Consider the following 43,173-nt stretch of genomic DNA (forward strand, 5'->3'; position numbering starts at 1 on the left):
CCAGCGCAGGACACCGGCCCGCTCCAGCCATGGCTCGCGCAAGACATGAATACAAGAAAGGCCCCGCGGCTCGCGCCGCGGGGCCTTTTACGTTGCATCGCTGCGCGCGAACCGGGCGCCTGCCATCGCGGTCGCATGCTGGTGACCACACGCCCCGTCCGCGAGGCTCTGGCAGGAATGCGAGCCGCAACGGTCTATCCGGGATGCGGACGCTACAAGCGCCACGGATTTGCAGAGAGGCTTCAGCGCCAGCTACTTCCGCAGGATTGCTGCCCTTGAGCGGGGCAAGGCCTGCTTCTGACTACGGCACGGCATGCCCGGGCTGGCAGCCAGAAACGCGCTGATCCGTTCCACGGCCTGCCGCAAGATGGCAGGAAGTCCTCGCTCAGCCGACGCATCGGCACGCGATCGGCCGCATGCTGCCGTGCATCGTGCCGCTACTCTTCATGCCAATGCCAGCCAAAATGAGCCAGGAGTACGTAGAGACCGATGCGCTTCTAGCTCTGCGGCCGTCACAGCAGCTCGAAAAGCCGCTTCGACTACAGCGCTCGAATAGTCACTTTTGCTGGCCAGCAGTCGCCCCGCTCGATTGTGCGAGCCGTTGCGCTGGCATGTATGCTCTTGAGGAGTGTTTGTCAGCTCGGCAACGCGCAAAGAATCGAGTCCCGGGTGCAGGGGCGCCGCTACTTGTGCTCGTCAAGCTGGCTGTCATCGTGACACGACATGCAGCAGTCATGCTTTCCGGGACAACAACAGGCAGGCCAACTCGATTCCCGGTGCCGAGCTTGCATGGCAAGGTACGTTGGCCAGAAGTGCCGAGTGCCTAGTGCAAACGCCTGAGATCGATACGCAATGGCCCGGAAACCCGCGCCAATCCTCATTGTGCATAAATAACAACGCCCGTGGATGGGGGGTGTTTGTGCGGTAAGATTGATCGGAATCTATTCGTTGGAGCGTTATCGTGAGTGATACCCAGACCCCCGTGCCCGGTACGAAACTGGACCTGCGCACGCTGACCTACGTGGCCTATGGCCTGTATGCGCTCGGCTTTCTCAGCAGCGGTTTTCTGGGCATTGCCACGCTGGCGTCCGTCGTGCTGATGTATCTGAAACGCGCCGACGTGGCTGGCACGTTCTACGCCGCACACTTCGACTGGTTGCTGCGCACGTTCTGGTGGGCGCTGCTGTGGATGGCGATCAGTGCGCTGGCCGTGTATATCTTCATCGGCTGGATCGGCCTGGCCGCGACGGTGGTCTGGGTCTTGTACCGCCTGATCAAGGGCCTGCTGGCGCTGCTGGAGGGCAACGCGCCGACGCATTACGCCTGATGCGGATTTGAGTCCATCAAATCAAGGCCGGCTATTGCCGGCCTTGTCATTGGCGCCGCACCTGTGGAGCGCTGTGGGGCAGCACGAGCGCTGCGTCGCCTGTCACGGCGTTCCATCACATGGCGAGGCCTGGCACCTACGACGCTGTGCGGGCAGCATGTCTGCACATGAAAGTCTGCATCCATCAGGAGCTCAGCATCGCGGATGCTGGCATCACGCGACCGTCGTAGCATCGCTGATTCAAGCACGGCGCCGCCTGCTCGGCATCGACATCGCAAATCTTGAGAGCCACGCGGAGAGTCAATATCGACGCGGGTTTCGAGCTAGTGGGGGTTTATCACGCGATCGGCAATGCCACGGATTTCATCCGTGTTAAACGCGAAAGGTGCTGGCTTGCTTGATTGCCCGTAGGGCTGGGATGCTGCCTGGCGATGAACCGCCGGCGCTGTGTGAGCGATGCGCCCGGACCAAAGCCTGGGCGTCGCAATGGCAAGAGGCAGGGACGTACGCCGTACGCCCTTAGCCTGCTTACTTCAGATGTGCGTTGACCAGCTTGGTCAGTTCGAACATCGTGACCTGATCCTTGCCGAAGATCGGGCGCAGCTTGGCATCGGCGTTGATGTTGCGCTTGTTGCTGGCATCTTGCAGGTTGTGCTTCTTGATGTATTCCCAGATCTTCTTGGTGACCTCGGTACGCGGCACGGCTTCCGAACCGATGACAGCAGCCAGTTCGGCGCTCGGGGTCAGGGGCTTCATGAATGCAGCGTTCGGCTTGCGCGCGGTCGCGGGTTTGGAGGTTGTGGCCATAATGCGGCGCTCCTTCTCTGGCTGTTGGAAAAATTGTCCTGCGGCCGGAGCATAACGTGTCTCTCCCGTAAAGACAAAGGCATTTATCCTCTGTAGCAACTAAAATATACAGACTGGTCCCACCTACCACATCATTGTGTAACCTCCTATGTACGCAAGGTCTCCCCTGGAATCAATTCGGCTTTTTCATGACGAATTGACAGCGCTGCGGCGCGATTTGCACGCCCATCCCGAGCTGGGATTCGAGGAGGTGCGCACCTCGGGCATCGTGGCTGGCGCGCTGGAAGCGTTGGGCATCGAAGTGCATCGTGGCATCGGCAAGACCGGCGTGGTCGGCGTGATTCGCGGCAAGCGCTGCGACAGTGGACGCATGATCGGCTTGCGCGCCGACATGGATGCCTTGCCAATGACTGAAGACAACGAGTTCGGGCACAAGTCCACTAAGCCTGGCCTGATGCACGGTTGCGGCCATGACGGACACACGGCGATCCTGATCGGCGCGGCAAAGTACCTGGCGCAGACGCGCAACTTCGATGGCACCGCCGTGCTGATCTTCCAGCCCGCGGAGGAAGGCCGCGGCGGCGCGCGCGCCATGCTTGAAGACGGCTTGTTCGACACCTTTCCGTGCGATGCGATCTATGCCCTGCACAACTGGCCTGGCCTGAAACCGGGCACGGTGGGTATCAATCCAGGCCCGATGATGGCGGCCGCAGATCGCTTCGAGATCCAGATCACGGGTCGTGGCGGACACGGCGCCCATCCCTATCAGACCATCGATCCCGTCACCATCGCCGGGCAGATCATCACCGCCTTGCAGACGATCGTGTCGCGCAATGTGAATCCGTTGGATTCGGCTGTCGTTTCCATCGGTTCCATGCAGGCCGGCCATCCCGGCGCCATGAGCGTGATTCCGCGCGAGGCGAAGCTGGTTGGCACGGTCCGCACCTTCCGCAAATCAGTGCAGGAAATGGTCGAGATGCGCATGCGCGAATTGGTGACGGCGATCGCGGGCGCCTTCGGCGGCAGCGCCGAGCTCATCTACGAACGTATCTATCCGGCGACCCTGAACACCCCGCAGCACGCCAACCTCGTCGCCGACATCGCGACCGAGATGATCGGCAAGGAAAACGTGGTTCGAGACCTGACGCCTTCCATGGGCTCGGAAGACTTCTCCTTCATGCTGCAGACCAAGCCCGGCGCGTATTTCCGGCTGGGGCAGGGCGGAGCGGATTCCGGCTGCGTGCTGCACAATTCCCATTTTGATTTCAACGATGCCGTCATTCCCTTGGGCAGTGCGATGTTCTGCGCGCTGGCCGAGCGGGGGATGCCCCTGGCGGATTAAGCAAGAAGCGACCCATGTCTACTGCGCAAATCAAGCAACTCACCATCACCCGCCCCGACGACTGGCATCTGCACTTGCGCGACGGCGCGGCACTGGAAGCCGTGGTCGCCGATACGGCGCGACAGTTCGCGCGCGCCATCATCATGCCGAACCTCAAGCCGCCCGTGACCACGACCGAGCAGGCGATCGCCTATCACGGCCGTATCCTGCAGGCCCTGGCCAAGGCGGGCGGCAACGCCGACGCCTTCACGCCGCTGATGACGCTGTATCTGACCGACAACACGTCGGGTGAGGAGATTTTCCGCGCGCATGAATCCGGCCAGGTCTATGCGGTGAAGCTGTATCCCGCCGGTGCGACCACCAACTCCGACGCGGGCGTCACCGATCTGCTGGGCAAATGCGCGAAAGCGCTGAAAGCGCTGGAAAAATGCGGCATGCCCTTGCTGGTGCATGGCGAAGTCACGGACCCGGCCATCGATGTGTTCGATCGCGAGGCGGTGTTCGTCGAGCGCGTGATGAAGCCGTTGCGCCGCGCCTTCCCCGCCTTGAAGGTCGTGTTCGAACACATCACGACCAAGGAAGGCGCCGAGTACGTGCGCGACGCCGAAGGGCCGATCGCCGCCACCATCACGCCGCAGCATCTGCTGTACAACCGCAACGCGATCTTCCAGGGTGGCGTGCGGCCGCATTGGTACTGTCTGCCCATCCTCAAGCGCGAGACGCATCGCCAGGCCCTGGTCGCGGCCGCCACCAGCGGCAGTCCGCGCTTCTTCCTGGGCACGGACAGCGCGCCGCATGCGCGCGGCCTGAAGGAGCATGCCTGCGGTTGCGCTGGGTGCTACACCGCCCTGCATGCGATGGAACTCTACGCGACTGCCTTCGACGCGGCGGGCGCGCTGGACAAGTTGGAAGGCTTCGCCAGCTTCCATGGCCCGGATTTCTACGGGCTGCCGCGCAATACCGGCAAGCTGACGCTGGTCCGCGAAACCTATCAGGTGCCGGACGAAGTGCCTTTCGGCAATACTTCCCTGATGCCGCTGGCCGCCGGCGAGGCATTGGCCTGGCGCGCTCAGGTCTGAGTGTCGGGCAGGGATGGCCGGCCGAAATGATCCGCGTAGAAAAAAGCCCTGCTTATATATATAAGCAGGGCTTTTTCATGCACCGCGCGGTGGTCAGAGCGCGCTTTCTCGCCGCGCTTCCAGCAGCTCCCAGCGGGCGAATTTCTCTTCCAGTTCGCTCTCCAGTTTGGCCAGTTCGCCGTTGATCCGCTCCACCTCCGCCGGCGCGTCCCGGTAGAGGCTGCCGTCGGCCAGCTTGCCGGCCAGCTCGGCCTGCTGCGCCTCGAGCGCGGCGATGGCGTCGGGCAGGCCTTCCAGTTCGCGCAGTTCCCAGGAGTTCATCTTCGCGGCGCGCGCCGGCTTCGGTTTGGCGGCCTTGGCGCGCGCGGCGGCTTCGTCGAGCGCCGGCTTGGAAGCCTTGTCCGTGTCGGCGGCCGGCGCGGCGGGCGCAGGGCGTTGGACCAGCCATTCATCGTAGCCGCCCACATAGTCACGCCAGCGGCCGTCGCCTTCCGAAGCAATGGTCTGCGTGACGACGTTGTTCAGGAAGGCGCGGTCGTGGCTGACTAGCAGCACGGTGCCCGAGTATTCCTGCAACAGCTCTTCCAATAGTTCCAGCGTTTCGATATCCAGGTCGTTGGTGGGCTCGTCCAGCACCAGCACGTTGGCCGGGCGTGCGAACAGCCGCGCCAGCAGCAGGCGCGCGCGTTCGCCGCCCGACAGGCTGCGCACCGGCGACCCGGCGCGCGCAGGCGAGAACAGGAAGTCGCCCAGATAGCTCATGACGTGCTTGCGCGTGCCGCCGATCTCCACCCACTCGCTGCCCGGGCTGATGATGTCCACCAGCGTCGCGTTCTCGTCGAGCTGGGCGCGCATCTGGTCGAAATAGGCGACCTCGACGTTGGTGCCCATGCGCGTGTTGCCGCTGTCTGGCGTCATCTCGCCCAGGATCAGCTTCAGCAGCGTGGTCTTGCCGGCGCCGTTGGGGCCGATGATGCCGATGCGGTCGCCACGCAGGATGGTGGTCGAGTAGTCGTCCACCACGGTCTTGTCGCCGAAGCGCTTGCCGACGTGTTCGAGTTCGGCGACGAGCTTGCCGGAGCGCTGGCCTTCGGCCAGCGCGAGCGAGACGTTGCCCACGCGCTCGCGGCGCTCGGCGCGTTCGACTCGCAGGCGCTCGAGCCGACGCACGCGGCCTTCGTTGCGGGTGCGGCGGGCCTCCACGCCCTTGCGGATCCACACTTCCTCCTGGGCCAGCAGCTTGTCGAAGCGCGCCTGTTCGAGGCGCTCGGATTCCAGCCATTGGGCCTTGCGCTCCTGCCATTGCGAGAAATTGCCGGGAAAGCTGAGCAGGCGCCCGCGGTCCAGTTCGACGATGCGGGTCGCCACGGCGTCGAGGAAGCGTCGGTCGTGGGTAATGATGACGGCGGCGCCTTTCCAGTTGCGCAGCATGTCTTCCAGCCAGGCGATGCCGTCAAAGTCCAGATGGTTGGTGGGTTCGTCCAGCAGCAGCAGATCTGGTTCGTCGACCAGCGCGCGGGCCAGGGCCACGCGCTTGCGCGTGCCGCCCGACAGGCCGGCGATCTGCGCGTCCGCGGGCAGGCCGAGTTTTTCCAGTACGGCGCGCACGCGCGAAGGGCGCTGCCAGTCTTCATGTTCGCCTTCCGTGTTGCAGACCACGTCGAACACGGTGGCGTTCTCGTCCAACTCGGGTTCCTGCTCGACGGTGGTCACGCGCAGGCCCGAGCTGCGAGCGATGTCGCCATCGTCGGGCAGGGTCCGACCATCGAGCAGCCTGAGCAGCGAGGACTTGCCGGCGCCGTTGCGGCCGATCAGGCCGATGCGTTCGCCGGCCTGGATGGAGAAGTCGGCATGGTCCAGCAGCGGGTGATGGCCGTAGGCCAGCTGGATGTCTGTCAGGGTAATGAGGGTTGCGAGGGCCATGTAGGAATCGTGTCTGCGGCGTCGATGCGGGAATCAGCGCGTATTGTCGCAGGAAGCCTCGGCCCTTGCCTCACGGGGACGGAGTCGCGGGGTGTACTAGAATACGCAGCGCAAGGCGGGCTGGACGATCGCGGTGGATGCGAATCCATCGAGGAAGGTCCGGACTCCACAGGGCAGGGTAGCGGCTAACGGCCGTCCGGCGTCGTCTTAGGGCGATGTCGAGGAATAGGGCCACAGAGACGAGTCTGCGGGGCGGGCGCGGCGACGCGCACAGGTACGGCCATCTCCGTATCGCGCCGTCCGGTAACGGGCGGCGGCATCGTAGGGTGAAACGCGGCAACCTCTACCCGGAGCAACATCAAATAGGCATGCGTGCGGTCTTCGGGCCGCGAAGGGCGGCTCCGTCCAAGCATGCGGGTAGATGGCTACAGCGGCTCAGCAATGATCCGCGCAGAGGAATGATCGTCCGCCGGGGCAACCCGGTGTACAGAATCCGGCCTACAGGCCCGTCTTGCATTGATATCTTCGCGGCGCGGCCTCGCGGGCATGGGCGCCGATTGCGGGTCTGGGCGCCGTGCAGTGCCGCGGGACCTTGGGGTGGGCTGCCGATGCTGTTGGTGGGTAACGGCGTCGGCGAACCTGGCGCGGCAAATTTTTGAAGGCCGCAAGCCCTGCGCGGCGTTCGAAGCCCGCGCCGCCGGGGGCGGGAGCGCTCTGCAAAACAATGCAAAGCCATTGTTAGCCGCCACTTTTCAAGAAGGACTTTTAGATAGTGACGCAACCTCCTGATTTATTGGGAGGTTTTCTTTTTTTATGTTTTACAAGTTGCTCTAAGTCCTTGTTGTGATTGAAAAAATTGCAACCGTGCGCTTGACCCAGTTTGCCCCATACCGTAGAGTGGGAAATAGTAGGAAATTGTGCAATTAAGTGGGGTAAAAGTGGTGTTTCAGGGAAGCAGCGCGCTCACGCTGGATGCCAAGGGGCGGATCTCGATTCCGACCCGGCACCGTGACGCGCTCATGTCGCAGGCCGATGGCCGGCTGACCCTGACTCGCCATCCCGACGGCTGCCTGCTGGTGTATCCGCGTCCCGAGTGGGAAAAGAAGCGCGAGCAGATTGCCGCCTTTCCCATGTCGGCCCGCGCGCTGCAGCGGCTGTTGCTGGGCAACGCACAGGATGTGGAATTGGACGGCTCCGGCCGGGTCCTGATCGCTCCTGAACTGCGCAACGCTTCCGGTATGACGCGCGATGTGATGCTGCTCGGTCTGGGCGCGCACTTCGAGCTGTGGGACGCCGCTACCCTGGCCAGCCGCGAGGCCGAGGACCTGGCCAAGGGTATGCCGGATGTGTTGAACCAGTTTTCGTTCTGAAACAGCTATGGAATTCGAACATCGGCCCGTCCTGCTGGAGCCGACGGTGGACGCGCTTTTGCTGGCCGATTTCGGCGGCAAGGGCGCGTCTCGGTCGCATCCGCAGTCCGGGCCGGATGCCGCCTTGCGGGCGGAGCGCGGCGTCTTCGTGGACGGCACGTTCGGCCGCGGCGGTCACAGCCGCGAACTGCTGAGCCGCCTGGGCCCGCAGGCGCGGCTGGTGGTGTTCGACAAGGATCCCCAGGCGATCGCCGTGGCCACCGCGCTGGCCGCGGAGGATTCCAGGGTGGAAGTGGTGCATGGCGGCTTTGCCACCATGGCCGAAGAATTGCGGCAACGCGGCATCGACAAGGTCGATGGCGTGATGTTGGATCTGGGCGTTTCCTCGCCTCAGATCGACGATGCCGAGCGTGGTTTCTCTTTCATGAGGGACGGCCCGCTCGACATGCGGATGGACACCACCCGTGGTCCCACGGTGGCGGATTGGCTGGCGCAAGCCAGTGTGGATGAGATGCGGGAGGTCATAGCGGATTATGGCGAAGAACGGTTTGCTTTTCAGGTTGCAAAGGCGATTGCTGCTCGCCGCGCAACAAGGCCGCTGCGCACCACGCTCGAACTTGCCGAGTGCGTCGCCAGCGCCGTCCGCACGCGCGAAAAGGGGCAGCATCCGGCCACACGCACCTTTCAGGCTCTACGGATTTACATCAATCGGGAACTCGAAGAGCTCGCTCGCACCCTCGCGTCAGCTCTAGATCTGCTCGCCCCGGGGGGGAGGTTGGCGGTGATCAGCTTTCATTCGCTCGAAGACCGCATGGTCAAGCAATGCATCGCGGCGGCGGCCAGGCCGGCCGCCGCGTATGCACGCCTGCCCCTGCGCGAAAGCGAAATGCCCCAGCCCGTGCTGTATTCCCTTGGCCGCGTCCAGGCCGAGGACGATGAAGTGGCGGTCAATGCCCGCGCCCGTTCCGCCGTGCTGCGCGCGGCCGAACGCAGCGCCACGCCGCTGCCGGCCGAAGGCGGAGCCGCCTTCGTGCATACGGGTTCCTTGCCCGGCAGCGACCTCGCCGTTCCGCGCAAGGGCGGAAAGGGAGGGCGCCGCTGATGGGCCGCGTCAACCTGATCATTGCCGCGTTGCTGATGCTGTCGGCCATTTCACTGGTCACCAGTCGGTATCAGTCGCGCCAGCTCTTCGTCGAGCTGGGCAGGGATCAGGCGCAGGAGCGCGACCTGGAGGTCGGCTGGCGGCGGCTGCAGCTGGAGCGCGCCGAGCTGGCGCGTAACGCGCGCGTGGATGCCATTGCGCGCGATAGCCTCAAGATGATTTCCATCGTGCCGGACCGCACGCTGTACCTGAATCAGGCGCCGGCCACTGGAGGCGCCCAATGAAGCGCGTCCCATTCTTCGACAATCCCGTGCTGCGCGGCCAGTTGCCGACTTGGCGCGCCCGGCTGGTGCTGATCCTGCTGTTCGGCGGTTTCACCGTGCTGGCCGGCCGCGCGCTGTTCCTGCAGGGGCTGTCGACCGAATTCCTGCAGCAGCAGGGCGAGCGCCGCTATGAGCGCACGCTGACGCTGTCCGCAACGCGCGGCAAGATCATGGACCGCAATGGCGCGGTGCTGGCTTCGAGCGTGCCGGCGCGCGCCATCTGGGCCATTCCGGAAGACGTGAAGCAGTCCACGCCGGCGCAGCTCGACGCGCTGGCCAAGCTGCTCGAAATGCCCGCGGCCGATCTGCGGCACCGGGTCGACGAGGACAAGAACTTCGTCTATCTCAAGCGCCAGGTCTCGATGGAGGCGGCCGACAAGATCAAGCAGCTCGGCTTGCCTGGCGTGCATCAACAGCCGGAAACCCGCCGCTATTATCCGGACGGCGACGTGATGGCGCACGTGGTCGGGTTCAACAGCGTCGAGGACCAGGGCCAGGAAGGCGTCGAGCTGACATTCAACCAGCAGCTGTCGGGTCGGCCCGGCAGCCGCCGCGTCATCAAGGACCGCCTGGGTCGCGTCATCGAAGACGTGCAGGCCGTCACCTTGCCGGTGGATGGCCGCGACCTGCGCTTGTCCATCGACACCCGTCTGCAATACCTGGTGTTCAAGGAACTGAAGGACGCCATGGACAAGCACCAGGCCAAGGGCGCGACCGCCGTGGTCCTGGACGTGCATACCGGGGAAATCCTGGCGCTGGCCAATGTGCCGACCTTCGATCCGAACAAGCGCGAGACCTTCCAGGGCGCAAAGCTGCGCAACCAGGCGATTACCGACACGTTCGAGCCCGGCTCCATCATGAAGCCGTTCACCGCCGCGCTGGCGTTGGACCTGGGCCGGATCACGCCCAATACGCTGTTCGAGACCGGCAACGGCCGTTTCGTCTATCAGGGCAGCACCATCAGCGACGTCAGCCGCAACGGCACGCTGGACGTGGCCGGCGTGTTGCGCAAGTCCAGCAACATCGGCATGACCCTGATCTCCGAGAAGTTGGAATCCCGCGAGATGTGGAACCGCTTCACGGAACTGGGCCTGGGGCAGGCCCCGCAGGTCGGCTTTCCCGGCGCGGCGCCCGGACGCCTGCGTCCCTGGGAGCGCTGGCGCCTGATCGAGAAGGCCACCATGGCCTATGGCTACGGCCTGTCCGTGTCGTTGCTGCAGGTGGCGCGCGCCTATACGGTGTTCGCCCGCAACGGTGACATGGTGTCGATGACGCTGGTCAAGCGCGACAGCGATCCCACCAGCGTGCGCATCTACACGCCCAAGACCACCGCGCTGGTGCGCGGCATGCTGGAAGCCGCCGCCGGCCCCGAGGGCACCAAGGCCGCGCAAGTGCGCGGCTACCGCGTGGCGGGCAAGAGCGGCACGGCGCGCAAGATCGTCGACGGCAAGTACAGCATGCAGCGCTACCGCAGTTCCTATGTCGGTTTCGCGCCGGTGTCCGATCCCAAGATCGTCGTGGCCGTGTCCATCGATGAGCCGACGGTCGGCGGCTATTACGGCGGCGCTATCGCCGCGCCTGTGTTCTCCCGCATTGTCGGCGGGAGTCTGCAGCTTATGGGGGTGCGTCCCGACGCGCCCTTCGAATCCACGATTGTTGCTGGTTTGAAGGAGCCAGGCAGATGAACGCCAAAGGCTTCCAGTCAAATTCCCAAGCCGCCACGGTTGAACAGACCGTGGCGTGGTTGCATGAGCGCGTGTCGCTGACCGCGCATCTCAAGCTGGACTCGCGCGAGATCGAGCCGGGCGATGTGTTCGTCGCCTGCGCCGGCCTGTCCAGCGACGGACGTCTCTATATAGAAAGGGCCGTGGCGCAGGGCGCCCGCGCGGTGCTGTGCGAAGCGCCCGTGGACGACGCCATGCTGGCGCAGGCCGGCCAGGTCCCGTTGCTGCAGGTCACTGGCTTGCGCGGCCTGCTGGGCGGGCTGGGCGATACCTGGTACGACCGTCCGTCGGCCGAGCTTGCCGTGGTCGCCGTCACCGGCACCAACGGCAAGACCTCTTCGGTCCAATGGATCGCGCACGCGCTGAGTCGCAATGACAAGGCCTGCGGCACCATCGGCACGCTGGGGGCGGTGTTGCCCGACGGTCAGACACTGGGTGGCAGCCTGACCACGCCCGACGTGCTGACGGTGCATCGCCTGCTGGCCGCCATGCGCGACGCCGGCGCCAAGGCAGTGGCCATGGAGGCCTCCTCCATCGGCATCGAGCAAGGCCGCATGGACGGCGTGCGCGTTGCATTGGCCGCGTTCACCAATCTGACCCGCGATCACCTCGACTACCACGGCACCATGGAGCGCTACGAGGCCGCCAAGGCCCGCCTGTTCCATTGGCCTGAACTGGGCGGCGCCGTGATCAACGCCGATGACGAGGCCGGCCGACGCCTGTTGGCCGCCTTGCCGCAGGCCCTGGCCGCCACCGGCTACAGCCTGAGCGATGACGCCACCGTGCCCGCGACGATGCGCGCGCGCGACCTGCAGGCGACGGCGCAGGGGCAGATCTTCACGCTGGTCTCGCCGCACGGCGAGGCGCAGATCGTCACGCGCCTGCTGGGCGCGCACAACGTTTCCAACCTTCTGCTGGTTGCCGGCGTGCTCTATCGCCTGGGCCTGCCGTTCGCGCAGATTGCGCGCGAACTGGCCGCCACCGATCCGGTCGATGGCCGGCTGCAGACCGTGGAACCCCTTGCCGTGCAGGCCGCGGGCGCTCGCGGCCCGCTGGTGGTGGTGGACTATGCCCACACGCCTGACGCGCTGGCGCGCGCGCTCGCCGCGCTGCGGCCGGTGGCGAACGCCCGCTCGGGCCGGCTGGTCTGCCTGTTCGGCTGCGGCGGCGATCGCGATCCGGGCAAGCGTCCCGTCATGGGCGGCATCGCGGCGGAACTGGCCGACAGCGTGGTGGTGTCCAGCGACAATCCGCGCCACGAAGTGCCCGAGGACATCGTCCGGCAGATCATGGCCGGTGTGCCCGCTTCGGCGGATGCCGTGGAGCAGGTCGACCGCGCCCGCGCCATCATGCAGACCGTCTGGGCCTGCGCGCCGGAAGACGTGCTGCTGCTGGCAGGCAAGGGTCATGAAACCTATCAGGACAGTGGAGGGGAGAAACTGCCGTTCGACGACCGCGAGTGGGCGCGCCTGGCGCTGCTGCTGCCGCAGGTCGCGACGGTCTCCACCGATACCCGCCGCATCGGCGCCGGCGAACTCTTCGTGGCCCTGGCCGGCGAGAGGTTCGACGCCCACGATTATCTGGACCAGGCCGAGGCGCGTGGCGCCTGCGCCGCGGTGGTGGCGCATCCTGTCGCGGGCGTGAAGCTGCCGCAGCTGGTGCTGGGCGACACGCGCGTGGCCCTGATGCGCATCGGCGCCGCCTGGCGCGCCCGCTACTCGCTGCCGGTGGTGGCGGTGACGGGCAGCAATGGCAAGACCACGACCAAGGAAATGATCTCGTCCGTGCTGGCCGCATGGAAGGGCGAGGCCAACCGGCTGGCGACCGCCGGCAACCTGAACAACGACATCGGCGTTCCGCTGACGCTGCTGCGCCTGCGCGCCACGCATCGCGCCGCGGTGTTCGAGCTGGGCATGAATCATCCGGGCGAGATCGCCCAGCTGGCCGCCATCGCCGCGCCTTCGGTCGCTCTGGTGACCAATGCGCAGCGCGAGCACCAGGAATTCATGCACACCGTCGAGGCGGTGGCCCATGAGAACGGCGCGGCGATCGCCGCCTTGCCGGACAACGGCGTGGCCGTCTATCCGGGAGACGAGCCCTATTCCCCCATCTGGGATGCGCTGGCGGGCTCGCGCCGCACGCTGCGCTTCGGCCTGCAGCCGGGCCTGGACGTCTACGCAGAGCAGATTCTGGCGGAAGTGTCCTCCACCCGCTGCAAGGTAGTGACGCCGGTGGGCACGGCCGACCTGGTGTTGCCAGTGGCTGGCCTGCATAACCTGCGCAACGCGCTGGCGGCGATCGCCGCTTCCGTCGCCGCGGGCGCGCCGCTGGAAGCGGCGATCCGCGCGCTGGCCGGCTTCAGCCCCGTGGCGGGCCGCATGCAGCACAAGGTCATGAGCGACGGAACGCTGCTCATCGACGATTCCTACAACGCTAATCCGGACTCGGTGCGTGTGGCCATCGACGTGTTGGCGCGCATCGCGGGCGCTCGTGTGCTGGTGCTGGGCGACATGGGCGAAGTCGGAGACAACGGTCCCGCCATGCATGTCGAGGTGGGCAATTACGCGCGCGAGCAGGGGCTCGACGCGCTCATTACGCTGGGCGAAGCCAGCCGTGCGGCAGCCGCCGCTTTCGGCGAAGGCGCGCGCGCCTGCGCATCGGTAGACGAAGTGGTTGCCGCCTTGCGCGGTTTGCGGCCGTCCTGCGTATTGATCAAAGGTTCGCGCTTTATGCGCATGGAGCGGGTAGTGACGGCTTTTTCCACCAACGACGGACAGACGGCCCAGGCGCCGGGAGACAACCATGCTGCTTGAGCTGGCCCGTCTGCTTTCCGATGATGTGCGCGCCCTGGGCGTGTTCGAATACATCACGCTGCGCGCCGTGCTGGCGTGCGCCACCGCCCTGCTGATCGGGTTGGTCGCCGGCCCGCGCGTGATCCGCAAGCTGACCGAGATGAAGATCGGCCAGGCCGTCCGTTCGTACGGTCCCGAGTCCCACCTGGTCAAGACCGGCACCCCCACCATGGGCGGCGTGCTGATCCTGATTTCCATCGCCATCAGCACCCTGCTGTGGGCGGACTGGACCAACCGCTTCGTCTGGGTGGTGCTGTTGGTGACGTTCGGCTTCGGCTGGATCGGCTGGATGGATGATTACCGCAAGGTCGTCTACCGCGATCCCGAAGGCATGCCCGCGCGGCAGAAGTTCTTCTGGCAGGCCACCATCGGATTGGTGGCCGCCGTGTACCTGGCTTTCGCGGTGTCCGCGCCGGCCAACGCCGATCTGTGGCCCTTGTTCAAGGCCTGGGTGGGCAGCGGTTTCACCATGTCCCTGCCAACGCGCGCCGACCTGATCGTGCCGTTCTTCAAGACGGTCAGCTACCCGCTGGGCGTGCTGGGCTTCGTGGCGCTGACCTGGGCCGTGATCGTGGGCACCAGCAACGCCGTCAACCTGACCGACGGCCTGGACGGCCTGGCGATCATGCCCACTGTGATGGTGGGCAGCGCACTGGGCATCTTCGCCTACGTGGTCGGCCGCGTCGACTATTCGAAGTACCTGCTGTTTCCGTATATCCCCGGCGCTTCCGAACTGATGGTGCTGTGCGCGGCGATCGGGGGCGCGGGACTCGCATTTTTGTGGTTCAACGCGTATCCGGCGCAGGTGTTCATGGGCGACGTGGGCGCGCTGGCGCTGGGCGGCGCGCTGGGCACCATCGCGGTCATCGTGCGCCAGGAGATCGTGCTTTTCATCATGGGCGGCGTCTTCGTCGTCGAAACGCTGTCGGTGATGATCCAGGTGACCTGGTTCAAGTACACCAAGCGACGTTATGGAACAGGTAGACGCATATTCCGCATGGCTCCGCTGCATCATCACTTCGAAGTGGGCGGCTGGAAGGAAACCCAGGTGGTGGTGCGCTTCTGGATCATCAGCATGATGCTGGTGCTGATTGGCCTTTCGACATTGAAGTTGCGATGAATACGATGGAATCCTCCCGCGCTGACGCGCCGCTCGTCCTGATCCTCGGATTGGGCGAGTCGGGTGTCGCCGCCGCACGCTGGTGCGCCCGTCAGGGCGCCCGCTTGCGCGTGGCCGACACGCGCGCCGAGCCGGGCGGACTCGCCGCCCTGCGCGACGCGCTGGCGCAAAGCGAGGTGGAGTTCCGACTGGGTTGCGACACGTCCTTCGATGTGGCGATGCTCGACGGCGTGTCGCAGGTCGTGATCAGCCCGGGCCTGGCGCCCGGACAGCAACCGGCCAAGGCGCTGCTGGACGAGGCCGCCACGCGCGGCATCGAGGTCGTGGGCGAAATCGAATTGTTCGCCCGCGCGCTGGCCGAGCTGGCCGAATCGCGCGATTACCGCCCGCGCCTGCTGGCCGTGACCGGCACCAATGGCAAGACCACCGTGACCGCGCTGACGCGCGAACTGATCGATGCCAGCGGCATGTCGGTGCTGGCCGCCGGCAATATCAGCCCTGCCGCGCTGACCGCGCTGATGGGCGCGCTCGATGCCGATGCGCTGCCGCAGGTGTGGGTGCTGGAGCTGTCCAGCTTCCAGCTCGAAACCACGCACAGCCTGCAGGCCGACGCCGCCGTGGTGCTTAACGTGACCCAGGATCACCTGGACTGGCATGGTGGCATGCAGGCCTACGCCGATGCCAAGGCGCGCCTCTTGAAGATGGCGCGCGTCAAGATCGTCAACCGCGATGATCCGCTGACCGTGGCCATGGTTGCCAAGCTGGACGCGCTGGATGTGCGCAGCTTCGGCCGTGAATTGCCGGAGCGGGTCGGCGACATGGGCCTGGAACCGGGCCAGGGCATGGCCTGGCTGGTGGCCGCCGAGCCCAACGATTTCGATGAGCCGGCGCCGCCCGTGCGCCGCAAGAAGGATGCGCCGGAACCCGTGCGCCCGAACGGCCGCATGAGTCGCCTGATGCCGGTGGATGCCCTGCGCATCCGCGGCACGCACAACGCACTGAACGCGCTGGCCGCCATGCAGCTGGCGCGCTGCCTGGACCTGGGCTGGGGCGCCATGCTGCGCGCCTTGCGCGACTACGCTGGCGAGCCGCATCGCGCGGCCTTCGTGCGCACCGTCGGCGATGTCGACTACATCAACGACAGCAAGGGCACCAACGTCGGCGCGACCGTGGCCGCGCTGGAGGGCATGGGCCAGCAGGTCGTGCTGATCGCGGGCGGACAAGGCAAGGGCCAGGACTTCTCGCCCTTGATCCCGGTGGTGTCGCGCCATGCGCGCGCCGTGGTGTTGATCGGACAGGACGGCCCGGAGATTGGTCGCGTGCTGGCCGAGACCGGCGTCGAACTCGTGTCCGCCACCTCGATGCGCGAAGCCGTGCGCCATGCCGCCGGACTGGCCAAGCCCGGCGACGCCGTGCTGCTGTCGCCGGCCTGCGCCAGCCTGGACATGTTTCGCAACTATCCGCATCGCGGCCAGGTCTTCGTGGAAGAGGTCGACGAGCTCGCCCGTGACAACGGAGAGGTCGCATGAGCCTGTTCGCCGAACTCACCGCCAGCGTCAACGCCGTACGGCCCGGCCGTACGCGCATGCGCAACTTCGACCTGCCGTTGGTGATCGCGGCGTCGACCTTGCTGCTGCTTGGCCTGTTGATGGTGTATTCGGCGTCGATCGCGCTGGCCGACGGCCCGCGCTATGCGTCCTACGGCCGCTATTACTTCGTCATCCGCCACGGCGCGTTCATCAGCGCCGGCTTGCTGGCCGCCGCGGTGACGCTGACCATTCCCATCCGCGTCTGGCAGCGCCTGGCGGTGCCGCTGTTCGTGCTGGCCATGATCCTGTTGGTGGCGGTGCTGATCCCAGGCATCGGCCGCGAGGTCAACGGCGCCCACCGCTGGATTCCGCTGGGTCCGCTGAACTTCCAGCCGTCCGAGCTGATGAAGCTGGCCGCGCTGCTCTACGCCGCCGATTACACCGTGCGCAAGCAGGAGCACATGCAGGCCTTCGCCCGAGGCTTCCTGCCCATGGCCTTCGCGCTGGCTGGCGTGGGCATGCTGCTGCTGCTCGAGCCCGACCTGGGCGCATTCATGGTGATCGTGGCCATCGCCATCGGCATCCTGTTCCTGGGTGGCATCAACGGCAAGTATTTCAGCAGCCTGCTGGGCGTGCTGGTCAGCACCTTCCTGATGCTGATCTGGCTGTCGCCTTGGCGCCGCGCGCGCCTGTTCGCCTATCTGGACCCCTGGAACGAAGATAACGCCTACGGCAGCGCCTATCAGCTGTCGCATTCGCTGATCGCGCTGGGTCGCGGCGAGTGGCTCGGCGTGGGCCTGGGCGCCAGCGTCGAGAAGCTGCACTACCTGCCCGAAGCCCACACCGACTTCCTGATGGCGGTGGTGGGCGAAGAACTCGGCTTCGCTGGCGTCATGCTGGTGATCTCGCTGTTCGCCATCATCGTTTATCGCGGCTTCGACATCGGCCGCCAGGCCATCGCCATGGAACGCACGTTCGCCGGCCTGGTCGCGCATGGCGTGGCCATGTGGTTCGGCGTGCAGGCCTTCATCAACATGGGCGTGTGCCTGGGCCTGCTGCCCACCAAGGGCCTGACGCTGCCGCTGATGAGCTATGGCGGCTCGGGCGTGGTCATGAACCTGTGCGCGCTCGCCATGCTGATACGCGTGGACGTGGAAAACCGCGTCATGATGCGCGGGGGACGGGTATGACGAACGCCCGGACCATCCTCATCATGGCCGGTGGCACCGGCGGCCACATCATGCCCGGCCTGGCCGTGGCTGATGTGCTGCGCCAACGCGGCTGGCGCGTGCTGTGGCTGGGCAATCCCGACAAGATGGAAGGCCGGCTGGTGCCGCCTCGCGGCATCGAGCTGGTGCCGCTGCGTTTTGCCGGCGTGCGCGGCAAGGGCGCGGCGGCCTTGCTCAAGCTGCCGTTCCTGCTGCTGCGCGCCTTCGCCCAGGCCTGGGGACGGCTGTCCGCCGTCAAGCCGGACGTGGTGCTGGGCATGGGCGGCTACGTGGCCTTTCCCGGCGGCGTGATCGCCGCGCTGCGGGGCACGCCGCTGGTCGTGCACGAGCAGAACGCCGTGGCCGGCACGGCCAACAAATGGTTGGCCCGGATGTCGCGCCGAGTGCTCAGCGGTTTCCCTGGCGTGTTGCCCAAGGGCGAAGCGCTGGGCAATCCGGTGCGCGCCGACCTGTGCGCGCTGTCCGATCCGGCGCAACGCTATGGCGCGCGCGCCGGCGCATTGCGCCTGCTGGTCGTGGGCGGCAGCCTGGGCGCGCAGGCGCTGAACACCACCGTGCCGCAGGCGCTGGCCCGCATGCCGGAGGATCGCCGTCCGACGGTCATCCATCAGGCCGGCGAACAGCATCTGCCCGCGTTGCAGCAGGCCTACGCCCAGGCGGGCGTGCAGGCCGACTGCCGCGCGTTCATCGAGGACATGGCCGGCGCGCTGGGCGATGCCGACCTGCTCATCTGCCGCGCGGGCGCCATGACGGTGTCCGAGGTGGCGGCGGCGGGCGTGGCTGCGCTGTTCGTGCCGTTCCCGCATGCCATCGATGATCATCAAACCGCCAACGCGCGCTTCCTGAGCGACGCGCAGGCCGCCTGGCTGCAGCCGCAGCCCGCCTTGACGCCCGAGTGGCTGGCGGACTGGCTGGCCGGGCGCACCCGACAAGAACTGCAAGCCGTCGCCGAACGGGCCCGCGCGCATGCGCGCCCCGAAGCCGCGGCTCATATCGCCGACGTCTGTGAACAAGCAGCGGGGCGTTCATCATGAAACACAGAATTCGACACATCCATTTTGTAGGCATCGGCGGTTCGGGCATGAGCGGCATCGCCGAGGTGCTGCTCAACCTGGGCTACGCCATCAGCGGTTCCGATCTCAATGAGTCGGCCGTCACGCGTCGCCTTGCGGGCCTGGGCGTGAAGATCGCGATTGGCCACGCGGCCAGCAACGTGGCCGGCGCCGGCGCCATCGTCACGTCCACCGCGGTGGCCGGCGACAACCCCGAAGTGATCGCGGCACGCGCCGCCCGCATTCCGGTGGTGCCGCGCGCCATCATGCTGGCCGAGCTGATGCGCCTGAAGCGCGGCATCGCCGTGGCCGGAACGCACGGCAAGACCACCACCACCAGCCTGGTGGCCAGCGTGCTGGCCGCCGGCGGGCTGGACCCGACCTTCGTGATCGGCGGCCGCCTGAATTCCGCCGGCGCCAATGCGCGCCTGGGGCAGGGCGACTACATCGTGGTCGAGGCCGATGAATCCGACGCGTCCTTCCTGAACCTGCTGCCGGTGATGGCCATCGTGACCAACATCGACGCGGATCACATGGACACCTACGGGCACGATGTGGCGCGCCTGAAGAGCGCCTTCATCGAGTTCACGCAACGCCTGCCGTTCTACGGCAGCGCCGTGCTGTGCGTGGATGACGCCAACGTGCGCGAGATCATGCCCTTCGTGTCGCGTCCCATCACCACCTACGGCCTGAACCCGGAAGCCCTGGTGCGCGGCTACGAGGTCCAGGCCGACGGCACGCGCATGCGCTTCAACGTGCAGCGCACGTATATGGACACGCTGCTGCCGCCGCTGCAGGTGGAACTGAACCTGCCTGGCCTGCACAACGTGCGCAACGCGCTGGCCGCGATCGCCGTAGCCACCGAATTGGGCGTGACCGATGAGGCCATCTGCGAAGCGCTGGCCGCCTTCAAGGGCGTGGGCCGTCGCTTCACCCAGACAGGCGAATTCGCCGTGCCGGCCGCGCATGGCGGCGGCACCTTCACTGTCATCGACGACTACGGCCACCATCCGGTGGAAATGGCCGCCACGCTGGCCGCCGCGCGCGGCGCCTGGCCCGACCGCCGCATCGTGCTGGCGTTCCAGCCGCATCGCTACACGCGCACCCGCGACTGCTTCGAGGATTTCGTGCGCGTGCTGGGAACGGCCGACGCCGTGCTGCTCACCGAGGTGTACGCCGCGGGCGAGCCGCCGCTGGTGGCCGCCGACGGCCGAGCCCTGTCGCGCGCGCTGCGCGTGGCGGGCAAGGTCGAACCGGTGTTCGTGGAAGACGTGGCGGAACTGCCGCAGGCGGTCCTGGATTTCGTGCGGGACGGCGACGTGGTGATCGTGATGGGCGCGGGGTCGATCAGCAAGGTCCCGGCCCAAGTGGGAGAACTGGCATGAGCGCGCAATTCGGCAAGGTGGGTGTGCTGTATGGCGGCCGTTCCGCAGAGCGGGACGTGTCGCTGATGTCGGGCGCGGGCGTGCAGCAGGCGCTGAGCTCGGCCGGCGTTGACGCGCACCTGTTCGACACCGGAGAGCGCAGCTTGGCCGACCTGGCCGCGCAGGGCTTTGACCGCGTGTTCATCGCGCTGCACGGTCGCTATGGCGAGGACGGCTCGATCCAGGGCGCCCTGGAACTGCTGGGCATTCCCTATACGGGCAGCGGCCCTCTGGCCTCGGCGCTGGCCATGGACAAGACCATGACCAAGCGCGTATGGCTGCAGCACGGCCTGCCCACGCCGGCCTTCGAGGTGCTGGACGCCGACACCGAGCTGCGTCTGGTGCCCGACCGCCTGAGCCTGCCGCTGATCATCAAGCCGCCGCATGAGGGCTCGACCGTGGGCATCACCAAGGTTGCCGGCTACTCCGACATGAAGGGCGCCTACGAGGCAGCGGCGAAGTTCGACGCCGAGGTGCTGGCTGAACAGTTCATCACCGGCCGCGAGTTGACGGTGGCCCTGCTGGGCGCAGGCAAGACCGCGCGCGCGCTGCCAGTGATCGAGATCGCCGCGCCCGGCGGCAACTACGACTACGAACACAAGTATTTCTCCGACGACACGCAGTACTTCTGCCCGGCCGACCTGCCGGCGGACGTGGCGGCGCAGGTCGCGGACATCGCCGTGCGCGCCTATCGCGCGCTGGGCTGCGAGGGCTGGGGGCGCGCCGATTTCATGCTGGACCGCGCCAATCAGCCCTGGTTGCTGGAAATGAACACTTCGCCCGGCATGACGAGCCATTCGCTCGTGCCGATGGCGGCCAAGGCCGTGGGGATGAGCTATGCCGATCTCTGCGTGTCGATTCTCGCTGGCGCTGCGTGCAAGATGCGCAGCCCCGCCCGTAACGCCTGACCTGGATTTTCCGTGTGGAACGACGCCCGAACTACCAACCTGATCGCCAACACGCTTGCCGTGCTGGCGGTCGGCGCCATGCTCCTGGCGGGCGTGGCGTGGGTGGCGCAGCGTCCGTACTTCACGCTGTCAGCCATCGAACTGGAGCCGATGCCGGACAGCGAGCTGCACTATGTCTCGCCGGGCGCGGTGCGCGCGGCGATCGCGGGTCGCTTCAAGGGCAACTTCTTCACCGTGGACCTGGACGACGCCCGCTCGGTCTTCGAGTCGGTGCCCTGGGTGCGGCATGCCACCGTGCGGCGCATCTGGCCGAACGTGCTGCGCGTGCGCATCGAGGAACAGCAGCCGCTGGCGCTGTGGAACGAGAACCAGATGATCAACACCTGGGGCGAGGCGTTCACGGCCAATACGGGCGAGGTGGACGACGAAACCGTGTTGCCGCAGTTCTCCGGACCCGAAGGCACCGAGTCTCTGGTGGTGCAGCGCTATGCCGAGCTGGCGCGCTGGTTCGCGCCGCTGGACATGCACGTCAAGCAACTCGAACTGAGTCCCCGCTACGCCTGGCGCGTCGTGCTGTCCAACGGCATGTTGCTGGACCTGGGCCGGGATCCGGGCGCCGACGCGCCGGATCCGCACGGCCTGCCGGGCGCGCTGCCGTTCGCGGCGCGCATTCAACGTTTTGTGCAGGCGTGGCCCGCCGTGGCCGGACGCCTGGAAGGGCGCACCATCACCCAGGCCGACCTGCGCTATCCCAATGGTTTCGCACTGGCGCTGGCCCCGTTGCCGCCGTCGGAAACCAAGTCCAAATCCATACCGAAACCTCCCAAGAAACGCTAACGCCATGACCCGTGACATCAAGGACCTTATCGTCGCCCTCGATATCGGCACCAGCAAGGTGGTGGCTGTGGTGGCTGAAATCCTGCCTGAAGGGCGGTTCGAAGTGCTGGGCCTAGGCCAGCATGAATCGCGCGGCATGCGCAAGGGCGTGGTCGTCAATATCGAGACCACCGTGAACTCCATCCAGCGCGCGCTTGAAGAAGCCGAGCTGATGGCCGATTGCAAGATCCGCGACGTCTATACCGGCATCGCCGGCAGCCATATCCGCAGCTTCAATTCCAGCGGCATGGTCGCCGTCAAGGACAAGGAAGTCACCGCCACCGACGTCGCCCGCGTCATCGAGACCGCCAAGGCGGTGAACATCCCGACCGACCAGCAGGTGCTGCATGTGCTGACGCAGGAGTTCATCGTCGACGGCCAGGAAGACATCCGCGAGCCCATCGGCATGAGCGGCCTGCGCCTGGAAGTGCGCGTGCACATCGTGACCGGCGCCGTCAGCGCCGCGCAGAACATCGTCAAGTGCGTGCGCCGTTGCGGCCTGGAAGTACAGGACCTGATCCTGCAGCCGCTGGCTTCCAGCCTGGCCGTGCTGACTGCCGACGAAAAGGAACTGGGCGTGGTGCTGGTCGACATCGGTGGCGGCACCACCGACGTGGCGATCTTCACCGGCGGCGCGATCCGCCACACCGCCGTGCTGCCGATCGCTGGCGACCAGATCACCAACGACATCGCGGCCATGCTGCGCACGCCCACGCCCGATGCCGAGGAAATCAAGCTGCGCTACGGCGTGGCCAAGCAGGTGCTGGCGAGCCCGGACGAGTCCGTGGAAGTGCCGGGCCTGGGCGATCGCGGTCCGCGCCAGGTCAAGCGTCAGGCGCTGGGCGCCGTGATCGAGCCGCGCGTCGAAGAGCTGTTCACGCTGGTGCAGCAGGTGGTGCGCGATTCCGGCTACGAAGACCTGCTGGCGTCCGGCGTGGTGCTGACAGGCGGTTCCGCGCAGCTGCCCGGCATGGTCGAACTGGCCGAGGATGTGTTCCTGAAGCCGGTGCGCGTGGCGGTGCCCGAATACGAAGGCAGCCTGGCCGACGTGATGCGCAATCCGCGCTTCTCGACCGTGATGGGGCTGCTGCAAGAGGCGCGCATGCAGCGCGTGCGCGGCCGCAAGGTTGCCGCGCAGACCGGCAACTTCAAGAGCCTGCTGGCGCGCATGAAGGAGTGGTTCATGAATTGAGGGGGCAGGGCAGGGGCCTGTTCCTTGGCGCGCGCCGCAGCAGTCGGGCGGGGCGGGCCAGAAGGGGAGGCGCTTCAAACCCGTTGCGGATCCTGAGATCGGCTTCGGCTTTGAGGCGATTCACAAAAAATAGGTTGTTGGGGAATTTTTGTGATTTGCAAATACGGACTTGTGAGGGAGTCATCATGATGAACTTTGAGATGCTTGAGAACAACACCAAAGGGACCGTAATCAAGGTCGTTGGTGTGGGCGGTGCGGGCGGCAATGCCGTGTCGCACATGATTCGCAACGGCGTGAACGGCGTGGATTTCATCTGCGCCAACACCGATGCGCAAGCGCTGGCGGCGACCAACGCCCCGGTGCAGATTCGCCTGGGCCGCACCGGCCTGGGCGCCGGCGCCAAGCCGGAGCAGGGCCGCGCTTCGGCCGAAACCGCGCGCGAGGAGATCCGTGCCGCCCTGAACGGCGCGCACATGGTCTTCATCACCGCCGGCATGGGCGGCGGCACCGGCACGGGCGCGGGCCCGGTCGTGGCCGAAGTGGCGAAGGAGCTGGGCATCCTGACCGTTGGGGTGGTCACGAAGCCTTTCTCCTTCGAAGGCAACAAGCGCATGAAGATGGCCGAGGATGGCATCTCCGAGCTGGCCAAGCATGTGCATTCGCTTATCGTGGTGCTCAACGAGAACCTGTATGAGCTGATGGACGAGGACGCCACCCAGGAAGACTGCTTCCGCTCGGCCGACGACATCCTGCACAACGCTTGCGCGGGCATCGCCGAGATCATCAACGTCGAAGGCAACGTGAACGTCGACTTCGAAGACGTCAAGACGATCATGGGCGAGCAGGGCCAGGCCATGATGGGCACGGCTTCGGCATCGGGCGCTGACCGCGCCCGCGTCGCCGCCGAGCAGGCCATCGCCTGCCCGCTGCTGGAAGGCGTGGACCTGAACGGCGCTCGCGGCGTGCTGGTCAACATCACCGCCAGCCGCACGCTGAAGATGCGCGAAACGCGCGAAATCATGGAAACGATCCGGAGCTACGCTTCGGAAGACGCGACCGTGATCTTCGGCACGGCCTATGACGAGTCGATGGGCGAGAACCTGCGCGTGACCGTGGTTGCGACCGGCCTGGGCCGTGCGCAGGCTCGTCCGCAACTGGTGCAGACCACCGCCGAGGCGCTGCGCACCGGCACCGACAACCTGCCCCTGGGCGGGATGCCGGCCGCCGGCCAGGGCGATTACCGCAACCTGGACATGCCGTCTGTCATGCGCAACCCGCGCAGCCAGGCGTCGGCCCAGGTGCGTGCGCTGGAAAGCTCGGGCATGGATCACTTCGACATCCCGGCCTTCCTGCGCAAGCAAGCGGATTGAACCTGGAGCCGCCTGGACGCTCCATAGACTGAACCCGGCGCCTGGCGCCGCGGCATCAGTCTGAAGAGCGGCCTGGCAGCTCATCCGCACTCCCTCATCTCCGGCCCGCCTGTCCCCGCGGGTGGGCCGGAGGCGGAGCGGTCCGCGTTTCCTTTGCGCGGCATCAAAAAGGGACGGTTTTACCGGTCGATTCGGACGCCGCCGTTGGCGTCAAGGATCGGACAGAGTTACAATACGTCGGTTATGCCGGCAATATGCGTGTCATCTTGCTAGCTTCCTGGCTTAAATATCCCTTATTGTCATGTTCCGACAGCGCAGCATTCTGAATCTCGTCCGCACGACAGGCGTCGGCGTCCACTCCGGACGGCGGGTAGAGCTCACCCTGCGCCCGGCACAACCCAACACCGGGATCGTATTTCACCGCGTCGACCTGCCCGAGGTCGTGGACCTGCCCGCGCAAGCCGCCGGCGTGGGCGACACTCGCATGGCGTCGGTGCTGCAACAAGGCAATGTCCGCGTTTCCACGGTGGAGCATCTCATGTCGGCGCTGGCCGGCCTGGGCATCGACAACCTGCATGTCGACCTGACCGCCGAAGAAGTCCCCATCATGGACGGCAGCGCGGCCACGTTCGTCTACCTGCTGCGCTCGGCCGGCATCGTCGAACAGAACGCGCCCAAGCAATTCATCCGCGTGCTCAAGCCCGTCGAAGTCCGCGAGGGTGAAGGCCGCAACGAGAAATGGGCCCGCCTCGAACCGCATGACGGCTTCGCGCTGGCGTTCTCGATCGATTTTCGCCATCCCGCGATCGACTCCACGGCCAATTTCGCCGAGATCGACTTCGCCACCCATTCCTACGTGCGCGAGATCGCTCGCGCACGCACCTTCGGCTTCGTCAACGAAGTCGAGGCGCTGCGCTCGATGGGCCTGGCCCGCGGCGGCAGCCTGGACAATGCCATCGTCATGGACGAGTACCGCGTGCTCAACAGCGACGGGCTGCGTTACGACGACGAATTCGTGAAGCACAAGATCCTGGACGCCATCGGCGACCTGTATCTGCTGGGCAAGCCGCTGGTGGCCCGCTACGTGGCTTGCAAGTCCGGACACGGACTGAATAACCAGCTGGCGCGCGCGCTGCTGGCGCAGCAGGACGCGTGGGAATTGATCACCTACGAATCCCAGGCGGAGGCGCCGCAGGCCTTCCGTCACGAGTGGAAGCTGGCCTGAGGCTGGTTTTCTCGGACCAATCCGATGCGGGCCGTCCCAGGGACGGCCTTGTCATTTAGGCCGTCCGCATTCGAGCCGCCCCTACTCGCATGGCCTGGCCGGCGCTGATCATTCCCTGAGGTCTGGCCAGCCGCTGCATTGCGTGCATCCCAACCGGGAACCTTTCCGTGGCTGGACGCACTTATGAAAGGCGCCGCGCGCCTGGGCGAGTGACGCGCAGACTTGCGCGGCGCTGGCGCGACGGGTCCCTGCATCGTTTGCCCGGCATCAATGCGAGAAGGCTGTCCCCGATTATCAGGACCGCCGGGTTCCATGGTGCGGGGACGGGGCGGGCAAAGCCCGCGGGTTTCGGCTACTCTTTGTGGTGCTTCAGCAGCTTCGCCACGGCATCGGCCAGCGGGCCGGGCCGCAAATTGTGGTGCAAGGTCTCGAACGCGCCCAGGGCGGTATCGCCCAGGGGTTGCGCTTCTTTCGGCGGCTTCGGTTGACGGGCGCCGGGCTTGGGCAGGCCGGCTTGTACCTTCACGGCAATTTCGTTAAGGTTCCAGCCTTGGTCCGCCAGGCTTTGCGCGATGCGCGGAGCCAATTGACGCAGCTTCGCGGCATGGGCGGGACCGGGCACAACCAGCAGCAGGCGCTGGTTTTCCAGCTTGCCTACCTGGCAGACGGAGCCCAGCGGGGCCGGCAACAGCGCCGCCACCGCGTACTGAATTTGCAAGTGCTTGCGGGCAGTCGCCAGGACGCCAGCGCCCCGCATGTCATGACCCAGCCATCCCAGGGCGGTATTTTCCCCTCGCCGGCTGGAATTGGAACGTTGGCGGAATGAAGTGGGTCTATTCATGCCGTCTCTAGAATTAGGAAGCACAACCTTGAAAATCGTGATTATGCACGCCCGCGACGGGCGGGACGGGCATTTCACCCTCGGCGGGGCGCACCTGGCCTTGTTTCTTGGGGGCGCGCTGGTCACGGCGGCCATTTTCGGCGCCGCCATCCAACGATACTTCACTTCCGACATGCCGGCCGTGCGCGCCGTGGGCTGGCCGCTGGCCGAGGGCACCGGGCGCGATGCCGATTTCCTGCGCGGCAACATGAATCTGCTGGCGGCGAAGATCGGAACGCTCCAGGCCAAGCTGGTCAGCATCGACGGATTGGGCCAGCGCGTGGCCAAGGTGGCGGGCGTGGCCTATACCGATCCCGAGCTGGCCAAGCAGCTTGCCTCGGCGCAGCCGAGCGTGTCGACCCAGCCCGAGGCCTCGGGCGTCATGGACGAGCTGTTCACCGACCAGACGCCGCCCACGGCCGCCTCGGCCGAGGAACTGGGCCGGCAGCTGGACGACATCCAGGTCAGGCTGGCGCAGCAGTCCGACAACCTGAAGCTGCTGGACGCCGCGTTGACGCAGCGTTCGGCGGACCAGGCGCGCATGCCGACCGCCATGCCCATCACCGACTATCCTTATTTGAGTTCGTCCTACGGTTGGCGCCGCAACCCGGTCACGGGCCGCTCGGCGCTGCACGAAGGGCTGGACTTCTCCGCGCCGCCGGGCACGCCCATTCTTGCCGCGTCGGGTGGCGTGGTGCTGGAGTCCAAGTTCCATCCGGGCTACGGCAACATGGTCGAGATCGACCATGGCGACGGCCTGATCACCCGCTACGCGCACGCCTCGTCGCTGCTGGTCAAGCAGGGGCAGCTGGTCGATCGCGGCCAGCAGATCGCCCGCGTCGGCAGCACCGGACGTTCCACCGGTCCGCACCTGCACTTCGAGGTGCGGCTGGCCGGCCAGCCGCTGGATCCGCGCCTGTTCCTGGGGCCGCAGCAGAACGCTCCGCCGGCCATGGCCCGCGCGGCCGGCACGGACAGCGCCACGCGCTGATCCCGCCGCTGGCTGCAAGCGTGATGGCCTGATCATAGTTCCAGGCTATTACGCCGCAGGTGCGTTAAACTGGTTCGTTTCCCGGCGGACCCCCGCTCAACCAATAACATAAAGTCACGGGTGACGCTGCCCAGGCCTGCATGGCCGCGGCGTGGCCTGTGCGGCCGACACACGCATGGTTTCTCTGCTCAAAAAACTCATAGGTAGCCGCAACGATCGGCTGCTTAAGCAGTATCGCAAGCTGGTAACCCAGATCAATGGACTGGAGTCCAAGATCGCCGCGCTTTCCGACGCGGAACTGGCGGCCAAGACCGACGAATTCCGTTCCCGCCATGCCCAGGGCACGTCGCTGGACGACCTGCTGCCCGAAGCCTTCGCCGTGGTGCGCGAAGCCGGCAAGCGGGTGTTCGGCATGCGTCATTTCGACGTGCAGATGCTGGGCGGCATCGTCCTGCACAGCGGCAAGATCGCCGAAATGCGCACGGGCGAAGGCAAGACGCTGATGGCCACGCTGCCGGTCTACCTGAACGCGATCGCCGGCAAGGGCGTGCACGTGGTCACGGTCAACGACTACCTGGCCCGCCGCGACGCTGACTGGATGGGACGCCTGTACCGCTTCCTGGGCATGTCCACGGGCGTGGTCGTGCCGCAGCAGCCGAACGAGGAAAAGAAGGCCGCCTACGCCGCCGACATCACCTACGGCACCAATAACGAATTCGGCTTCGACTATCTGCGCGACAACATGGAGTACCGCGTCGAGGACCGCCGCCAGCGCGCGCTGGCCTACGCGATCGTCGACGAAGTGGACTCCATCCTGATCGACGAGGCGCGCACGCCGCTGATCATCTCCGGCCAGGCCGAAGACCACACCGAGCTCTACATCCGCATGAACGCGGTGCCGCCGCTGCTCAAGCGCATGGCCACCGAGCCCAAGCCGCAGGAGCCGGAACCCGAAGGCGACTACTGGGTCGATGAAAAGAGCCAGCAGGTCTACCTGTCGGAAGCCGGCCACGTCAATGCCGAGGGCATCCTGGCGCGCCTGGGCATCCTGCCCGAGGGCGAGTCGCTGTACGATCCGCGCCATATCGCGCTGATGCATCACCTGATGGTGGCGCTGCGCGCCAACACGCTGTTCTTCCGCGACCAGCAGTACGTGGTCCAGGACGGCGAAGTGGTCATCGTCGACGAATTCACCGGCCGCCTGATGGTCGGCCGCCGCTGGTCGGACGGCCTGCACCAGGCCGTCGAAGCCAAGGAAGGCGTGAAGATCCAGCACGAGAACCAGACGCTGGCCTCGATCACCTTCCAGAACTACTTCCGCATGTACGAGAAGCTGTCCGGCATGACCGGCACGGCCGACACGGAAGCGTACGAATTCCAGGAAATCTACGGGCTCGAAACGGTCATCATCCCGACCAACAAGCCCATGGTCCGCAAGGACCAGAACGATCAGGTCTTCAAGACCAACGAGGAAAAGTACAACGCCATCCTCAACGACATCCGCGACTGCCACGAGCGCGGCCAGCCCGTGCTGGTGGGTACGACCAGCATCGAGAATTCCGAGCTGCTGGCCGGCCTGCTGCAGAAGGCCAAGCTCAAGCACGAAGTGCTCAACGCCAAGCAGCACGCGCGCGAAGCCGAGATCGTCGCCGAGGCCGGCAAGCCGGGCCACATCACCATCGCCACCAACATGGCGGGCCGCGGCACCGACATCGTGCTGGGCGGCAGCGCGGACAAGCAGATCGACCTGATCCGCGCCGACGAGTCGCTGACGGAAACCGAGAAGACGCTGCGCATCGAGAAGGTGCGTTCCGAGTGGAAGCCGCTGAACGAGCAGGTCAAGGCTGCCGGCGGCCTGCGCATCATCGGCACCGAGCGCCATGAGTCGCGCCGCATCGACAACCAGCTGCGCGGCCGCGCCGGTCGCCAGGGCGACCCGGGTTCTTCGCGTTTCTACCTGTCGCTGGAAGATCCGCTGATGCGCATCTTCGCCGGCGATCGCGTGCGCGCCATCATGGAACGCCTGAAGCTGCCCGAGGGCGAGCCCATCGAGGCCGGCATGGTGACGCGTTCCATCGAGACCGCGCAGCGCAAGGTCGAAGGCCGCAACTTCGACATCCGCAAGCAGCTGCTCGAGTACGACGACGTCGCCAACGACCAGCGCAAGGTGCTGTACTCGCAGCGCAACGAAGTGCTCGAAGCCGCCAGCGTGGGCGCGATGGTCGAGAACCTGCGCGACGCCGCCGTCACGGAGATGTTCAACACCTTCGTGCCGCCGGAATCGGTGGAAGAGCAGTGGGACGTGCCGGCCCTGCAGAAGGCGCTGGAAGCCGACTGGCAGATCCAGCTGCCGCTGACCGAGATGCTCGAGAAAGAGCCGAACATCACCGACGAGGACCTGCGCGAACGCGTGGTCGCCGCCGCGCGCCAGAACTACACGGCTAAGGTCGAGCAGGTGGGCACGGAATCGTGGTCGCAGTTCGAGCGCTCGATCATGCTGCAGGCCATCGACACGCACTGGCGCGAGCACCTGTCCTCGCTGGATTACCTGCGCCAGGGCATCCATCTGCGCGGCTACGCACAGAAGAACCCCAAGCAGGAATACAAGCGCGAAGCCTTCGAGCTGTTCTCCGGCATGCTGGACCGCATCCGCGACGATGTGGTGCGGGTGCTGATGACGGTGCGGGTGCAGTCGCAGGAGCAGGTTGAGCAGGCCGAGGCCGAAGCGGCGCAGCCGCACGTGCAGAACGTGCAGTACCACCACTCCGACTACGACGAGGCGCTGGCCAGTTCCGCCGACGACAGCGGCGCCCAGCCGGTGCGCAACGTGCTGCCGAAGGTCGGCCGCAACGATCCCTGCCCCTGCGGCAGCGGCAAGAAGTACAAGCAGTGCCACGGCAAGCTGGTCTGAGCGGAGCCTGAGACCATGCTGCATGCAGTCGGCCGCACCGAATTCGACCACGCCGTGGTCATGGTGCGCGACCGGCTGGATGCGCTGGCGCCGCATTTCGAGCGCCAGGGCTTTCACCTGAGCGACAAGGCGGTGCACAACCTGGGGTCGTGCAACCGCCTGATCGTGCTCGAGGGCACGTACATCGAGTTGCTGGGCTGGCCGCCCGGCGCGCCGCCGGCGCGCAAGGAAATCGCCGGTTCGCCGTTTGGGCTGGAAGCCCTGGTCTTCCGCACACACGACGCCGAAGCCACCTACGAGCGGCTGCGCGCCGCCGGCTTTGCCGTCAATCCGGTGCAGGAACTCAGCCGTCCCGCTCTGTTGGACGGACGTGAAGTCACCGCGCGCTTCCATACCGTGCGCTTCGCCGAGCAGCCCTTGCCCGGCATCCGCATGTATTTCTGTCGTCACCTGACGCCCGAATGCGTCTGGTCGCCGGCGTTGATGTCCCACCCCAATGGCGCGCGCAGCCTGCTGCGCATCGATGCCCGCGCGGCCGACGCCCATGCCGCCGCGCAACGCCTGGCGCTGGTCGCCGGCGTGACCGCGCAAGCTGGCAAGGACGGCGGCTGGGACGTGCCGCTGGCCAATCTGCGGATCCATGTCAGCGAGGACCCGCAAGCCGCGCAGCCGACTCTGTCGGCCTTGACCCTGGAGAACCGGGACGGCGCGCATTACGCGTTGGATACCGGGCTCTGATCCCCGGGCGCCGTTGGCGTCCAACTGCATTTCCTTCCCGCGTGTTTTGCCTCTGATCGGCCAGCCTTCGGCCGTCGGATCGTTCTGGCCACCGCACGCCGGGTGATGTGATCCGGCCGCATTCCTGTGCGCTACCGTCCGGGCAAACCCGGGTTGTCGGTCAAAGTGTATGCACTTTAGTATGCACTTTGATCCCAAGGCGCGCGGCGCCGGAGACCCGACCATGACGCAGACCCGCCTCGCGTCCCGCACCTCCGAAGGCCAGGCAGAGCTTTACAACACCGTCAAGGCGATGGCGGTGCGTTTCGACTTCAAGCCCGGCGAGCGCATCAACGAGGTTGAACTGGCCCGGCGCCTGAACGTCAGCCGCACGCCCTTGCGCGAGGTGCTCAACCAGTTGATGGTGGAAGGCTTCCTGACCCGGGCGGTCAACCGGGGCTTCATCGCCCGGCTGCTGGACGCCAAGCAGATCCATTCGCTGTATGAGTACCGCGCCGTGCTGGAGTCCGGCATCGTGCGCGCGGCCTGCGAACGCGCCAGCGATGCGGAGCTGGCCGAACTGCGGGCCTTCGTCGAGCGTTCGCGCGACGTGCCGGAAGACAGCGAGGCCACGCGCCTGCTGGAGCTGGACGAGGCCTTCCACCTGATGCTGGCGCGTTACTCGCGCAACGAGGAATTCGTGCGCGCGCTGGAAAGCGTGAATGCCCGCATCCATTTCGTACGCTGGATCGACATGCAGCAAGGGCGCCGCGCGCACACGCAGGCCGAGCACATGCGCATCGTGCAGGCGCTGGAACGCCGCGACATCGAGGCCTTGCCCGCGATGATGGGGGCGCACATCGGCCGCCGCCTGGACCAGATCACCGACGTGATACGCACGGGTTTTTCCAACATCTACATGCGGGACCAGGCCGACCCCGCGCAGGCAGCGCAGGCCGACACCACAACAGGGGAACACCGATGATCCATACGTTGTACAGACGCGCGCTGGCCATGGCCTGCGCGGTGGCGGCGATAGGCGGCCTGGGGATGGCGGCCGACGCGGCGGCCGAAGAGCGGCCGTTGATCCTGGTGGTGCCGTATCCGCCGGGCGGCAGCACCGATATCCTGGCGCGCATCCTGCAGCCGCGCCTGTCGCAGGAACTGGGCGGGCGTGCGGTCGTGGTCGAAAATCGACCGGGCGCCGCCAGTCAGATCGCCACGGCCTTCGTGGCCCGGGCCGAACCCGATGGCAACACGCTGCTGGTGAGCTTCGACAATCACGGCATCAATCCCGCCGTGAAACCCAAGCTGCCCTATGACACCTTCAAGGACTTCGTCGCCATCACACAGACCGTGCGCTTCCCGCTGGTGCTGGGCGCCAATCCGTCCGTGCCCGGCGACAACCTGAAGGACTTCCTGGCCGCCGCAGCCAGGCAGCCGGCCAATCGCTACAACTACGCGTCGACCGGCGTGGGGTCGCTCAATCACCTGGCCCCCGAAGAGCTCAAGCGCCTGTCCAAGGTGGAACTGTTGCACGTGCCTTATGGCGGCGGCGGACCAGCGATCCAGGCCGTGGTGGGCGGTCAGGCCAACATGACCTGGCTCAGCTTCGCCGCGCTGCGTGGCCAGATTCAGGCGGGCAAGATCAAGCCGCTGGCGGTCGCCGGCGAAAAAAGGCTGGCCGACCTGCCCAGCGTCCCTACCGTGGCGGAGTCCGGTTTTCCCGGATTTGTCGCCTACTCATGGAGCGGCATGTTCGCGCCCAAGGGCACGCCCGATGCCACGATCAAGAAGCTGACCCGCGATTTCAAGGCCGTGCTGGCCGACCCGGACGTCCGCAGGAAATTGGGCGAGGCGGGCTTCGAGATCGTGGCCTCCGACGGCCCTGCGCTGGATGCCTATGTGAAGGCCGAGTACGAACGTTGGAACGCCTTCATCAAGACCAGCAACATCAACCTCGAAAACTGACGCGCCGGCGGCCCGGCGGGCCGCCCCCCAGCGTCAAGCAAGCACGGAGACGATATGAATACCCTGACCGGCGCGGAAGCGATGGTGCGCATGCTGCAGCACAACGGCGTCCAGCATATTTTTGGCCTGTGCGGCGATACCAGCCTGCCGTTCTATGACGCCTTGTACCGGCTCGACCACGGCATGCGCCACATCCTCACGCGCGACGAACGCAGCGCCGGCTACATGGCCGACGCCTACGCCCGGGTGACCGGCAAGGTGGGCGTATGCGAAGGCCCCAGCGGCGGCGGCGCGACCTATCTGCTGCCCGGCCTGGTGGAGGCCAACGAGTCGTCGGTGCCCGTGCTGGGCATCACGTCGGACGTGGCGGTCGGCTCGCGCGGCAAGTATCCGCTGACCGAGCTGGACCAGGAGGCGCTGTACCGTCCGTTGACCAAATGGAACCGCACGATCGACCGCGCCGACCAGATCCCGGGCATGGTGCGCGCGGCCTTCCGCCACATGACCACCGGCAAGCCGGGCGCGGCCCACCTTTGCTTTCCCTATGACGTGATGAAGCAGCAGGTGGATGCGGCCGACATCTGGGCGCAGCCCGAGCACGGCAGCTATCCGGCCATGCGTTGCGCGCCGGACCCCGCCGACGTGGCGCGGGCCGCGCAGCGGCTGGCCGGCGCGCGTTCGCCCGTCATCATCTGCGGCGGCGGCGTGGTCATAGCCGGCGCCAGCGCCGCCTTGCAGGATCTGGCGGAGATGCTGAAGGCGGCCGTTTGCCTGACGGTCAGCGGGCAGGGCAGCCTGGCCGACACGCATCCGCTCAACGCCGGCGTGGTCGGTTCCAACGGCGGCGTCATGGCCACGCGCGATGTGGTGGCCGCCGCCGACGCCGTGCTGTTCGTGGGTTGCCGCGCGGGCTCCACGTCCACCGAGCACTGGCGCTTTCCGAGTCGTGACGTGCCGATCCTGCACATCGACGTGGATCCCTCGGTGATCGGCGCCAACTACCGCACCGAAGTCGGCATGGTGGGCGATGCCCGGCTGGCACTGGAGGCCCTGGCCGTCGAGGTGCGTGAACGCCTGGCGCATCGACCCGCCGACGCGGTCGACGGCTCGGTGCTGGCCGGCCGGGCGAAGCAGGCGCGGCGCGAACAGCTGGAGACGCTGGCCGCCAGCCTGGATACGCCGATCCGTCCCGAGCGCGTGGTGCAGTCGCTGAACCGCCTGCTGCCGGACGACGCGGTGGTCTGCGCCGATCCTGGCACGCCGTGCCCGTATTTCTCGGCGTACTACGACGTGTCGCGTCCCGGCCGTCACTTCATCACCAACCGCGCGCACGGGGCGCTGGGCTTTTCCATGTCGGCCGCCATGGGCGCGTGGGTGGGGCGGCCGCAGTCCAAGTGCGTCGCGGTCATGGGCGACGGCAGCTTTGGCTTCACGGTCGGTGAACTGGAAACCATCGTGCGACACAAGGCGCCGCTGCTGATGGTGGTGTTCTCGAATTCGGTCTATGGCTGGATCAAGGCCAGCCAGAAGGCCGGCTACGACAAGCGCTACTACAGCGTGGATTTCGATCGCACCGACCACGCCCGCATTGCCGAAGCCTATGGCGTGAAGGCATGGCGGGTGGAAGATCCGGCCAAGCTGGACGCGGCGATCAAGGCCGCGCTGGCGCATGATGGCCCGGCCCTGATCGACGTGCTGGCACAGCCGCTGCAGGATGCGGCGGCGCCGGTCAGTCAGTGGATGGGGTGATGCGCGGACATCGGGCTGGGCGGGAACGTCCTGCCCGGGCGTGGCGCCTTGCGGGCATGGGCCAGGCGGCAAGACCGCCTGCGTGCGAGGAAGGCGTTCGGCGGAATCAGCGCCTGGGCGACGCGTCCAGCACCTTGTCGATCAGATGATTCACGCCGCTGCAGATATCGGCCTGATCGACGCCGTAGATGTGCAGCGAGATGGCGACTTCGGGACTGGCGTTGCCCAGCCTGTGGATCTGGTGCAGGCCCTGCGTGGCCGTGACGATGTCGCCCGGCCGGCGCGTGGTTCCGCCGCAAGCAATGGCGGCGGATGCCTCCGCGTCCCAGCGGTAGTGGGTTTCGGACAGCTCGCCCTGCAAAACCTGATAGGTGCACCAGGTCTTGTGGCCATGCACGGGACTGAACTGCCCCTGGCGCCAGACCAGGTAGGCGATGGTGAAGGCGCCGTGCGGATCCGCGTAGGCGATGTGCCGCATGTAGGATTCGGCACGGCCGGCGCGCAGCGCGTCGGGCAGGCCCTGCAGGATGCCATTGGCGCTGGCGACGCTGGAGGCCAGGTCGCGCAGCAGCGCGCGGGCCGCGTTCATCTGCGCGGTTTGAACCGACTCGCACAGCGTGCGCAGATCGGGGCAGGCAGTTTGGACGTCGGACATGGGATCGGTCGCGGTGTGGACAGACCTTCATCTTAGGGATTCGGGCTGGAATGCCTTTGCCAAATCGGCGGATGAGGCGGCGAAGATTAGAAAAAAATTCCACGCCGTCCGCGGGGGCGCGCTCCTATACTGATTGGCTTCGGCCGCAGACAGCCGGCCATGCAGCAAGCCCGCCAGATAGGCGATGCGGCATGGACCGGCAAGGGGAAAGCATGGATCTGGGAATCAAGGGCAGGACGGCGCTGGTGTTCGGCGGCAGCCGTGGCATGGGGCGCGCCTGCGCGCAGCAACTGGCGCGCGAGGGCGTGTCCGTGACGATCGCGGCGCGCAATCCCGAGCGGCTGGAACAGGCCGCCGCCGAGATCGCGCGCGAAACCGGCATTGGCGTGGGCTGGGTCTCGGCCGACCTGACGCAGCCGGCCGGACGCGACGCGGCCATCGCCGCCTGCCCGCATCCGGACATCCTGATCAACAACGCCGATGGGCCGCTGCCCGGAGATTTCCGCGACTGGTCGCACGAGGACTGGGTCGCCGCCCTGGACGCCATGATGCTCGGTCCCATCGACATGATCCGGCGCGTGGTCGACGGCATGGTCGAGCGCCGCTTCGGGCGCATCGTCAACATCGTGTCGCGCAGCGTCAAGGCGCCGCACGCCGAGCTGGGGCTGTCCAATGGCGCGCGCTCCGGCTTGATCGGTTTCGTCGGCGGCGTCGCGCGCCAGACCGTGCGGCACAACGTCACCATCAACAACCTGCTGCCGGGCGTTTTCGCCACCGACGCGCAGGCCCGCCACATCCGGGGCATGATGGACCAGTTCCCGGGCAAGAGCTTCGAGCAGGTCTGGGACGAGCGCGGGCGTTCCAATCCGGCGGGCCGCTATGGCGAGCCCGAAGAGCTGGGCGCTTTGTGCGCCTATGTTTGTTCCGCCCAGGCCGGCTATCTGACCGCGCAGAACATCCTGCTCGACGGCGGTGGCTATCCCGGAGTGTATTAGGTCTAGGTCCCCCCCGAAGCGCTGCGCGCTTCCCCCCAGGGGGCGCCGGTGGCGGACCGGCGGAGCCGGATCCGCGCGGCCCCGATTGGGGGCGGCCGTGCCGGGGGGGGCGCAGTGCCCGGTGGCGCCAGCATTGCCGTTTTCTTGGCAGGATCGGGGCGGACACCGTGCCGAGGATGATGGTGCGACATTGAGGACAAGGAAAGGACATTCATGAAAGTGCTGGTGTTGGGCGCTGGCGTCGCGGGTGTGGCGGCGGCCTACTATCTGTGGCGGGACGGGCATGAGGTCGTCGTGGCGGACCGCCAGCCGGCCGCCGCGCGCGAGACCAGCTTCGGCAACGCGGGCGGGCTGTGCCCCAGCTTCGCCGGGCCCTGGGCCGCACCGGGCATGATCGGCAAGGTGCTGAAGATGTCCCTGCAGCGCAATTCCGCCATCCGTTTCTCGCTGTCGCCCGAGCCGCGCAAGCTGGCCTGGCTGGCGCGCTGGATGGGGCAGTGCAATGCCGAGCGATTTCGCGTCAACAAGCTGCGCATGCAGCGGGTGGCACACTACAGCTTTGCCTGCCTGAAGGAGATCGCCGGCGCGGGACTGCCCATCGATTTCGATTTCCATCAGGATGGCACGCTGCAACTGTTCCGCGACGAGGCCGGCCTGAAGGCGGTTCCCGGCATCACCCGCGCGCTGGATGAATTCGAAGTGCCGTGGCGTTTCCTCGAGGGGGCCGACGCGGCCAGCGTCGAGCCGGCGCTGGCGCACACGCGCGCGTCCATCGCGGGCGCGCTGTTCCTGCCGGCGGACGGCTCCGGCGACAGCTACAAGTTCGCCACCGGGATGAGCGCCTACCTGCAAGGTCAGGGCGTGGACTTCCGCTATGGGGTCCAGATCCGGCGCCTGGCCGGGCAGGGAGGACGCATTGCCGGCGTTGAGACGGATCAGGGCACGCTGACGGCCGATGCCTATGTGGTGGCGCTGGGCGGTCAAAGCCCCTTCCTGCTGCGACCGCTGGGGATGACGCTGCCCATCTATCCGCTCAAGGGCTATTCCATTACCGCCGACGTGACCGATGCGGGTCGCGCGCCGCAGGCCGCCATCATGGATGAGCACAACAAGGTGATGATCTCGCGGCTGGGCTCGCGGATCCGGGCCGCGGGCATGGCCGAATTGAAGGGTTATGGCTTGGAGGTGGACGCGGGGCGGGTGGCGTTCCTGACGTCCGTGGTGCGCGAGTGGTTTCCACAGGGCATCGCGCTGGACCGGGCCCAGCCCTGGGCCGGGTTGCGGCCGATGACACCGGACGGCCCGGCCATCCTGGGCCGGACGCGCTACGACAACCTGTTCCTGGACTGCGGCCACGGCTCCAATGGCTGGACGCAGGCATGCGGAACGGGCAAGATTGTGGCCGACATCGTGGCCGGCCGGCCGCCGGAGGTGGACATGGAAGGCCTGACGGCGGAGCGCTACGCGTCATGACCCGGTCCGCCGGTGCGTTGGAAAGTCGAGGAAAGGGCATGGACCAGACAGACATCAAGATTCTCGCGCTGCTGCAAAAGGACGCGACCTGTTCCGTGGCCGAGATCGCCGAGCAGGTGAACCTGTCCGTCACGCCGTGCTGGCGGCGCATCCAGAAGCTCAAGGACGATGGCGTCATCGCGCGCAACACGATCCTGCTGGACCCGAAGGCGCTGGGCCTGAACCTGACCGTGTTCGTGTCCATCAAGACCAGCCAGCACAACGCCAAGTGGACGCAGAGCCTGATCAACGCGGTGATGGCGCTGCCCAATGTGGTCGAGTTCCACCGCATGGCGGGCGATATCGATTACCTGCTCAAGGTCGTGGTCGAGGACATGGCCGCCTACGACCGCTTCTATCGCCGCCTCATCGACGCGGTGGACCTGCTGGACGTGAGCGCCAGCTTCTCGATGGAAGTCATCAAGAGCACGACCGAGCTGCCGCTGGACGCGGTCTGACGGCCGGTTTCGCGTCCGGAAAGGGGCTGAAATCCGTTCGCGCAATTTTTTTTCTCTCAGGGCCCCGTCCGCGAAACACAAATTTCTTTCGGTGCGTTGCTTAAGCCTTATCTCGCAATGCTTTTGCGCACGGCCCGGCGTAGGATATCGCCCATTCCCCGGATGGGAATGAATCGGGATATCAAAGGGTCCTCATGGCTTTGGCAGTACCCGCCGCCGGCGATTGCGCCGGTCTGGCTCAGTCGCAGCAATCCCCGGCCCGGCGCGCGGCGTCGGTGGACGATCTCCTGACCGATTGGAACGGCAGCGATGATCTCTGGGTCTTTGCCTACGGTTCCCTGATCTGGCATCCCGGCTTTGCCTGGCGCGAGCGGCGGCTGGCGACGGTGCGCGGCTATCACCGGTCCCTTTGCCTGTGGTCGCACGATCATCGCGGCTCGCCGGACAATCCCGGCCTGGTGTTCGGCCTGGATCGAGGCGGCTGTTGCCGTGGGGTGGCCTTCCAGATCGCCGCCAGCGACGTGCGGACGGTCTTCGAGATGCTCTGGCGCCGCGAGATGGTGACGGGCGCCTATTGCCCGCGCTGGCTGACCTGCCACACCAAGGAAGCGCCCGTGCGCGGGCTGGTGTTCCTGCTCAACCGCGCCTGCCAGGAATACGCGGCCGACGTCAGCGACGACCGCCTGCTGGCGTCGGTGCGCAACGCGGTGGGCCATTCCGGCCCGTGCCTGGACTATGTGATCGAAACCGAGCGCGCATTGCGCGCGCACGGCATCGACGATATGCGCCTGGGCGAGCTGGTGCGACGCCTGGGCCAGCCCTGCTGAAACCCCCTGCCTCTGGCCGTCAGAAGGACCAGCGGCCGAACATGAACAGCACGTTGCCGTTGCCCTTGCCGCCGGGAATGTAGGTGGCGTAGAGCATGGCGTCCTTGTAGCCGGCCGAGACCAGCGGCAACACGCCGGGGAAGGGGATGTAATGCATGATGTCCTGGCGCGAGGTCAGGAACACGGTGTAGCCGGCGCCCAGGCGGAAATTCTCGCTGACCCGGCCGATCTTCAGGAAGCCGTAGCCGGCGATCGGCTGGACCTTGCTGTGTGAGTCCAGGAAGGCCATGCCATACAGGCCCTGCCAGTCTCCGTCCTCGTCGTAGATGCTGCGGCCGTAGCCACCGCCCCAGGCGCGCTCGTTGAAGCTGCGGATCTTCTCCGCGCTGTACATGGAGCGGTTGTGCCAGGAATAGCCGCTGATATAGAGGTCGTTGTTGCCTTCGGACCAGATCTGGTCTAGCCGGGCACAGGCCGATTGCGCCCAGGAGGGCAGGTTGTCACAAGCCTGGGCGCTGACGGTGAAAACCGAGAGCGCCAAGCCAAGCAAGGCAATCCGGAGTCTGGCGATCATTGCAGGGATAGGCGAAGAAAATGACAAGCCTATTACTGTACTTGATGATCTAGGGTTTTCCCTGTCGGTTTTCTGTCAAGATTGGTCAATAAGTGTGCAGTGCAGCTGTTTTCAGCCAAGTCTGTTGGGCTGGCGCTACAGCAGGAAAAGCGTGGCCAGCCCCAGGAAAATAAAGAAGCCCAGCGAGTCGGTGGCGAAGGTCAGCAGCACTGACGAGCCCATGGCGGGATCCTTGCCGAAACGCGCGCGCACCATGGGCACCAGCACGCCGACCGAGGCGCCGACCAGCATGTTGCAGATCATTGCGGCCATCATCACGAAGGCGATGGCGAAGGAATGCGAAATCGCCCAGGCGAACAGCGCCGCCACCAGACTGCCGCACAGTCCTACCATCAGCGTGACGAACAGCTCGCGCTTGACCAGCTGCCAGAGGTTGCGTCCGGTGATCCGGCCCATCGCCAGCGCCCGGATGATCAGGGTCATGGTCTGGTTGCCCGAGTTGCCGCCGATGCCGGCGACGATGGACATCAGGAAGGCCAGGATCACGATCTGGCTGACCGTGCCCTCGAACTGCGACGCCACGAACGAAGCCGTGGCGGCGGTACAGAGATTGAACAGCAGCCAGGGCGCGCGGTTGCGCAACGCGGTGGACACGGGGGCGAAGATGTCCTCTTCCTGCAGACCGGCGCGCGACAGCGCCTGCTCCTGCGAGTCTTCGCGCATCACATCCACCACGTCGGCGATGGTGACGCGGCCGATCAGACGGCCCTGGTCGTCCATCACGGGAGCCGAAACCAGGTCATAGCGTTCGAAGGCGCCGGCCGCGTCGGCGTCCGAATCCAGCGGATTGAGCGTCAGGAAGTCGGAATTCATGACCGCCCGCACCTCGGTTTCCGGTTCGCTGACCAGCAGGCGCGACAGCGGCAGGATGCCCTGCAGCTTGTCCTGGCGATCGACCACGAAGATCTGGTCGGTATGGTCGGGCAGTTCGTGCAGGCGGCGCAGGTAGCGCAGCACGACCTCCAGCGTCACGTCCTCGCGCACCCGGACCATCTCGAAGTCCATGATGGCGCCCACGCTGTCCTCCGGATAGCCCATGGCTTCCAGCAGCTGCGCCCGTTCTTCCTCGGTCAGGCCCTTCTGGACTTCCGCCACCACGTCGGGCGGCAGGTCCGGCGCCAGGTCGGCCAGCTCGTCGGCGTCCATGTTGCCGGTCGCCGCCACCAGGTCCTGGCGGTCCATCGCCTCGATCAGCGATTCGCGGACCCAGTCCTCGACCTCGAGCAGCACGTCGGCGTCGTGTTCGGGGCTGACCAGCTTCCAGATCGTCTGCCGTTCGTCCTTGGGCAGCGATTCGAGGATGAAGGCGATGTCGGCCGGATGCAGGCCGTCCAGCAGCGTCTTGAGCTCGGCTTCGTGCTGCCGGTGAACCAGGTCCTCGACCAGGTTGGCCTTGGCGTCGCCTTCTTCCTGGCGATGCACCAGGTCGGCGACCAGCTGCTGGCGACGCAGGCGTTCCTGCACTTCGGCCAGGGCGTGCTGGGCGTCTTCCGGGTCGAGGCGGCGAGGCGTCGCGGGCAGCTTGTGCGCGGCGGCGGATGGCGTCATGCGTTACGGCTCAAAGTTTGGGTAGGGGGCGGCTGCGGCGGGCTTCGTCGGTGGCGACGTAGGTCAGGACGGCCTCGGTGACCTTGACGACTTCGGCGTCCAGCCGCTGGCGCTCGGCATAGACTTCGACGGACACCGTGATCGAGGTGTTGCCGGTCTTGACGATGGCGGCGTAGAAGCTGAGCAGGTCGCCCACGAACACGGGCTCCTTGAACTGGAAGGCGTTGACCGCCACCGTGGCCACGCGGCCCGCGGCGCGGCGCGCCGCCGGGATCGAACCGGCGATGTCCACTTGCGACATGATCCAGCCGCCGAACACGTCCCCGTGGATATTGGCGTCCGCCGGCATCGGCATGACGCGCAGCACGGCGTCGCGATTGGCGGGCAGGGTGGTGAAGGGGGTGGGGGTGCTGGAGGACATGCGGCTGGCTCCAATGCCTGGAAACCAGCCGATTATGCAGGAAAAACAAGACCGCGGCGCGCGCGCCGCGGTCGTTGCGGGCCGGGCCCGGCTCAGGACGCCAGCTTGACGATGCCGTAGCCGCCGACCAGCAGCCAGACGTACAGGATCAGGCCCAGGGCCATGACGCGGGGGCCGGCCTTCTTGATCTGCGCGAAGCGGGTTTCGATGCCCAGCGCCGTCATGGCCATGGTCAGCGCGAACACGTCCAGGCGGCGCAGCGCGGCCACGGCGTCCGCCGGCAGGATGTTCAGCGAATTGATGATGGCCAGCGCCAGGAAACCGATGGCGAACCAGGGGATGGGCAGCTTGGCGCCCTTGCCCTGGCCGCCGGCGTGGCTGGCGGCGTTGCGCAGGTACATGCCCAGCACCAGCAGCACCGGCACCAGCAGGGCCACGCGGGTCATCTTGACGATGGTGGCGACTTCGGTGGTGGCCGGGTCCACGTTGCTGGCCGCGCCCACGACTTGGGCGACTTCATGGATGGTGCCGCCGATGTAGATGCCCAGCGCCTGGGTGTCCAGGTTGAGCCAGCCGGCGTGGTAGAGCACCGGGTACAGGAACATGGACAGCGTGCCGAACAGCACCACGGTGGCAACGGCGACCGCGCTCTTGTGGGGCGCCGAGCGCAGGGTGGGCTCGAAGGCCAGCACGGCGGCCGCGCCGCAGATGGCGCTGCCGGCAGAGGTCAGCATGGCGGTGTCGCGGTCCAGGCCCAGCAGGCGCTGGCCGACCACGGTGCCGATCAGCAGGGTGCCCAGCACCACGGCCACGGAAACCGCCAGGCCGGGCAGGCCCACGGCCACGATCTGCTGGATGCTGATGTTCAGGCCATAAAAGGCCACGGCGATGCGCAGCAGCCGGCGGGCGGTGAAGTTCACGCCCACGCCCCAGTCCGCCGGCATGGTGCCGCGCAAGAAATTGCCGTAGAGCATGCCGCAGACGATGCCGACCACCAGCGGCGAGAAACCCATGTGCCGGATGGCGGGCAGGTCCGCCAGCTGCATCACGGCGGCGGCCATCAGGCCGACGAACAGGACGCCGTTGAGTTTGTCGCGCCAGGGCGTGGCGGCGGGGGCGGCCGCGTGGGC

General features: G+C 66.5%; 36 protein-coding genes and 1 other RNA gene. 29 read left to right on the forward strand and 8 right to left on the reverse strand.

All coding sequences use genetic code 11. From position 1 onward, the window contains the following. Positions 1–961 precede the first annotated feature (961 nt). The gene (locus tag AC6LJ5_RS17465) at positions 962–1,327 is read left to right on the forward strand and encodes a DUF4870 family protein (protein ID WP_199770974.1); all 366 of its coding nucleotides are present in this window, start codon (positions 962–964) and stop codon (positions 1,325–1,327) included. A 528-nt stretch (positions 1,328–1,855) separates the two neighbouring features. Here the strand turns inward: AC6LJ5_RS17465 and AC6LJ5_RS17470 are convergent. Next, the gene (locus tag AC6LJ5_RS17470; protein WP_006217453.1) at positions 1,856–2,134 is read right to left on the reverse strand and encodes an SWIB/MDM2 domain-containing protein; all 279 of its coding nucleotides are present in this window, start codon (positions 2,132–2,134) and stop codon (positions 1,856–1,858) included. Between the two features lie 148 nt (positions 2,135–2,282). On the opposite strand from AC6LJ5_RS17470, the gene AC6LJ5_RS17475 reads away from it, so the two are divergent. Both AC6LJ5_RS17475 and pyrC read left to right on the forward strand, forming a co-directional pair. Continuing rightward, positions 2,283–3,476 carry a M20 aminoacylase family protein gene (locus tag AC6LJ5_RS17475; protein ID WP_498141142.1) on the forward strand — a complete coding sequence of 398 codons (1,194 nt, stop codon included), beginning with the start codon at positions 2,283–2,285 and terminating at the stop codon, positions 3,474–3,476. A 14-nt stretch (positions 3,477–3,490) separates the two neighbouring features. After that, positions 3,491–4,555, forward strand: coding sequence for a dihydroorotase (gene pyrC / locus AC6LJ5_RS17480; RefSeq protein WP_498141143.1), 1,065 nt, complete (start codon positions 3,491–3,493; stop codon positions 4,553–4,555). A 93-nt stretch (positions 4,556–4,648) separates the two neighbouring features. Here pyrC and AC6LJ5_RS17485 read toward each other — a convergent pair whose 3' ends face one another. Next, a complete protein-coding gene (locus tag AC6LJ5_RS17485; RefSeq protein WP_103272484.1) occupies positions 4,649–6,478 on the reverse strand; it encodes an ATP-binding cassette domain-containing protein in 1,830 nt (609 codons plus the stop codon). Positions 6,479–6,590: 112 nt separating this feature from the next. Between AC6LJ5_RS17485 and rnpB the strand changes: the two genes are divergently transcribed. The 16 genes from rnpB (at position 6,591) to lpxC (ending at position 25,774) form a co-directional block, all read left to right on the forward strand. After that, an RNA gene (rnpB, locus tag AC6LJ5_RS17490) (RNase P RNA component class A) lies at positions 6,591–6,995 on the forward strand. Between the two features lie 424 nt (positions 6,996–7,419). Then, the gene (gene mraZ / locus AC6LJ5_RS17495) at positions 7,420–7,848 is read left to right on the forward strand and encodes a division/cell wall cluster transcriptional repressor MraZ (RefSeq protein ID WP_043542651.1); all 429 of its coding nucleotides are present in this window, start codon (positions 7,420–7,422) and stop codon (positions 7,846–7,848) included. Positions 7,849–7,855: 7 nt separating this feature from the next. Beyond that, complete coding sequence (gene rsmH, locus AC6LJ5_RS17500) at positions 7,856–8,950, forward strand: 16S rRNA (cytosine(1402)-N(4))-methyltransferase RsmH (protein WP_103272485.1); 1,095 nt, start codon at positions 7,856–7,858, stop codon at positions 8,948–8,950. After that, entirely contained in the window at positions 8,950–9,234 is a 285-nt protein-coding gene (gene ftsL, locus AC6LJ5_RS17505; protein WP_103272486.1) for a cell division protein FtsL, read from the forward strand. The genes rsmH and ftsL overlap by 1 nt, the downstream gene beginning before the upstream one ends. After that, positions 9,231–10,958, forward strand: a complete 1,728-nt coding sequence (locus tag AC6LJ5_RS17510) for a peptidoglycan D,D-transpeptidase FtsI family protein (RefSeq protein WP_103272487.1) — start codon at positions 9,231–9,233, stop codon at positions 10,956–10,958. Before ftsL ends, AC6LJ5_RS17510 begins: the two co-directional genes overlap by 4 nt. Further along, the gene (gene murF / locus AC6LJ5_RS17515) at positions 10,955–13,810 is read left to right on the forward strand and encodes a bifunctional UDP-N-acetylmuramoyl-L-alanyl-D-glutamate--2,6-diaminopimelate ligase MurE/UDP-N-acetylmuramoyl-tripeptide--D-alanyl-D-alanine ligase MurF (RefSeq protein WP_103272488.1); all 2,856 of its coding nucleotides are present in this window, start codon (positions 10,955–10,957) and stop codon (positions 13,808–13,810) included. The genes AC6LJ5_RS17510 and murF overlap by 4 nt, the downstream gene beginning before the upstream one ends. Beyond that, the gene (gene mraY / locus AC6LJ5_RS17520; protein WP_103272489.1) at positions 13,800–14,969 is read left to right on the forward strand and encodes a phospho-N-acetylmuramoyl-pentapeptide-transferase; all 1,170 of its coding nucleotides are present in this window, start codon (positions 13,800–13,802) and stop codon (positions 14,967–14,969) included. The genes murF and mraY overlap by 11 nt, the downstream gene beginning before the upstream one ends. Beyond that, a complete protein-coding gene (gene murD, locus AC6LJ5_RS17525) occupies positions 14,966–16,498 on the forward strand; it encodes a UDP-N-acetylmuramoyl-L-alanine--D-glutamate ligase (RefSeq protein WP_498141144.1) in 1,533 nt (510 codons plus the stop codon). Before mraY ends, murD begins: the two co-directional genes overlap by 4 nt. Next, positions 16,495–17,688: a putative lipid II flippase FtsW gene (gene ftsW / locus AC6LJ5_RS17530; RefSeq protein ID WP_103272491.1), complete on the forward strand. Its 1,194-nt coding sequence runs from the start codon at positions 16,495–16,497 to the stop codon at positions 17,686–17,688. Before murD ends, ftsW begins: the two co-directional genes overlap by 4 nt. Next, positions 17,685–18,761: an undecaprenyldiphospho-muramoylpentapeptide beta-N-acetylglucosaminyltransferase gene (murG, locus tag AC6LJ5_RS17535; RefSeq protein WP_498141145.1), complete on the forward strand. Its 1,077-nt coding sequence runs from the start codon at positions 17,685–17,687 to the stop codon at positions 18,759–18,761. The genes ftsW and murG overlap by 4 nt, the downstream gene beginning before the upstream one ends. After that, a complete protein-coding gene (murC, locus tag AC6LJ5_RS17540; protein ID WP_103272493.1) occupies positions 18,758–20,164 on the forward strand; it encodes a UDP-N-acetylmuramate--L-alanine ligase in 1,407 nt (468 codons plus the stop codon). Before murG ends, murC begins: the two co-directional genes overlap by 4 nt. Then, on the forward strand, positions 20,161–21,111 hold the full coding sequence (locus tag AC6LJ5_RS17545) for a D-alanine--D-alanine ligase (protein ID WP_103272494.1): 951 nt from the start codon (positions 20,161–20,163) through the stop codon (positions 21,109–21,111). Before murC ends, AC6LJ5_RS17545 begins: the two co-directional genes overlap by 4 nt. A 12-nt stretch (positions 21,112–21,123) precedes the next feature. Further along, positions 21,124–21,948 carry a cell division protein FtsQ/DivIB gene (locus tag AC6LJ5_RS17550; RefSeq protein ID WP_103272495.1) on the forward strand — a complete coding sequence of 275 codons (825 nt, stop codon included), beginning with the start codon at positions 21,124–21,126 and terminating at the stop codon, positions 21,946–21,948. A 4-nt stretch (positions 21,949–21,952) separates the two neighbouring features. Then, complete coding sequence (gene ftsA / locus AC6LJ5_RS17555; protein WP_102775405.1) at positions 21,953–23,179, forward strand: cell division protein FtsA; 1,227 nt, start codon at positions 21,953–21,955, stop codon at positions 23,177–23,179. 185 nt (positions 23,180–23,364) lie between these two features. Beyond that, positions 23,365–24,549 (forward strand): cell division protein FtsZ, encoded by a 1,185-nt coding sequence (ftsZ, locus tag AC6LJ5_RS17560; RefSeq protein WP_103272496.1) that lies wholly within the window; start codon positions 23,365–23,367, stop codon positions 24,547–24,549. A 301-nt stretch (positions 24,550–24,850) separates the two neighbouring features. Then, positions 24,851–25,774, forward strand: coding sequence for a UDP-3-O-acyl-N-acetylglucosamine deacetylase (gene lpxC / locus AC6LJ5_RS17565; RefSeq protein ID WP_498141146.1), 924 nt, complete (start codon positions 24,851–24,853; stop codon positions 25,772–25,774). Between the two features lie 352 nt (positions 25,775–26,126). Here the strand turns inward: lpxC and AC6LJ5_RS17570 are convergent, their stop codons facing one another. Then, positions 26,127–26,531 carry a flagellar hook-length control protein FliK gene (locus AC6LJ5_RS17570; RefSeq protein WP_103272498.1) on the reverse strand — a complete coding sequence of 135 codons (405 nt, stop codon included), beginning with the start codon at positions 26,529–26,531 and terminating at the stop codon, positions 26,127–26,129. 127 nt (positions 26,532–26,658) lie between these two features. Between AC6LJ5_RS17570 and AC6LJ5_RS17575 the strand changes: the two genes are divergently transcribed. The 6 genes from AC6LJ5_RS17575 (at position 26,659) to AC6LJ5_RS17600 (ending at position 34,993) form a co-directional block, all read left to right on the forward strand. After that, positions 26,659–27,645 (forward strand): M23 family metallopeptidase, encoded by a 987-nt coding sequence (locus AC6LJ5_RS17575; RefSeq protein ID WP_498141149.1) that lies wholly within the window; start codon positions 26,659–26,661, stop codon positions 27,643–27,645. Between the two features lie 175 nt (positions 27,646–27,820). Continuing rightward, on the forward strand, positions 27,821–30,556 hold the full coding sequence (gene secA, locus AC6LJ5_RS17580) for a preprotein translocase subunit SecA (RefSeq protein ID WP_103272500.1): 2,736 nt from the start codon (positions 27,821–27,823) through the stop codon (positions 30,554–30,556). 15 nt (positions 30,557–30,571) lie between these two features. Then, positions 30,572–31,294, forward strand: coding sequence for a VOC family protein (locus tag AC6LJ5_RS17585; RefSeq protein ID WP_392411518.1), 723 nt, complete (start codon positions 30,572–30,574; stop codon positions 31,292–31,294). A 223-nt stretch (positions 31,295–31,517) separates the two neighbouring features. After that, entirely contained in the window at positions 31,518–32,258 is a 741-nt protein-coding gene (locus tag AC6LJ5_RS17590) for a GntR family transcriptional regulator (protein WP_103276316.1), read from the forward strand. After that, positions 32,255–33,244 (forward strand): tripartite tricarboxylate transporter substrate binding protein, encoded by a 990-nt coding sequence (locus AC6LJ5_RS17595; RefSeq protein ID WP_103272502.1) that lies wholly within the window; start codon positions 32,255–32,257, stop codon positions 33,242–33,244. The genes AC6LJ5_RS17590 and AC6LJ5_RS17595 overlap by 4 nt, the downstream gene beginning before the upstream one ends. Before the next feature lie 54 nt (positions 33,245–33,298). After that, entirely contained in the window at positions 33,299–34,993 is a 1,695-nt protein-coding gene (locus tag AC6LJ5_RS17600; RefSeq protein WP_392411519.1) for a thiamine pyrophosphate-binding protein, read from the forward strand. 106 nt (positions 34,994–35,099) lie between these two features. Here AC6LJ5_RS17600 and AC6LJ5_RS17605 read toward each other — a convergent pair whose 3' ends face one another. Beyond that, on the reverse strand, positions 35,100–35,648 hold the full coding sequence (locus AC6LJ5_RS17605; protein WP_103272504.1) for a cysteine dioxygenase family protein: 549 nt from the start codon (positions 35,646–35,648) through the stop codon (positions 35,100–35,102). 212 nt (positions 35,649–35,860) lie between these two features. Here AC6LJ5_RS17605 and AC6LJ5_RS17610 point away from each other — a divergent pair, with 212 nt between their 5' ends. The 4 genes from AC6LJ5_RS17610 to AC6LJ5_RS17625 all read left to right on the forward strand — a co-directional run bounded on the left by AC6LJ5_RS17610 (position 35,861) and on the right by AC6LJ5_RS17625 (position 39,440). Further along, positions 35,861–36,643: an SDR family oxidoreductase gene (locus tag AC6LJ5_RS17610; protein WP_103276317.1), complete on the forward strand. Its 783-nt coding sequence runs from the start codon at positions 35,861–35,863 to the stop codon at positions 36,641–36,643. 213 nt (positions 36,644–36,856) lie between these two features. After that, positions 36,857–38,116: a D-amino acid dehydrogenase gene (locus AC6LJ5_RS17615; RefSeq protein ID WP_103272505.1), complete on the forward strand. Its 1,260-nt coding sequence runs from the start codon at positions 36,857–36,859 to the stop codon at positions 38,114–38,116. Positions 38,117–38,154: 38 nt separating this feature from the next. After that, on the forward strand, positions 38,155–38,613 hold the full coding sequence (locus AC6LJ5_RS17620; protein WP_103272506.1) for an Lrp/AsnC family transcriptional regulator: 459 nt from the start codon (positions 38,155–38,157) through the stop codon (positions 38,611–38,613). Between the two features lie 194 nt (positions 38,614–38,807). After that, complete coding sequence (locus tag AC6LJ5_RS17625; RefSeq protein WP_498141147.1) at positions 38,808–39,440, forward strand: gamma-glutamylcyclotransferase; 633 nt, start codon at positions 38,808–38,810, stop codon at positions 39,438–39,440. Positions 39,441–39,459: 19 nt separating this feature from the next. On the opposite strand, the gene pagP is transcribed toward AC6LJ5_RS17625, so the two are convergent. From pagP to AC6LJ5_RS17645, 4 genes are all read right to left on the reverse strand, one after another. After that, the gene (gene pagP, locus AC6LJ5_RS17630; protein ID WP_103272508.1) at positions 39,460–40,014 is read right to left on the reverse strand and encodes a lipid IV(A) palmitoyltransferase PagP; all 555 of its coding nucleotides are present in this window, start codon (positions 40,012–40,014) and stop codon (positions 39,460–39,462) included. 135 nt (positions 40,015–40,149) lie between these two features. Beyond that, positions 40,150–41,622, reverse strand: a complete 1,473-nt coding sequence (gene mgtE, locus AC6LJ5_RS17635) for a magnesium transporter (protein WP_103272509.1) — start codon at positions 41,620–41,622, stop codon at positions 40,150–40,152. 10 nt (positions 41,623–41,632) lie between these two features. Continuing rightward, a complete protein-coding gene (locus tag AC6LJ5_RS17640; RefSeq protein WP_103272510.1) occupies positions 41,633–42,043 on the reverse strand; it encodes an acyl-CoA thioesterase in 411 nt (136 codons plus the stop codon). 92 nt (positions 42,044–42,135) lie between these two features. Then, positions 42,136–43,173 (reverse strand): YeiH family protein (locus AC6LJ5_RS17645; RefSeq protein ID WP_498141148.1); only part of this gene is annotated, 1,038 nt, incomplete at its 5' end.

The sequence above is a fragment of the Achromobacter sp. 1011791174 genome (assembly GCF_059760925.1).

What these genes read in the sequence shown, in the direction of transcription:
- AC6LJ5_RS17470 (WP_006217453.1), bottom strand. Translation starts at nt 2,134, where the DNA reads ATGGCCACAACCTCCAAACCCGCGACCGCGCGCAAGCCGAACGCTGCA.
- AC6LJ5_RS17475 (WP_498141142.1), top strand. Translation starts at nt 2,283, where the DNA reads ATGTACGCAAGGTCTCCCCTGGAATCAATTCGGCTTTTTCATGACGAA.
- pyrC (WP_498141143.1), top strand. Translation starts at nt 3,491, where the DNA reads ATGTCTACTGCGCAAATCAAGCAACTCACCATCACCCGCCCCGACGAC.
- AC6LJ5_RS17485 (WP_103272484.1), bottom strand. Translation starts at nt 6,478, where the DNA reads ATGGCCCTCGCAACCCTCATTACCCTGACAGACATCCAGCTGGCCTAC.
- rsmH (WP_103272485.1), top strand. Translation starts at nt 7,856, where the DNA reads ATGGAATTCGAACATCGGCCCGTCCTGCTGGAGCCGACGGTGGACGCG.
- ftsL (WP_103272486.1), top strand. Translation starts at nt 8,950, where the DNA reads ATGGGCCGCGTCAACCTGATCATTGCCGCGTTGCTGATGCTGTCGGCC.
- AC6LJ5_RS17510 (WP_103272487.1), top strand. Translation starts at nt 9,231, where the DNA reads ATGAAGCGCGTCCCATTCTTCGACAATCCCGTGCTGCGCGGCCAGTTG.
- murF (WP_103272488.1), top strand. Translation starts at nt 10,955, where the DNA reads ATGAACGCCAAAGGCTTCCAGTCAAATTCCCAAGCCGCCACGGTTGAA.
- mraY (WP_103272489.1), top strand. Translation starts at nt 13,800, where the DNA reads ATGCTGCTTGAGCTGGCCCGTCTGCTTTCCGATGATGTGCGCGCCCTG.
- murD (WP_498141144.1), top strand. Translation starts at nt 14,966, where the DNA reads ATGAATACGATGGAATCCTCCCGCGCTGACGCGCCGCTCGTCCTGATC.
- ftsW (WP_103272491.1), top strand. Translation starts at nt 16,495, where the DNA reads ATGAGCCTGTTCGCCGAACTCACCGCCAGCGTCAACGCCGTACGGCCC.
- murG (WP_498141145.1), top strand. Translation starts at nt 17,685, where the DNA reads ATGACGAACGCCCGGACCATCCTCATCATGGCCGGTGGCACCGGCGGC.
- murC (WP_103272493.1), top strand. Translation starts at nt 18,758, where the DNA reads ATGAAACACAGAATTCGACACATCCATTTTGTAGGCATCGGCGGTTCG.
- AC6LJ5_RS17545 (WP_103272494.1), top strand. Translation starts at nt 20,161, where the DNA reads ATGAGCGCGCAATTCGGCAAGGTGGGTGTGCTGTATGGCGGCCGTTCC.
- ftsA (WP_102775405.1), top strand. Translation starts at nt 21,953, where the DNA reads ATGACCCGTGACATCAAGGACCTTATCGTCGCCCTCGATATCGGCACC.
- ftsZ (WP_103272496.1), top strand. Translation starts at nt 23,365, where the DNA reads ATGATGAACTTTGAGATGCTTGAGAACAACACCAAAGGGACCGTAATC.
- lpxC (WP_498141146.1), top strand. Translation starts at nt 24,851, where the DNA reads ATGTTCCGACAGCGCAGCATTCTGAATCTCGTCCGCACGACAGGCGTC.
- AC6LJ5_RS17570 (WP_103272498.1), bottom strand. Translation starts at nt 26,531, where the DNA reads ATGCGGGGCGCTGGCGTCCTGGCGACTGCCCGCAAGCACTTGCAAATT.
- AC6LJ5_RS17575 (WP_498141149.1), top strand. Translation starts at nt 26,659, where the DNA reads ATGCACGCCCGCGACGGGCGGGACGGGCATTTCACCCTCGGCGGGGCG.
- secA (WP_103272500.1), top strand. Translation starts at nt 27,821, where the DNA reads ATGGTTTCTCTGCTCAAAAAACTCATAGGTAGCCGCAACGATCGGCTG.
- AC6LJ5_RS17585 (WP_392411518.1), top strand. Translation starts at nt 30,572, where the DNA reads ATGCTGCATGCAGTCGGCCGCACCGAATTCGACCACGCCGTGGTCATG.
- AC6LJ5_RS17590 (WP_103276316.1), top strand. Translation starts at nt 31,518, where the DNA reads ATGACGCAGACCCGCCTCGCGTCCCGCACCTCCGAAGGCCAGGCAGAG.
- AC6LJ5_RS17595 (WP_103272502.1), top strand. Translation starts at nt 32,255, where the DNA reads ATGATCCATACGTTGTACAGACGCGCGCTGGCCATGGCCTGCGCGGTG.
- AC6LJ5_RS17600 (WP_392411519.1), top strand. Translation starts at nt 33,299, where the DNA reads ATGAATACCCTGACCGGCGCGGAAGCGATGGTGCGCATGCTGCAGCAC.
- AC6LJ5_RS17605 (WP_103272504.1), bottom strand. Translation starts at nt 35,648, where the DNA reads ATGTCCGACGTCCAAACTGCCTGCCCCGATCTGCGCACGCTGTGCGAG.
- AC6LJ5_RS17610 (WP_103276317.1), top strand. Translation starts at nt 35,861, where the DNA reads ATGGATCTGGGAATCAAGGGCAGGACGGCGCTGGTGTTCGGCGGCAGC.
- AC6LJ5_RS17615 (WP_103272505.1), top strand. Translation starts at nt 36,857, where the DNA reads ATGAAAGTGCTGGTGTTGGGCGCTGGCGTCGCGGGTGTGGCGGCGGCC.
- AC6LJ5_RS17620 (WP_103272506.1), top strand. Translation starts at nt 38,155, where the DNA reads ATGGACCAGACAGACATCAAGATTCTCGCGCTGCTGCAAAAGGACGCG.
- AC6LJ5_RS17625 (WP_498141147.1), top strand. Translation starts at nt 38,808, where the DNA reads ATGGCTTTGGCAGTACCCGCCGCCGGCGATTGCGCCGGTCTGGCTCAG.
- pagP (WP_103272508.1), bottom strand. Translation starts at nt 40,014, where the DNA reads ATGATCGCCAGACTCCGGATTGCCTTGCTTGGCTTGGCGCTCTCGGTT.
- mgtE (WP_103272509.1), bottom strand. Translation starts at nt 41,622, where the DNA reads ATGACGCCATCCGCCGCCGCGCACAAGCTGCCCGCGACGCCTCGCCGC.
- AC6LJ5_RS17640 (WP_103272510.1), bottom strand. Translation starts at nt 42,043, where the DNA reads ATGTCCTCCAGCACCCCCACCCCCTTCACCACCCTGCCCGCCAATCGC.